This window comes from Shewanella sp. YLB-07 (genome assembly GCF_009377275.1).
In genome coordinates this window covers 115,343-173,013 of sequence record NZ_VOQB01000002.1, presented here as the reverse complement: position 1 = coordinate 173,013, position 57,671 = coordinate 115,343, and the positions used below count along the sequence as shown (strand labels likewise).

47 protein-coding genes and 1 pseudogene (1 of these 48 cut by a window edge) are annotated in these 57,671 nt (G+C 47.4%); 11 read left to right on the top strand and 37 right to left on the bottom strand.

Annotated features, from left to right (window positions below; genetic code table 11):
* The 3 genes in view from FS373_RS04730 to FS373_RS04720 are tightly spaced (each overlapping or abutting the next) and all read right to left on the bottom strand, a layout consistent with a single transcriptional unit that may run on beyond the window.
* Positions 1 to 263, bottom strand: partial view of a DUF423 domain-containing protein gene (locus tag FS373_RS04730; RefSeq protein WP_077752566.1) — the 5' portion only. The gene continues 127 nt to the left of window position 1, outside the view; 263 of the gene's 390 nt are visible here — the first part of the coding sequence; the start codon lies at positions 261 to 263; its stop codon lies beyond the left edge, outside the window.
* The gene (locus tag FS373_RS04725; RefSeq protein WP_144047556.1) at positions 256 to 993 is read right to left on the bottom strand and encodes an alpha/beta fold hydrolase; all 738 of its coding nucleotides are present in this window, start codon (positions 991 to 993) and stop codon (positions 256 to 258) included. Before FS373_RS04725 ends, FS373_RS04730 begins: the two co-directional genes overlap by 8 nt.
* On the bottom strand, positions 974 to 1,885 hold the full coding sequence (locus FS373_RS04720; protein WP_144047557.1) for a transcriptional regulator GcvA: 912 nt from the start codon (positions 1,883 to 1,885) through the stop codon (positions 974 to 976). The genes FS373_RS04725 and FS373_RS04720 overlap by 20 nt, the downstream gene beginning before the upstream one ends.
* Positions 1,886 to 2,067: 182 nt before the next feature.
* Between FS373_RS04720 and FS373_RS04715 the strand changes: the two genes are divergently transcribed.
* On the top strand, positions 2,068 to 2,295 hold the full coding sequence (locus FS373_RS04715) for a hypothetical protein (RefSeq protein ID WP_144047558.1): 228 nt from the start codon (positions 2,068 to 2,070) through the stop codon (positions 2,293 to 2,295).
* A 216-nt stretch (positions 2,296 to 2,511) separates the two neighbouring features.
* Here FS373_RS04715 and thiI read toward each other — a convergent pair whose 3' ends face one another.
* The 3 genes from thiI to pomA all read right to left on the bottom strand — a co-directional run bounded on the left by thiI (position 2,512) and on the right by pomA (position 6,007).
* Positions 2,512 to 3,966, bottom strand: coding sequence for a tRNA uracil 4-sulfurtransferase ThiI (gene thiI, locus FS373_RS04710; RefSeq protein ID WP_144047559.1), 1,455 nt, complete (start codon positions 3,964 to 3,966; stop codon positions 2,512 to 2,514).
* Between the two features lie 291 nt (positions 3,967 to 4,257).
* A complete protein-coding gene (locus FS373_RS04705) occupies positions 4,258 to 5,235 on the bottom strand; it encodes a flagellar motor protein MotB (protein WP_144047560.1) in 978 nt (325 codons plus the stop codon).
* A 4-nt stretch (positions 5,236 to 5,239) separates the two neighbouring features.
* A complete protein-coding gene (pomA, locus tag FS373_RS04700; protein ID WP_144047561.1) occupies positions 5,240 to 6,007 on the bottom strand; it encodes a flagellar motor protein PomA in 768 nt (255 codons plus the stop codon).
* A gap of 342 nt (positions 6,008 to 6,349) precedes the next feature.
* Between pomA and xseB the strand changes: the two genes are divergently transcribed.
* From xseB to dxs, 3 genes are read left to right on the top strand one after another with little or no spacing between them, the layout of a single operon-like run.
* Entirely contained in the window at positions 6,350 to 6,589 is a 240-nt protein-coding gene (gene xseB, locus FS373_RS04695; protein WP_144047562.1) for an exodeoxyribonuclease VII small subunit, read from the top strand.
* The gene (gene ispA / locus FS373_RS04690) at positions 6,590 to 7,471 is read left to right on the top strand and encodes a (2E,6E)-farnesyl diphosphate synthase (RefSeq protein ID WP_322619444.1); all 882 of its coding nucleotides are present in this window, start codon (positions 6,590 to 6,592) and stop codon (positions 7,469 to 7,471) included.
* A 21-nt stretch (positions 7,472 to 7,492) separates the two neighbouring features.
* Positions 7,493 to 9,358: a 1-deoxy-D-xylulose-5-phosphate synthase gene (gene dxs / locus FS373_RS04685; protein WP_144047564.1), complete on the top strand. Its 1,866-nt coding sequence runs from the start codon at positions 7,493 to 7,495 to the stop codon at positions 9,356 to 9,358.
* 240 nt (positions 9,359 to 9,598) lie between these two features.
* Here the strand turns inward: dxs and grpE are convergent, their stop codons facing one another.
* The gene (gene grpE, locus FS373_RS04680; RefSeq protein WP_144047565.1) at positions 9,599 to 10,228 is read right to left on the bottom strand and encodes a nucleotide exchange factor GrpE; all 630 of its coding nucleotides are present in this window, start codon (positions 10,226 to 10,228) and stop codon (positions 9,599 to 9,601) included.
* 141 nt (positions 10,229 to 10,369) lie between these two features.
* Here grpE and nadK point away from each other — a divergent pair, with 141 nt between their 5' ends.
* On the top strand, positions 10,370 to 11,248 hold the full coding sequence (nadK, locus tag FS373_RS04675) for an NAD(+) kinase (protein WP_144047566.1): 879 nt from the start codon (positions 10,370 to 10,372) through the stop codon (positions 11,246 to 11,248).
* 74 nt (positions 11,249 to 11,322) lie between these two features.
* Here nadK and FS373_RS04670 read toward each other — a convergent pair whose 3' ends face one another.
* Together FS373_RS04670 and FS373_RS04665 are read right to left on the bottom strand one after the other, a co-directional pair.
* Entirely contained in the window at positions 11,323 to 12,507 is a 1,185-nt protein-coding gene (locus FS373_RS04670; RefSeq protein ID WP_144047567.1) for a TonB family protein, read from the bottom strand.
* 143 nt (positions 12,508 to 12,650) lie between these two features.
* On the bottom strand, positions 12,651 to 13,709 hold the full coding sequence (locus FS373_RS04665; protein WP_144047568.1) for a CobW family GTP-binding protein: 1,059 nt from the start codon (positions 13,707 to 13,709) through the stop codon (positions 12,651 to 12,653).
* A gap of 288 nt (positions 13,710 to 13,997) precedes the next feature.
* Between FS373_RS04665 and FS373_RS04660 the strand changes: the two genes are divergently transcribed.
* Positions 13,998 to 15,392: an endonuclease/exonuclease/phosphatase family protein gene (locus FS373_RS04660; protein WP_144047569.1), complete on the top strand. Its 1,395-nt coding sequence runs from the start codon at positions 13,998 to 14,000 to the stop codon at positions 15,390 to 15,392.
* A gap of 144 nt (positions 15,393 to 15,536) precedes the next feature.
* On the opposite strand, the pseudogene FS373_RS04655 reads toward FS373_RS04660, so the two are convergent.
* From FS373_RS04655 to FS373_RS04620, 8 genes and pseudogenes are all read right to left on the bottom strand, one after another.
* Positions 15,537 to 15,793 (bottom strand): annotated as a pseudogene (locus FS373_RS04655) (SulP family inorganic anion transporter); the annotation flags it as partial.
* 452 nt (positions 15,794 to 16,245) lie between these two features.
* Positions 16,246 to 17,463 carry an NADH:ubiquinone reductase (Na(+)-transporting) subunit F gene (gene nqrF, locus FS373_RS04650; protein WP_144047577.1) on the bottom strand — a complete coding sequence of 406 codons (1,218 nt, stop codon included), beginning with the start codon at positions 17,461 to 17,463 and terminating at the stop codon, positions 16,246 to 16,248.
* Between the two features lie 73 nt (positions 17,464 to 17,536).
* Positions 17,537 to 18,145 carry an NADH:ubiquinone reductase (Na(+)-transporting) subunit E gene (gene nqrE / locus FS373_RS04645; RefSeq protein WP_077752588.1) on the bottom strand — a complete coding sequence of 203 codons (609 nt, stop codon included), beginning with the start codon at positions 18,143 to 18,145 and terminating at the stop codon, positions 17,537 to 17,539.
* 9 nt (positions 18,146 to 18,154) lie between these two features.
* On the bottom strand, positions 18,155 to 18,778 hold the full coding sequence (locus FS373_RS04640) for an NADH:ubiquinone reductase (Na(+)-transporting) subunit D (protein WP_144047579.1): 624 nt from the start codon (positions 18,776 to 18,778) through the stop codon (positions 18,155 to 18,157).
* Between the two features lies 1 nt (position 18,779).
* On the bottom strand, positions 18,780 to 19,562 hold the full coding sequence (locus FS373_RS04635; RefSeq protein WP_144047580.1) for a Na(+)-translocating NADH-quinone reductase subunit C: 783 nt from the start codon (positions 19,560 to 19,562) through the stop codon (positions 18,780 to 18,782).
* Positions 19,562 to 20,821: an NADH:ubiquinone reductase (Na(+)-transporting) subunit B gene (locus FS373_RS04630; protein WP_152828853.1), complete on the bottom strand. Its 1,260-nt coding sequence runs from the start codon at positions 20,819 to 20,821 to the stop codon at positions 19,562 to 19,564. Before FS373_RS04630 ends, FS373_RS04635 begins: the two co-directional genes overlap by 1 nt.
* Entirely contained in the window at positions 20,822 to 22,183 is a 1,362-nt protein-coding gene (locus FS373_RS04625) for a Na(+)-translocating NADH-quinone reductase subunit A (protein ID WP_152828852.1), read from the bottom strand.
* A 316-nt stretch (positions 22,184 to 22,499) separates the two neighbouring features.
* A complete protein-coding gene (locus FS373_RS04620; RefSeq protein ID WP_144047583.1) occupies positions 22,500 to 23,222 on the bottom strand; it encodes a DUF599 domain-containing protein in 723 nt (240 codons plus the stop codon).
* Positions 23,223 to 23,444: 222 nt separating this feature from the next.
* Here FS373_RS04620 and FS373_RS04615 point away from each other — a divergent pair, with 222 nt between their 5' ends.
* On the top strand, positions 23,445 to 26,492 hold the full coding sequence (locus FS373_RS04615) for a PKD domain-containing protein (RefSeq protein WP_144047584.1): 3,048 nt from the start codon (positions 23,445 to 23,447) through the stop codon (positions 26,490 to 26,492).
* 118 nt (positions 26,493 to 26,610) lie between these two features.
* Here the strand turns inward: FS373_RS04615 and FS373_RS04610 are convergent, their stop codons facing one another.
* The 18 genes from FS373_RS04610 to FS373_RS04525 form a co-directional block, all read right to left on the bottom strand.
* On the bottom strand, positions 26,611 to 27,018 hold the full coding sequence (locus FS373_RS04610) for a protein-disulfide reductase DsbD domain-containing protein (RefSeq protein WP_144047585.1): 408 nt from the start codon (positions 27,016 to 27,018) through the stop codon (positions 26,611 to 26,613).
* Positions 27,015 to 27,896: an FAD:protein FMN transferase gene (locus tag FS373_RS04605; protein ID WP_144047586.1), complete on the bottom strand. Its 882-nt coding sequence runs from the start codon at positions 27,894 to 27,896 to the stop codon at positions 27,015 to 27,017. Before FS373_RS04605 ends, FS373_RS04610 begins: the two co-directional genes overlap by 4 nt.
* Positions 27,886 to 29,136, bottom strand: coding sequence for a DUF3570 domain-containing protein (locus FS373_RS04600; RefSeq protein ID WP_152828851.1), 1,251 nt, complete (start codon positions 29,134 to 29,136; stop codon positions 27,886 to 27,888). Before FS373_RS04600 ends, FS373_RS04605 begins: the two co-directional genes overlap by 11 nt.
* A gap of 32 nt (positions 29,137 to 29,168) precedes the next feature.
* A complete protein-coding gene (locus tag FS373_RS04595) occupies positions 29,169 to 29,843 on the bottom strand; it encodes a DUF4266 domain-containing protein (RefSeq protein ID WP_227992493.1) in 675 nt (224 codons plus the stop codon).
* A gap of 132 nt (positions 29,844 to 29,975) precedes the next feature.
* Positions 29,976 to 30,449 carry a TlpA family protein disulfide reductase gene (locus tag FS373_RS04590; RefSeq protein WP_144047588.1) on the bottom strand — a complete coding sequence of 158 codons (474 nt, stop codon included), beginning with the start codon at positions 30,447 to 30,449 and terminating at the stop codon, positions 29,976 to 29,978.
* A 126-nt stretch (positions 30,450 to 30,575) separates the two neighbouring features.
* A complete protein-coding gene (locus FS373_RS04585; RefSeq protein WP_144047589.1) occupies positions 30,576 to 31,793 on the bottom strand; it encodes a vWA domain-containing protein in 1,218 nt (405 codons plus the stop codon).
* Positions 31,768 to 32,364 carry a tight adherence pilus pseudopilin TadF gene (gene tadF, locus FS373_RS04580; RefSeq protein WP_194165802.1) on the bottom strand — a complete coding sequence of 199 codons (597 nt, stop codon included), beginning with the start codon at positions 32,362 to 32,364 and terminating at the stop codon, positions 31,768 to 31,770. The genes FS373_RS04585 and tadF overlap by 26 nt, the downstream gene beginning before the upstream one ends.
* A gap of 4 nt (positions 32,365 to 32,368) precedes the next feature.
* Positions 32,369 to 32,806, bottom strand: coding sequence for a TadE/TadG family type IV pilus assembly protein (locus tag FS373_RS04575; RefSeq protein WP_185976876.1), 438 nt, complete (start codon positions 32,804 to 32,806; stop codon positions 32,369 to 32,371).
* Positions 32,803 to 33,555 carry a tetratricopeptide repeat protein gene (locus tag FS373_RS04570; RefSeq protein WP_221937435.1) on the bottom strand — a complete coding sequence of 251 codons (753 nt, stop codon included), beginning with the start codon at positions 33,553 to 33,555 and terminating at the stop codon, positions 32,803 to 32,805. The genes FS373_RS04575 and FS373_RS04570 overlap by 4 nt, the downstream gene beginning before the upstream one ends.
* 70 nt (positions 33,556 to 33,625) lie before the next feature.
* Positions 33,626 to 34,495: a type II secretion system F family protein gene (locus FS373_RS04565; RefSeq protein ID WP_194165801.1), complete on the bottom strand. Its 870-nt coding sequence runs from the start codon at positions 34,493 to 34,495 to the stop codon at positions 33,626 to 33,628.
* Complete coding sequence (locus FS373_RS04560; RefSeq protein ID WP_227992491.1) at positions 34,492 to 35,424, bottom strand: type II secretion system F family protein; 933 nt, start codon at positions 35,422 to 35,424, stop codon at positions 34,492 to 34,494. Before FS373_RS04560 ends, FS373_RS04565 begins: the two co-directional genes overlap by 4 nt.
* Positions 35,424 to 36,644: a CpaF family protein gene (locus tag FS373_RS04555; RefSeq protein ID WP_407695672.1), complete on the bottom strand. Its 1,221-nt coding sequence runs from the start codon at positions 36,642 to 36,644 to the stop codon at positions 35,424 to 35,426. The genes FS373_RS04560 and FS373_RS04555 overlap by 1 nt, the downstream gene beginning before the upstream one ends.
* Before the next feature lie 125 nt (positions 36,645 to 36,769).
* Positions 36,770 to 37,624, bottom strand: a complete 855-nt coding sequence (locus FS373_RS04550) for an AAA family ATPase (protein ID WP_152828849.1) — start codon at positions 37,622 to 37,624, stop codon at positions 36,770 to 36,772.
* A gap of 106 nt (positions 37,625 to 37,730) precedes the next feature.
* On the bottom strand, positions 37,731 to 38,357 hold the full coding sequence (locus FS373_RS04545) for a CpaD family pilus assembly lipoprotein (RefSeq protein WP_144047595.1): 627 nt from the start codon (positions 38,355 to 38,357) through the stop codon (positions 37,731 to 37,733).
* Between the two features lie 8 nt (positions 38,358 to 38,365).
* A complete protein-coding gene (locus tag FS373_RS04540; RefSeq protein WP_322619443.1) occupies positions 38,366 to 39,763 on the bottom strand; it encodes a type II and III secretion system protein family protein in 1,398 nt (465 codons plus the stop codon).
* Positions 39,756 to 40,622 (bottom strand): Flp pilus assembly protein CpaB, encoded by an 867-nt coding sequence (cpaB, locus tag FS373_RS04535; RefSeq protein ID WP_144047596.1) that lies wholly within the window; start codon positions 40,620 to 40,622, stop codon positions 39,756 to 39,758. Before cpaB ends, FS373_RS04540 begins: the two co-directional genes overlap by 8 nt.
* A gap of 56 nt (positions 40,623 to 40,678) precedes the next feature.
* Complete coding sequence (locus FS373_RS04530; protein WP_144047597.1) at positions 40,679 to 40,861, bottom strand: Flp family type IVb pilin; 183 nt, start codon at positions 40,859 to 40,861, stop codon at positions 40,679 to 40,681.
* Positions 40,862 to 40,914: 53 nt separating this feature from the next.
* Positions 40,915 to 47,400 carry a hypothetical protein gene (locus FS373_RS04525; RefSeq protein WP_152828848.1) on the bottom strand — a complete coding sequence of 2,162 codons (6,486 nt, stop codon included), beginning with the start codon at positions 47,398 to 47,400 and terminating at the stop codon, positions 40,915 to 40,917.
* A gap of 198 nt (positions 47,401 to 47,598) precedes the next feature.
* Here FS373_RS04525 and FS373_RS04520 point away from each other — a divergent pair, with 198 nt between their 5' ends.
* Positions 47,599 to 49,641 carry a hypothetical protein gene (locus FS373_RS04520; RefSeq protein WP_227992490.1) on the top strand — a complete coding sequence of 681 codons (2,043 nt, stop codon included), beginning with the start codon at positions 47,599 to 47,601 and terminating at the stop codon, positions 49,639 to 49,641.
* 127 nt (positions 49,642 to 49,768) lie between these two features.
* On the opposite strand, the gene FS373_RS04515 is transcribed toward FS373_RS04520, so the two are convergent.
* Both FS373_RS04515 and FS373_RS04510 read right to left on the bottom strand, forming a co-directional pair.
* Positions 49,769 to 51,592, bottom strand: coding sequence for a S8 family serine peptidase (locus FS373_RS04515; protein WP_152828847.1), 1,824 nt, complete (start codon positions 51,590 to 51,592; stop codon positions 49,769 to 49,771).
* A 394-nt stretch (positions 51,593 to 51,986) separates the two neighbouring features.
* Positions 51,987 to 53,390, bottom strand: a complete 1,404-nt coding sequence (locus FS373_RS04510; protein WP_144047600.1) for a sugar MFS transporter — start codon at positions 53,388 to 53,390, stop codon at positions 51,987 to 51,989.
* Positions 53,391 to 53,662: 272 nt separating this feature from the next.
* Here FS373_RS04510 and FS373_RS04505 point away from each other — a divergent pair, with 272 nt between their 5' ends.
* The 3 genes from FS373_RS04505 to speB all read left to right on the top strand — a co-directional run bounded on the left by FS373_RS04505 (position 53,663) and on the right by speB (position 57,224).
* Complete coding sequence (locus FS373_RS04505) at positions 53,663 to 54,334, top strand: DUF2461 domain-containing protein (RefSeq protein ID WP_152828846.1); 672 nt, start codon at positions 53,663 to 53,665, stop codon at positions 54,332 to 54,334.
* 461 nt (positions 54,335 to 54,795) lie between these two features.
* A complete protein-coding gene (locus tag FS373_RS04500; RefSeq protein WP_144047602.1) occupies positions 54,796 to 56,202 on the top strand; it encodes a YjiH family protein in 1,407 nt (468 codons plus the stop codon).
* Between the two features lie 68 nt (positions 56,203 to 56,270).
* Positions 56,271 to 57,224, top strand: coding sequence for an agmatinase (gene speB / locus FS373_RS04495; protein ID WP_152828845.1), 954 nt, complete (start codon positions 56,271 to 56,273; stop codon positions 57,222 to 57,224).
* The last annotated feature ends 447 nt before the right edge of the window (positions 57,225 to 57,671 follow it).

Genomic DNA, 57,671 nt, shown 5'->3' with positions numbered 1-57,671 from the left:
GCATACAGAGAGCCCGAGAACAGCACTATGCCCCCCATAAACAAATAACCCGCCCAATCGATCAACCTAGACGGTAGCCAATGTCCCGCAAAGGCCACGGCGATCAAGGCAAAGGTATGGTAAAACTGGTATTCCACCCCTAAGTTAAAGATAGCAATCATCTCTGGCGTGGCGATCTGTTTTAAACCGTGCGCACCAAAGGCGCCGAAAGCCACCGACATGAAGCCGCTCAACGCCGCCAATAATAGAAACCCTTTACGCATCTAGCCCCCTGATAAAATTGATACTATGAGAAATTGCAGCATTAATGTTAGCTTCTTGGGTGCTGCCTGACGACTTTCTTGGCTTAAAACTATGATCGCCGTCGGTTAACCAATGTAATCTGACTTTCTCCATCACAGACCAGAGTTCAACTTGCCCTTTCCCGCCAAACTTATCTCTCTCGCCCTGAATCACGCACAGAGGCGCCTGACACTCTTCGATGGGTGCAAGCCTCGGCTCACCGCCTTTGAGTGCGATAAAGGGGTACCCCAGACAGATCACACCATCAACTGGCGTATCGGCCGCAAGAATGGCCGCCATGCGTCCCCCCATAGATTTCCCCATCAAGATAATTCGCTTAGGGGAGTACTCTCGTTTGATGGCTTTGATGTGAATATTAAAATCTTTGAGTATCTTGGGCGCGCGATCCGGTGGACGACGCTTACCGTCCAAGACATTGGCTCGCATATAGGGAAAGTTGAATCTCAATACACCTATGCCATGCTCGGCACCTTTATCCAAGAGTCCTCTCGCCATCTCTTGCATAAAGTCACTGTGCATATTAGCGCCGGCGCCATGAGTAAAAATGATCAAGGTCTCATTGGGAGTCCCATCGAGCATACACTCACTCTCTAGCAAGTCCTCAGTTTCTAAAGGGACTTTAATCAGAAAACATTTACTCTCTACGGCCACTTCATCTTCGAGGGTCTTATTAACCTGGGAGCAGTTCACTGCGAGACTCCTCTTCAAACATATCCAACATCCACTCACGAAAAGCCGCGATCTTGCCAATCTCGGCATGGTTCTGCTGACAAACTAAATAATATGCATTTTTGCTGACCAAAACTTCGGGGAAAGGACACACTAACCTGCCTGCCTTAATATCGGGACGAGCCAGTACGCTGTACCCTAAGGCCACACCTTGTCCATGAGCCGCAGCTTGCAAGACCAGAGAAGAATGACTAAACATCGGCCCTTGGTTCACATTAATATCATTAATCCCGCATTGTCTAAACCAAGCTTGCCAATCATGACGGTTGGTATCATGCAGTAAGGTATGATGTTTAAGGTCACTTGGCTTATCTAATGGCTTAGAACCGTTTAATAAAAGAGGAGAACAAACCGGGATCAACACCTCATTTTTGAGCTTATCGGCGCGTAATCCAGCCCAATTCCCCTGCCCATAAAAAATGGCAACGTCGACATCATCAGAGAGCGCGGCAGCGTCATCATCCACAGCCTTAATTCTGACATCGATATCTGGATTGTTCTCGCTAAATTTGGCCAACCTTGGCACTAACCATTGAATGGCAAAACTTGGCGACATGCTCACTGTGAGCGAGCCTATGGCACTTCTTGCCAACAACCTATCGGTCGCATCGGCAAGTTGAACGAAGATATCTTTAATGTCGAGAAAATAGCCCTGACCTTCTTCCGTTAACAATAAAGAACGGTTCTTCCGGCGAAATAATTTTAGGCTTAAAAACTCTTCCAGCGCCTTAATTTGATGACTCACTGCAGCTTGGGTCACAAACAATTCTTCTGCGGCGCGAGTAAAGCTGAGATGCCTAGCTGCGGCCTCAAATGCTTTCACCGCGTTCAATGGAGGTAAGCGTCTTGACATAGTGATCAGGATCTCATTTTTTAATTAGTTTTTCTAATCCGTATTGTTACATTTTATCGTTTGTAAAGGAATGCGTTTTTGGTTAAATTTCGCACCAATAAAATGACTATAGTTAGACAGCCTCTACGACGTAACTGGGGAGTGTCTGACAACACGAATGACCCGCCCGGAGGCGTCTTAATATGATAAATCTTAAAACTGTTTTTGTACTCGCTCTTCTTACAACTGCTACGAGTGTCAGTGCCGATGAATTCGCCATAGACACAATCGATCTTCACGCAACTATAGCCACAGATCTTGCTGAGGGCATGGAGATGATGCAGCAAAACCTGAATGAAGACATGACCAGTATGCTAATAGCCACAGATCAAGCAGCTGAAGCCACTGCGAATGTAACGCGTTCCGAGTAACACTTTTAAACCAAGCCAGGCATGAACTCTCTAGGTTCTAGAAGCCGCATAGCTTACTTCCAGCTAATGCGGCTTTTTTGTGTCTGAAAGCAAGGCAATAACAAACCGCATCTAATTAGATGCGGCTTGTGAGCTTAATTGTCAGTGACTTAAATATGGCGACTGAAACATGGGCTAAATGGCCCAGCCACTTGATAACAATCCAGGCACTGGGGCTTATGGACGGTATACCTTTACGTTCTCATAGCCTTGCTCTTGAAGATAAAGCGCTTGCAGCTTACTCATCACACCACGATCGCAATAGAGCAGATAGGTTTTATCCTTGGCTAAGTCGGCAAATTGTGTCGCTAACTTAAAGAAAGGAATAGTTTTAACTTCAACACCGTCCACCTTGAGTGGATCACGCTCCTCCTCTTCCGGCGATCTGACATCTATGATCACTTCGCTGGAATCGACTGAATCAACGGTTTCAGTCTCCGCTATCTGAGCATCCACGCTCTTGGCTATCTCGCGGATATCTATGATCACAGCCGCCTCGATAACACGATCGATAAGATCTTCAGAGAACTTGAGTTCTTCGGCTTCAATCTTGGCAAGTACAGCCTTCACTGTCGGTTTTTGTGAGATCACGCCGCAGTATTCAGGAATAGACTTAGCGAAATCTTCAGTACCTATCTCACGACTGATATCGATGATATCTTGCTTGTCCATGGCAATTAAGGGACGAAGAATGAGTTGCTCGGTACAACGGTCGATAACATTGAGGTTAGTCAAAGTTTGGCTGGACACTTGTCCCATGGCCTCACCAGTAACCAAGGCTTGAATCCCCATCTTATTGGCGACTTTAGTGGCTGCTCGCATCATCATACGCTTGAGGATAACGCCCATCTGACCGTTATCTATTCTTTCCAGTATTTCAGTCACCACAGGATCGAACGGCACAGAGATAAACTTTACCTTGTGCGACTCACCGTACTTCTGCCACAAATGATAAGCCACTTGCTTAACGCCGATCTCATGTTGATCGCCACCTAGGTTAAAGAAACAGTAATGAGTTCTGGAGCCACGCTTGATAAACTGATAACTAGAGACACCGGAATCGAAACCACCAGAAATAAGCGAAAGCACATCTTCCTGGGTCGCCATAGGGAAACCGCCCAGGCCAGGAATGCGCTTCACCACCAGATAAAGATTTTCTCTGTCGATCTCTAAGTTAATCGTCATATCGGGATTCTTGAGTTTAACGCCCTTAGCCTCGGTGAACTGGTTTAAGCCGCCACCCACATAACGTTCAACTTCAATTGACTTGAAATCATGATTACCCACACGTTTAGCGCGAACACAGAATGTCTTACCCGCGAGATCATCCTTATACAAGGCCAATGTCTGCTGGTAAATATCATCCATCGACTCGAATGTACTCTCATTGACCTGCAGAATATGGGCTATACCCGGAATGCAAGCTAAACGCTCCCCAAATGCTTCAATCAGATCGGGTCTATCGCTTGGTACCATCACCATGATCTTATCCCATTCGCGCTTAACCTTAGCCGTCTCATCGACTTTCTTAAGTACGTTACGGATATTGGTTTCAAGCATTTTGGTAAAACGCATTCTTACCGGTTTGCTTTTCATCATGATTTCAGGGAACAATTTTACGATAAATTTCATCAGGGTCTTCCGGGGGGATAAAGCCATTAAATAATATTGGGCGGTATTATACCAGTTCCATTAAGTAAGTGATCATTCAGCGATCATAAATTTAATGGAATTGGTATTACACCAGAAGCGAGGGAGATTGCCTATGTTGAATTCACAGTGTTTGCTAAGCGTAAAAGAGATAAAACCAGAGCGGTTAAAGAAAGAGTTGAAAGGGCGGAGTTAAAAAGAAATAAGTAAAAAGGAAGTGCATCTGCACTTCCTTATATTTAGTTTTTCGGCGGTGAACTTGGGCCAAGCTACTTATTGCCCTACGAGTATCTCATCTGAGTACTTGGGCTTTCCTTGCTCAATGGCTATTTCAACTCGACGATTTCGAGCCCGATTACTCGCCGAATTATTGTCAACTAACGGGTTTGAATTAGCCATGCCAACCACTTTCATCCTATTTTGGTCAAAGCCTCTCACTTTAATAAGCTCATGAGCGACGGCAACCGCACGCTTACTCGACAAGTCCCAGTTAGAGCTATAGAGCTCATTGCTGATATTCATGTCATCAGTGTAGCCCGACACAGTCACTATTCCAGGAATATCCCTGAGTAGCTCGCCAACCCTGCGAACCACAGGCTTAAACCTAGGCTGTAAGAAGCCGGAGCCGGAAGAGAACGCCCCCTTCTCACGGATCCGAATGATTATCTGTTGCCCGAGAGACTCTATCTCAATTGCCCCATCAACAATCTCTTTATTGAGCTCTTGGGCCATCTTCTTCACTTGGTCGTTGATGTTTTCCTGAGCGGCAGCCTGTGCTTTGGACTCCTCCTCTGCCCTCGCCTTAGATTCCGACTCGGCCTTAGACTCGGCTTTGGCTTCGGCTTGCTCTTGCGCCGTCGCAGAAGCTTCACCACCACGTTGCTCACCACGTTGCTGCTGCACACCACCGGCGCTGTCATCATCACCGGCTTGATATTCCAGTGTCGGCTCAGTCATCTCGTTGGTTTGCTGGTTAATTATCTCGATTGGAGTAGGTTCGGGGCGGCCAGGTCTGAACTCCAGGGCTATAACCGAGGTGCCCTTGGGAATATCTTTGACTTCAACTTTATTTTGCACCCCGAAGGCATATTTCATCGAGCCAGCAATCTGCTTGAACTTCATCACATCCATCTCAGAAAATGAAAGCAGGAGTACGAAGAAACACATCAGCAGTGACATCAGGTCGGCGAAGGTTGCCAACCACAAGGGCGCGCCTGCTGGAGGACAGTCACACTTAACCTTCTTAGCCATCCGGCTATTCCCCGTCCGTCGTATCTATCTGTCGCAGCTTCTCTGAAAGGTAGTTCTTTAAGAAACCTTCTATCACTCTGGGGTTTTGCCCATCTTGAATTGCGAGCACCGCATCCATGATCAGATTACGATTAAGCATCTCCTCATCCATACGCAGCCCCAGTTTCCCCGCAATAGGTATCGCAACCATGTTAGCGATCATCGCACCATAGAGCGTAGTTAACAACGCAATCGCCATCGCTGGGCCAATTGACTTAGGGTCATCCATATTCGACAACATACCCACTAGCCCTACCAAGGTGCCGATCATTCCCATGGCAGGGGCAACATCACCAATGGCCGTAAAAATACTAATCCCCATTTTATGACGCTGCTCAGTGAGTGCGATATCCTTCTCTAACGCGTCTCGTACCACATCGCCGTCGTGTCCATCGACTAACATATCAACCGCTTTTTGCATAAAACTATTGTTAATTTCGGCTTCTTCCAAGGCTAAAAAACCACCTTTGCGGGCGGCATCTGCCATGGTCACAGATTGCTCGATAAGCTCATCTGGCTTATCTATCTTAAATATAAATGCCTTAGCGCCAATTTTCACTGACCCCAAAAACTGCTTGAGGTTATATTTCATCATCACGACAAAAAACGTACCGCATATTACAATTAACACAGAAGCGGTATCGATAAAAATACCAATACCACCACTCGTGGCCATAGCCCCAAGGATAAATCCAAATGCACCGATAAGGCCGATCAGGGTCGCTAAATCCACAACTGCTCCTCAAATGAAACTGATTCCAGAGACATAGGCTCTGATCAGCATGAAATAGGTAAATGTTCAACATGAGGCCAATGTACTTAGACACACACGTATATTGAAAGTGATGTAATGAAAATCTGATTTTAACGATTATCAATTAAGCCATCATGGCAAAATAAATAATACCTTACCTTCAATTATCGGACAGCTTACACGCAAGTTTAGCTTCAAATTCAATTTTTTATAAAAAAACCTCTAGAAAGCGTGCTATTGCACAAATTTAGGGCAGGCAGATTTGACCCTTGCCGCTGGCTGCGATACCTTGTCTCACGCTAATTTCTAGGAATCCTTGTCGTGGCTAAAAAACCTGAAAATCTCACTTTTGAAGAATCCCTCACCGAACTCGAACGCATAGTTTCAGATCTTGAACAGGGAGATGTGTCACTCGACGATGCCCTAAAACAGTTTGAAAGAGGCATAAAGCTGGTTCGAAACAGTCAGGGAAAGCTGGAACAAGCCCAGCAAAAAGTGTCTATATTGATGCAAGAAGATGAAAAATCATCGCTGACCCCTTTTGATTCTGAGGGAGAATAAGTGTTAGTCGATACGATCACTCGATACCAGCAACGTGTCGATAGCCAGCTAAAAAAGATCATTGATAGTCAAACTGTCACAGACCCTAAACTCCTTGCTGCGATTAAGCACGGCGCCTTACTCGGTGGCAAGCGTATACGACCTTTCTTGGTTTATGCCATCGGCGATATGCTCAGCATCCCACTGGAAAAGCTGGATTCATGTGCCGCCGCTATCGAATGTGTTCACGCGTATTCTCTCATCCATGACGACCTCCCGGCCATGGATGATGATGCGCTCCGCCGCGGACAGCCTACGGTTCATGTAGCCTTCGATGAGGCCACGGCGATTCTGGCAGGCGATGCACTGCAAGCCCTTGCCTTTGAAGTCATGTGTGAGCCTATTAACGGAATAGCGCCTAGGCAAAATTTAGCCATGGTTCGCGCCTTAGCCAAGGCTTCAGGCTATTCGGGTATGTGTGGCGGCCAAGCCATGGATCTAAGTGCCACGAATAAACCAATAGACTTAGCGACGCTCACCCAACTGCACAAATTAAAAACCGGCGCTCTAATACGCTGCGCCGTTGAACTGCCTATGATTGCGGCGCAAGTATCCAAGGAAGAACAGACACTTCTAATGGAGTTTGCCGATGCCATAGGTTTAGCATTTCAGGTGCAAGACGATGTACTGGATATTATCTCTAGTACAGAAGAGCTCGGAAAACCACAAGGTTCTGATTGCGAATCAAACAAAAGTACCTACCCTCAACTACTCGGATTAGCAGGCGCACAGACTACAGCCAAGAGTTTGATTGAGGATGCTCTATCAGCGCTGACCAAATTACCATACAATAGTCAGCTAATTGCCGAATTCGCCCGTTACATTATAGAGCGAAGAGTTTAATAAAAGAGACAATGTATCTCGATGAGTTTGGATATTTCCCAATACCCTGTGCTTGCACAGGCTAATACCCCAGATGAGCTAAGACAGCTTCCTCAAGACTTGTTGCCACAATTGGCCGACGAGTTAAGAAGCTTTCTGCTGAAATCAGTGGGTAGATCAAGTGGTCACTTCGCTTCCGGACTAGGTACGGTTGAGCTCACAGTGGCCCTTCATTACGTCTATAATACGCCGTTTGATCGTCTGATCTGGGATGTAGGCCACCAGGCTTACCCCCATAAAATCTTAACTGGACGCCGTGACAGGATGCATACCATACGTCAAAAAGGGGGGATACATCCTTTCCCATGGCGTGAAGAGAGTGAGTACGATACCTTCAGCGTCGGTCACTCGGGTACATCGATCAGTGCAGCATTGGCTATGGCCGTTGCCGCAGAGAAAGAGCAGGCCGGACGAAAAGTCGTTTCAGTCATAGGTGATGGTGCCATGACCGGCGGAATGGTATTTGAAGCCATGAACCACGCCGGCGATCTTCACAATGACATGCTGGTCGTGCTTAACGATAATGAGATGTCGATCTCAGAGAATGTGGGCGCACTCAATAATCATCTAGCCCAACTCATGTCTGGTCGATTGTACACCACGATTAGAGAAGGCAGTAAGAAGGTACTCAAAGGCATGCCAGTCATCAAAGAGATGGCAAAGCGCACCGAGGAGCACCTCAAGGGCATGGTTGTCCCAGGCACCATGTTTGAAGAGCTAGGGTTCAACTATATCGGCCCAATCGATGGCCACGATGTCGATGCTTTGGTCGAAACGATGCGCAATATGCGTAATCTGTCCGGACCACAAATTTTACATATCATGACCAAAAAAGGTCGTGGTTATGAACCTGCAGAGAAAGACCCTATCGGCTGGCACGCCGTGCCCAAGTTCGATCCATCAACGTTCGAGAAGCCAGCATCTAAGCCTAGTCATCCGACCTTTTCACAAGTGTTTGGAAAATGGCTGTGTGATATATCGGAGCAAGATGACAAGGTCCTTGGCATCACCCCCGCGATGCGCGAAGGCTCAGGCATGGTTGAATTTTCTCAGCGATTCCCCAAGCAGTATTTCGATGCAGCTATCGCCGAGCAGCATGCCGTCACTCTCGCTGCAGGCTTTGCCTGTGAAGGGCTCAAGCCTGTCGTCGCTATCTATTCGACGTTCCTTCAGCGAGGTTACGACCAGCTGATACACGACGTTGCGTTGCAGAAACTCCCTGTGCTGTTTGCTATAGATCGTGGTGGCATAGTGGGGGCAGATGGCCCGACTCACCAGGGCGCCTTCGATCTGAGCTTTATGCGTGCCATACCCAACATGGTCATCATGGCGCCATCCGATGAAAATGAATGTCGTCAGATGCTCTACACAGGTTACTGCTATAAAGACGGTCCTACTGCCGTGCGTTACCCTCGAGGAAGCGCCACGGGTGAGCCACAAGTCGAAGAGATGACAGCCCTGCCAATTGGCAAAGGTTTGATCAAACGACAAGGCACTAAAATTGCCATACTCAACTTCGGCACACTCTTAGACAGTAGCTTGGTCGCAGCCGAATCTCTCGATGCAACAGTCGCCGATATGCGCTTCGTTAAACCCTTAGATGTTGAGCTGGTCAAACTGCTTAGCGAAAGCCATGATCTGCTTGTCACGGTAGAAGAGAATGCCATCATGGGCGGCGCAGGTTCCGGAGTATTAGAGGAACTGCAACAACTGAAACGTCCTATGCCTGTGTTGCAAATAGGCTTACCGGATGAGTTTATTAAGCATGGCGAGCAGAAAGAGATCTTGGCCGAACTTAGACTCGACAGTGCGGGAATTCTTGCACAAATAGAAGAGTATCTTAAATAAGCTTGATTGGTATCTTGAAAACAAACGTATATTTCTATCCATGACCTCTAGGGATGGAGGGAATGTCATCTAGATGCCTAGAGCATCTTTGACCCATGGGAAATATACATAAGTGTTCCAGACACAAAAAAGACTGCAATTGCAGTCTTTTTTGTGTCTGGATGTACTTATCCCCGGAGGCCATGGAAGGCCTAAGAGGGGATTTTGTATCTAGCTCCTAGAAACTAGGTACTTCTAACGTTAAGCCTTCGTATCTACCGAACCACCGCCTTGAGACACCATCACCATAGCAGGGCGCAATAGACGCTCATTCAAGATGTAACCTTTCTGCATGACCATCATTACCGTATTCGCGGGGAATTCAGCGCTAGGCTGCATGCCGATAGCCTGGTGATGCTCTGGATTGAAAGCTTCACCTTGTGGGTCTACCACTTTCAGACCGAACTTATCCACGGTAGAGATAAAACTCTTGAGTGTCAGTTCAACGCCCTCATAGATAGCTTTAGTCTCTTCGGCTTCTGCGTCTGTTCCCTGAAGCGCACGCTCCATATTATCGATCACAGGAAGTAGCTCATTGGCAAACTTCTCCAGAGCGAACTTACGAGCTTTCTCAACATCTTGAGCTGCACGACGACGAATATTGGCCTCAGATGCTGCAGCGCGAGTCACTGAGTCTACCTGCTCCTCGACTTTAGCTTGAGACTCGGCTAGTGCCTGCTCTAACTCTTCAATACGAAAGTTGGCTTGGGTTAACTCATCCATCAAACCTGCTCCATCTGTGCCAGTTTCAGCTTCATCAGCAGTTAGAATTTCACCTTCTACCACAGTATCGACTTGTTCTTGTTCCGCTTTACTCGATTCGTTGCTCATTCTTACTCCAGCTAAAATGCTTTGTTTCTGCTTGCTCTGGGCATATACTCAATTAACTTGAAAATGCTCGATCTCGCATACCAAGTTGTTTGAACATATTATGGGGATCAAATTACCGGATTCAAGGCCTAGCAGATAATTATGCCTAAAACATTTCAAACTATCGGCCTAATTGGAAAGCCGAACCATCACGGCACCCATCTCACTCTGAAACGTTTACACCATTGGTTGTCTATGCAAGGCTTCGATATATTGGTGGAAGAAAGAGTCGCCGCCGAGGTTGGCCCTCAATGCGAATCAGTCGATCTACTCGAATTAGGTGAGCGATGTGACTTAGCCATCGTCGTTGGCGGTGATGGTAATATGTTAGGTGCCGCTCGAGTACTTGCCAGATTCGACATAGGTGTTATCGGTGTCAACCGAGGTAACCTGGGGTTTCTGACTGACCTTCCTCCCGATTCTTTCGAGAACGCCTTGGGCGAAGTGCTCAATGGCAGTTTCGAAACTGAATTTCGTTTCTTGCTCGAAGCCGAGGTTCATCGCCATGGCCATATGAAGTCCAGTAATACAGCCGTCAACGAGGCGGTACTGCATCCAGGCAAAGTCGCTCATATGATAGAATTTGAGGTCTATATCGATGATGTCTTCATGTACAGTCAACGCGCCGATGGCATGATAGTGTCGACACCGACTGGCTCGACCGCCTATTCGCTTTCTGCTGGCGGAGCCATACTGACACCCAATCTCGAAGCCTTGATATTAGTGCCCATGTTTCCCCACACGCTCTCTTGCCGCCCCATAGTGGTCGATGCTTGTAGCAAGATTAAGTTAGTTGTCTCACCCGACAATGGTGATAATTTGGAGGTGAGCTGTGATGGACACGTCGCCTTACCTGTCCTTCCCGGTGACGAGATATTGATCAAGCGCAGTCATGAGCGACTCAGGCTAATCCACCCCAAGGGCCATAACTACTTCCACGTGCTAAGAAGCAAGTTAGGCTGGGGAAGTAAACTCTTCTAGCGATTAGTTATCAGACATATCAGAAATGGCCTCGAATTACTCGCGGCCATTTTTTTATTTTATTACAAAGTAAGTTAACTTCTATCTAAGGTAAAATCTAATTGAACCAGGCTGTCTGCAGCAACAGGTTTCCCATCAACAAATTTGGGTGCATAGCGCCACTTTTCCAACGCCTTTAGGGATGCTCGTTCAAACCCTGAACTTCCCTTAGAATTAACCACTTTGGGATCTGTCACAAAACCAGACTCATTGACAGTAAAAGCAACTTGTACCCAGCCCTCTTTTCCAGTGCTAGCTGCTGACATGGGATACTTTGGATTGATACGATACAGGGGAGTTTGCTCTTGATTTTCCTGCCAAGGGCGCATACTGCCTATTGCGATGCAGTGCTTTGTTGAAGATTCACTATCCCCCTCTTTTTCGTATAGCTCAACTAGACGAGCATGTGACGCCAGTTCATAGGGATGGCTGTAATTCAGTTTTGAGAACTGGGTTATCACCTCTTCAAAAAGTGGAATGGCTTTACTCTCTCTCCTCTCTGCAAACCAAATCATGCCAGCAGTGTAAGTCGCCTCCACTCTTTTCAAAGCATCTTGTGGCAACTTTTCCTGGTAAATCTCGAAGGCATCAAGCGCATAATCGCGCACTCTACGATCATAGTATTCAGAGTTTTTTAGCCCATTAAAGGCACTCATTTGCACACTGGCTAACAGTAGTGGACGTTCACTGTCTTCGGCTATCCCTACCGCATGATGATATTGAGATTTGGCTTTTCTTGCATCTGAGCTTGTCTGCGCAGCACCAAGTAAAGGATCGATAGTCTCTAAAGAGTCCTCTCCAAACTCAGTTTCGTAAATACTTAGGGCAATCAGGTAAAGCTGATGAGCCTTCTCTGCACGTTCATTTTTAGACTTCCTGTCTAGACTCTTATCTTTGTGTTGTAAGGCCGTCGCATAATTTAACGCCAGATTGGCAGTATCTAAGCTCTTATCACCGAACTCTTGTTGGCCCAATTCATATGACTCGGCCGAATACTGGAGCATTGCAGCAGCATCATTGTCTGTCACAGCATGCTTATACGCCTTGTAACTATCATTGAAGGTTACTGCCACATCAGACACTGGGCTAATATCTGAGGCAGACTTTAAGCCAAGCACCGGGGTAGACTCAGTGGCTGAAAGCAAAAAACTTGGGGCAGCGATTAAAAGAGTAAGGCCTAAAAGCTTAGGTTTAGCTAGAAGATGAATAGGTGACATCATAAATATCCATATTTATACAAAGTGAATAATAACGAGACCAGAGGTCTCTGTTACATCACCCTAACTGAAACACCACCATGACTCCAGCAATTACAACTTTAGATTTACAAAGTTTAACCAATAAAGATAAAACGTGTATGGCACTAAAAGCTAAGCTGGCGAGACAAGCTAATCAGTTCAGCTTCTATCACCTTAGCATTTATCTGCGACAAACTGATAAGCTCGAGTCGGGAGTCCATCACATCATCTAGCTCGGTAATCGTCATCTCACCATCAACCAGATTAATTCCGGCAATGCCCTCGTCGGTAATAACTACGGCTTTAAAGCGTAATACATCTAAACTTTTCACCCAAACCAGAAGCTCATCGAAGTTAAATTCATAACTTGGGTCAAATACCCAGCCACAACTATAAGCTCCCTCGCCCACATTTGATTTAGACACAATGCCACGTTCGTCAAACTCCAATACACCGGCATTATAATCGAGCTCAAACACACTGGTTTTAGGAGTTAACAAGGATACTGGCTTACTGGGTTTTGCTGCAGGTATGACCGCAGGTTCATTTAACAGGGTCATTAACTCGTGAGGCAATGCCGCAGAATCAACCCCAGCCATGCTGACAGTGAGTAAGCTGCTGGCCTTGTTAAACTTCGGCCCTAGCAGGCTTTTCTGCTGCAGATAATCTTTAAGATCAGCCAAACTATCTCGGGTATAGAGGTCGGCCTTAGTCGCCAATATGATATCCGCGACCTCGAGCTGCTGATTGAAAATATCATGTTCCCGATAACGTGCATCGGTGACTTTTCTGGCGTCGACCAGACACAGGGTGGACTTTAATTTAATCACATTCTGATAGTGAGGCTCACTGAGCACCTTAAGCACTTCCCTTGGATGGCCCAACCCCGTCGGTTCTATCAGCAGTCTATCTGGCTTTGCCTTAGCGATAAGCTGATTGATGGCAACCTGCATAGGCACACCTGCTGCGCAGCACATGCAGCCACCAGCTACTTCACGAATTTCCACAGTCTCACCGCTCCCGCCCAGCAAAGCGGCATCTATGCCCACTTCACCAAATTCATTGACTAGCACGGCCCATTTCTCATTCACTGGCTTATCGGCTAACAGACGCTTGATTAGCGTGGTCTTGCCAACTCCTAGAAAACCGGTAATAACATTGGTGGCAATTGGCTTAATGATCATCTTAAGGCCCAGAACGAGTTAGAAGTAAAGTAGCCGTCCAGTGTAGTAATTAATCTTACAAGTCTCAATACCTGTTACAAAGATCCCTCTCCTAATCGTTCAAGCGCAAGGTCCAACATCACAACTTAGATACTTAATCAGCCAACAAGCGCAACATACGCATAAAAACAGTGCGATTGAACTCATTTTTTGATCTGTTTCATATCCAGTTAATGGACACCTGTATAGAATCCTATCGAAGCTCAAATAAATGAGCTCAACATAATAATTATTGATGGGTCACAAAATATGAATTTTCTAAAAACTGCAGCTGCGGCTGCGATCTCGATTGCGTTATTATCAGGATGTAATGACGAAACAATTATCAACAACCCCGTTGAACCTACACCAGATAGCACTAATGTTCGCTTCGGTACTTATAACTTATCATTCGATCGCAGCAGCTTCGAACAACTTGCTGCAGAGATGGCTTTAACCACTCCTGAGCAAGAAGCCTTAATGGAGAAGTGGTTCGATGAAACCTTAACTGAAGACGAACTTAAAGTGGCAGAAAAAGTCATTCAGATCCGTAACGTCGCAGCTATAATCCAGACTGAACGTCCGGCAGTATTGATGATGGGCGAATTTAACAACGATGGCATGGGTGAGAATCAAGACGCTATTAAAGGTTTTCGCTTAAACTACTTAGCGGTACCACAAAATGGTCTAGGGACCACTTCTGATGATAAGAAGATGCTCGAACCGATTCAATTCGCTTATTTCGAGAACTTCTCAACCAACACAGGTCTGCTCAGCGAATTCGATCTAGACCGAAACGGAACTGTAGCACTACCAGGCGATGCTTGGGGCTTCGGTTTCTACCACGGCCAATATGCCTTTGGCTTACTGTCTCAGTACCCAATCGATACTGATAACATCCGCACTTTCCAAACCTTCAAGTGGAAAGACATGCCGGGTGAAACTAACCCAACAATCACTAACTGTGAAGATGAAAACAATCCAATTCCAGAAGGCATGAAGTGTGGCGATGAATGGTATACAGCAGAAGCTTGGGCCGAAAAGCCATTGTCTTCTAAAAACCATGTGGATGCGCCTATCCTAATCCCTACTGCCGATGGTGAAAAAGTGGTTCACTTACTACTCTCTCACCCGACGCCACCCGTTTTTGATACGCTCACACAGAACAACAAGATGCTTAACCGTGCAGAGATTAAATTCTGGAGTGACTATGCATCAAATGCCGACTACATCTATGATGATGCCGGTGTCAAAGGCGGCCTAGGGCTAGATGCTTCTTTCGTCGTTATGGGCGATCTTAACGCCGATCCAGAAAATGGTGATGGCTTCCTCGATTCAATTCAAAACCTAATGCATCATGAACGTGTAAACGTACTGGCAACCGATGGTGTTTACGCGCCTAACAGCCTAGGGTCTACTGAATGTGTAGCACTTGGTGGTTGTGGCGATAGCACCTACCCAGATCGCATCACCAGTACCTTCGGTCTACGTGTCGACCATGCTATTCCGTCAAACGATCTTAACATCACAGACTCAGGCGTATTTTGGCCTGCAAGTTTCGAAGACGGCTACATGCTTATGAATGATGAGCGTGTTGGAAAATGGGGCAACGGCAAGGATATCTCTTCCGATCACCGTTTGGTATGGATTGAAGCTGAGCTGTAATTAGCTCACTTTGAAAGCACAAGAATAAGCGCTTTATTCAGAGATAAGTGAAAACCGCCATAGTTGGCGGTTTTTTATGACTGAAAAATGGGTTAAACCAACTTATCTGATCTTTGAGTCAATCTGGTTAAACCAGCAGCTGAAAATCACAGCCACTAGGGCTGCCATGGGGATTAACTTCAGCCATTCATCTAAAAACAGCACCATGAACAGCAAGAATATTCCCGCAGCTAGGCTAGATAGCCTACCCAGTCCGCCAGACTTGATATTGATAATCGATTGACCAATCATGGCACATCCCGCCATGCCCCCATCAGGGAAGCACCAATATTCGCAATACCTTGACCCTTACACTCACGGCTCTTATTGCTATAGGTGTCAGTCAAGTCATCGACAATACCTGACAGCAGGTCGCCTGCGGATGTTAGACATCCAATCGATTTTAAATTGTGTAAACATTAAACCTCTACTTTTCATCAGACGACCGAACTTTTCGTCAAGCAGCCAAAGCCTGATTCAGAAATCTGAAAGATTAAGCTATAAATTTTAGGCGCAAGAAGTCACTGCAAGAAGCAGTAAAAATGGAGCGCTAGTGTACGTGTGGAGCTTGGTAGCTATAAAGCTAAGAGAGGGGGCTGGGCTAAGGTGGCGTAATTATCACGTTATTTAATAACTCCTTTCATCTGCAGTAAAGGCGCTGGTCTACGCCTTTGAAACTAAATTTCACCCTAATTTTATGGCTTTTTCTTCACTAGTGTATCTTTTGCACAAGTAAACTTCTCTGAGACTTAAAACAAAAATGCAGCCCTAAGGCTGCATTTAATCTATCCGTTTCTACTTATAACACTGGTGGCTAATCACCGAAGTCATCTAGCAGGATGTTTTCTTCTTCGACGCCTAAGCTCTCCAGCATATTAATGACAGAGGTGTTCATAATCGGAGGGCCACACATGTAGAACTCACAATCTTCCGGGGCCTTGTGATTTTTAAGATAGTTCTCATAAATCACATTGTGGATAAAGCCGGTGTAGCCATCCCAGTTATCTTCGGGGAGAGGATCGGACAGTGCTACATGCCAGACAAAGTTTTCATTCTCGGCAGCTAGCTTGTCAAATTCATCTTGATAGAAGACTTCTCGGGTAGATCGTGCGCCGTACCAGAAGCTCATCTTACGTTTAGTCTTCTCGCCCTTAAGCTGATTGAAGATGTGTGAGCGCATTGGCGCCATACCTGCACCACCGCCAATAAACACCATCTCGGCATCGGTCTCCTTAACGAAGAACTCACCGAAGGGGCCGGATATCGTTACCATGTCACCGGCTTTAAGGTTAAAGATGTAAGATGACATCTTGCCCGGTGGCACACCGTCTGAAGGCGGCGTAGCAATACGCACGTTGAGCATGATGCGGCCTTTCTCGTCCGGGTAATTCGCCATAGAGTAAGCACGCAGCACATCTTCATCGACTTTAGATACCAGCTTGAACAGGTCATACTTATCCCAGTCACCACGATACTCGTCCGGAATATCGAAATCGCTGTAGTTGACCTGATGAGCCGGCGCTTCTACCTGAATATAACCACCCGCCTTAAATTTAACGTCTTCGCCTTCGGGTATCTTCAGCAATAACTCTTTAATGAAGGTGGCTTTATTATCGTTTGAGATAACTTCACACTGCCACTTCTTAACACCGAAAATCTCCTCTTCGACTTCAAGTTCCATATCGGTTTTAACCGCCACCTGACAGGCTAAACGACAACCCGTTTTAGCCTCTTTCTTGGTAATATGGTCGCGCTCTGTCGGCAAGATATCCCCACCGCCAGACTTAACGATTACGCGACACTGACCGCAGGTTCCACCGCCACCACAGGCGGATGGAATAAAGATATTCTTATTGGCCAATGCCCCAAGCAGCTTATCGCCGGCTGGCGTTGTGATGCTCTTTTCTTCGTCATCATTGATGCCGATTCTTACATCACCGGTTGAAACCAGTTTACTCTTGGCGAATAGAATCACCATCACCAGCATACTCACCACTAAGGTAAACATACCGATACCAATTGCCATTTCCATCGAATCTACCTTCTCTTAATTCAATTTCGTTAATTCAATTTCGTTAATCCAAGTACACGATTAGCTCACTGAATTAAATTGAGATACCTGCGAACGCCATAAAGCCCAATGCCATCAAGCCTGTGGTGATAAACGTAATGCCTACACCTTGAAGCCCTTCGGGTATGGCATGAAACTTCATTCGTTCACGCAGGCCTGCCAACATCACAATCGCCATGGCCCAACCAAAACCTGAACCCGCGGCAAACACCACGGACTCACCTAAGGTGTAATCCCGGTTAGCCATAAAAATAACCCCGGCAAAAATGGCACAGTTAACGGTTAACAGTGGCAGGAAGATCCCCAGCGAGTCATAGAGGCTAGGGATGTATTTATCTAAGAACATCTCGAGGATCTGCACTAACGCCGCGATAACACCGATAAAGGTGATCAGCTGCAGGTAACTCAAATCAATCTCAGGGTATCCGGCCCAAGCCAGCGCTCCCGGAGCCAGTACGTTGGCGTAAATCAGCTGATTTAAGGGTACCGCAAGCATCATCACGACTATCACCGCGATACCTAGACCGAAGGAGGTGGATACCTTCTTAGAGACCGCGAGAAAGGTACACATGCCCATGAAAAATGACAGCGCCATATTGTCGATAAGAGCCGCCTGAACAAATAGATTTATATAGTGTTCCATAACCTTCTCTTACCCTCTCTTACGCTGAATGACATTGATAGCCCAGATCATCAAACCGATCAGGAAGAAGGCAATCGGTGGCAGTTTGAACATTTCGTTCGTTAGGTACCAGCCTCCATTTTCCACCGTTTTCAAAATCTCATGACCAAACAGAGTGCCACTGCCTATCAGTTCTCTGACAAAAGCCACGCCGAGTAAGATCACGCCATAACCCATGGCATTACCTAAGGCATCGACCACGGCCATCGGCGGCTTATTCTTCATGGCGAAGGCTTCGGCGCGGCCCATGATGATACAGTTGGTAATAATCAAACCCACAAACACAGATAGCTGGCGAGACAACTCATAGGCGATATCCTGCAGCACCATGTCGACGATGATCACCAATGAGGCGATAATCGTCATCTGCGCGATGATGCGCACGCTGTTGGGGATAAGGTTGCGTATGGTCGAGATGATCAGATTCGAGAACACCAGAACGAAGGTCACGGCTAAGGTCATCACCAATGCCGTTTGCATCGAATTACTGACCGCTAGCGCAGAACAGACCCCAAGCACCTGCATGGCAACCGGGTTGTTCTTGAAAATAGGAGTAGACAGCACTTCCCGAGTGGCAGCTAAACTTTTACTCATCTTAAACCTCCGCAGCTTTTAGCTTGTCTAAGAAGACTTTAAAGCCTTCGCTACCAAACCAGAATTGAATCGAACGCTGTACACCACGCCCCGTCATGGTTGCACCGCTCACGGCATCGACACCATGAATATCCCCCTCTTTTGCGCCGCCCTTAACAATTTTCAATACTGGCTTACCCTTAGCGTCGAAAATTTGCTTGCCGCGGAACTTATCAGTCCACTCAGTCTCGTTAAGAAAGTCACCGATACCTGGGGTCTCACCATGTTCATAAAACACCACATTCTCGATAGTGTTAAAGTCGGGTTTCAATGCAACGTAGCCATAGATAATCGACCACAGGCCTTTACCATAAATAGGTAAGACAAGACTCACCAACTTGCCATTTTCGTCAAATACTTGGAAAATTCGCACTTGATCGGCACGGGTTTTAATCTTAGCTTTATCTATCTTTTTCTTTAGCTTATGTGATGTTTCAGGGTTAATGGCCGCCATACGCTCATCGAAATCCATCACTTCGACGCGCTCTTTTGGCTCGATGGCACCAGATTCGATATCGATAAGCAAAGGCGTTACTGATTTTTCGAAGATGGCGCGGAAATCTTTATCGCCTTGGATATCCACATCCGATGCCATCAGTACATAACGCTTAAGTTCATCACGCTTCTTAACCAGCTTGCGCTCTTTGAGTAGCTCGGCGGTTCCTGTGATCATAAATGAGCACAAGAGGCTGAGGGTGATGATGAAAATCATGGTTCCCACCACAGAATCTTTCTTCAAGGCCATTATGATTTAGCTCCCGAATTGTCATTGCTTAATAGCGCAGCGGTGCGCTTAGCTCTGCGCTTAGCTCTGCGCTTAATATTGGCGCGAGCAACCATGTAATCGAACAGAGGCGACCACAAGTTAGCGAATAAGATGGCTAGCATGATCCCCTCTGGCATTTTCAGGTTCATCACCCGAATGAGCACAGTCATAAAACCAATCAAGATGCCGTATGCCAGCTTGCCCTGACGGGTATAAGAGGTCGTCACCGGATCCGTGGCCATAAACATCATGGCGATGGCAAAACCACCGGTCACAAGATGCCAAGTCCAAGGCATAGCGAACATATCATTCTTGCTTGAACCGATAAGGTTAAACATGACAGAGGTTAAGATCATGCCAAGCATAACGCCGGCAACGATGCGCCAATCGGCTAAACGCGTGGCAAGCAGTAAGCAACCACCTAACAGCAAGGCCAAGGTACTGGTTTCACCGATTGCACCTGGGGTAAAACCAAAGAAGGCGTTCCACCATTGAGGGTCAGAGAAAGCTTGATACCAGGTATAATCGGCAAAGCTCAACTTACCCGCCGCGGCTTGGGCTAACGCTGTCGCTCCCGAGAAACCATCGGCTGCGACTAAAAGCGCAGGCTCAGCAATCTGAGTCGGGTAAGCAAAGAAGATAAAGGCTAAGCCCGCTAATGCCGGGTTAAGGAAGTTATATCCCATACCGCCGAAGAGCTCTTTAGCGATAATAACGCCGAAGGTGATCCCCATGGCGATTAACCATAGCGGCGTTGATACAGGTAATATCAAGGTAAACAATAAGGCGGTAACGAAGAAGCCTTCGTGCAGCTCTTGGCCACGCACCTTAGCGAACACCATCTCCCAAAGCAGACTCACTAGCAGCGCCGTAAGATAGATTGGAATATAGAAGCTTGCGCCATAGAGAAACAAGCCGATAAGACCCGTCTGTTCGGTGAGGCCACCAAAAATAAGGTCAAAAGGCGCGAGTTGCCATACATCCGGGGTGGACAAGCCAGATGCAATTGCGATTTGTGCCTGAAGTCCTAAGTTGTATAAGCCAAATAAAATAGCAGGCATTAAGCAAAGACCCACTAAGGTCATGGTACGTTTCACATCGATGGCATCACGAACGTGCACCTTACCTTTAGTGCTGCGGCCGTTTGCGATAACTAAGGATCTAAGATACCCCTTCATCGCCTGACCCGGCGCGTAGTAGTCTTCCTGAACGTCAGGCTTTTTGTCTTTATTACTCATTTACCCTTCCCTCTCTATTATGTCCAGACAAGCACGAAGCTCTTTACCGAAATCGTATTTTCCCGGACAAACAAAGGTACATAATGCTAAATCTTCTTCGTCTAACTCTAATGCGCCAAGCTCCTGCGCCTCATCGGTATCACGGACCACTAAGTCGCGAACCAACAAGGTAGGCAACACATCCAAGGGCATCACGCGATCTAACTGACCAAATGCCATCATGGCGCGCTGTGAGCCACCAGTGTGGGTGGTCATATTGAATAGCTTCTTCGAACGATTGAAACGTGAGGTTACCGCGCGAGTGATAGAGAATTTATCCGAGCCACCGCGGATCCAAGACAGCAATTCATGCTCAGAATCTTCGGTCAATGCGGTGATTTGATGGTGAAATCGGCCAAGGTAGCTGTGTGGACCTGAGGCTGTGTGACCCGAGAGTACAGAGCCTGAAACCACCCGGGAAAAACCTGGTGTTAACTCATCCTTAATACTTTCAACAAGCTCGGCGCCGAGTTGAATGCGGATAAGCCTAGGGTTAACCACATCCGGGCCGGCAATAGATACGACACGATCGGTATAAAGCTCACCGGTCAGAAATAGCTTGCCGTAGGCAATCACGTCCTGATAGCCAATATGCCAAACAGGTCGTTCGATACCCACTGACAGAGTAAAGTGAATGTGAGTACCCACTAATCCGGCAGGGTGAACTCCACTAAAGCGCTTGGTTTCGACTCGAGGAAGATCATGACCCGGCAGGTTATCGCCTTCGTCATGGCACAGGTAAACCTTATTGTCGGTTAAGCGAGTGAGCACCTGCATACCGGTTAAAAACGCTTTTTCTTGTTCGGCAATGATAATACGTGGCTCTGCCGCTAACGGATTGGTATCCATAGCAGTGACGAATATGCCTGCAGGCGATGAACCGAGTTCTGGAACCCGAGAAAAAGGGCGAGTACGCAGGGCTGTCCATAAACCACTATTAACTAAGTTGGCTTGAACAAGTTCACGACTCACTTGAGCAAGATCGTCATAGGATTCGAAGCTGATGCTGTCATAGCCGTGACATCTAATCACCACAGACTGAAGTACACGACGCTCGCCACGATGAATCGCCACGACCTCACCACTAGCGGGAGCGGTAAATATCACACCAGGTGTTCTCTTATCTTCGAACAGCGGCTGGCCTTTCTTAACCTGTGCACCCACTTCAACCAACATACTAGGTTTTAAGCCAACGTACTCTTCGCCAAGAATGGCCACATGAGATGACCTGGAGAAATTTTCAATCTCTTGCCTGGGCTCTCCGGCAATAGGGACATCTAGGCCCTTCTTTATTGTTTTAACCTGATCTGAGAAACCTGACATCACAATCATCAACCATAAAAATTAGGATAATGAATGGTAAATGCTTGTTAACTAAAATACCGATATTGAGGTCACATTACATTCCAGAACTGTAAGCCAACAACGGAATTTAGCTCAGATTTGTGAGATAGATTTACAATCGAATAAATATGAGAACCACAATGTAGCTTTACAACAAAATAAATACATAGGGCTCGAAAGAGGATAGATCCGGAATAAATTAGAATACATAGTTTAAAAATCATCTACAGAAGTTAATACTTAGTGGATAAAGTTGCCTAAGCCTCACTTTTTGGACGAATAAAATAGTACATGACTAATGTTTGCTCGCCTGCTCCTTTTCAATATCTAACGCTTGCATACCCGCAGTAATCGCCATTACAGCTTTAGATTTAAACTCACGGCGATAGAGAGTGTAAACAACGAACAGGCTAGCGCAAATAAATAAAGCGGGATGGAAAAACCAGCACATGACTGCCATCGAAAAATAGTATGCTCTTAAGCCATAATTATAGGAGTGCGCCGCCTGATCTTGCACTATCGCCATCTGCTTTGCGTAGTTTTTAAGGTTTTCATTACAGCCGCTCGGCTCGAAAGGCGCCGCCCCCACCATCACATTAAGAAAGCCATATTGGCGCATAGACCAGGTAAACTGAAAGAAAGCCATCACGAAGATGAAGGTCAATAAGGCCAATTTAACTTGGATTAACAAGTGCACCGGAGTGGCGGTATAAGGAATGGTTGTTATCACAGCTTCTAAGCGCTCCACTTGAGCAAACAGGGTGAGCACCCCCGCGAGTACCAGCATTGTTGTAGAAGCGAAAAAAGTGATGTTACGTTCCAGGTTCGCCAGTAAGGCCGCCTCTCCGACTCGAATTTCACGAGTCATCAGCTCATTCATCCAATGAATTCTATGTTGATGTAAGCACCTGGCGATACAGTTAGTGGTTTTAGCCTTACGGCGCGCAAAGGTGGTATAGCCCACCCAGCAAAAGAAAAAACACACAAAAGAGACTACATCTAGAACCGAAAAAGACATACAGACCTACTAAAGTCATAAACTTAAGGCTATTAAACCAGTTTTACGCTCGAGTAACCATCACTCTAATGGGAAAATATGTTTTTTAATTAACAATCGTTTGGTCAAGTTTAAACAATTAAAAACATTAGCAAGCCTAGAGTCTATCTAGCTTTGGCGTGCGAACACCTTATCCCCTGCTACACTTTAAATTAACTATCGAACGCTAAAAAAGGAACGGTAATGGATTACTCAAATAGATTCTTTAAGCTTGCGCTGTTAAGCTTTTTCTTATCTGCTACGGGGCTATCAGGATTTGATGCGGCCGCAGCCAACGCGACATCTGAGTCGCAAGATGCGTCGAACTCCCATCGTGTCTTCCCTTCTGTAACACTTCCAGAACCCGCTAACGGTGAACATGCCATAGGTCTACTTGGTACTAAACTTCCTGAAGTGGCGGCTTGGTACGGTAAAACTCCCGCCCAATTTGCCAAGATGATCAGACAGGACACGAGTGTCTGGCTAGATAAACAAGGGCGAGTTTTCTATGTAGAGATCGAAGAGCCTAGTCAACAAAGCATGACAGAGCCTTTGATTACACCAGAAACAGCACTTAACCAAGAGCAAACGTTCAAGTTACATAGCAGGCCTGGAGCGCCCAGAACCATATTGTTAGATTTTGATGGCCACACTACAACAGGCACAGCCTGGAACAACTCCTATGGCACACCTATTGTGTCACCCCCTTACAACCCCTATGGTGTTCCCGAGACCTTTACACAGGACGAGCTCGATAGAATTTACCTGATGTGGCGACAGGTCGCCGAAGACTTTGCCCCCTTTAATGTCGATGTCACCACAGAAGATCTCACTGACCCAGATGACCTTGCTGCCGATCCTATAGCCCGTGAAACGTCAGGCGATCAACTGTTCGGCACTCGAGTGGTAATAACTCAGAACACCTTTTCCAACTGTGGCTGTGGTGGCTTTGCCTACCTCAGAGCATTCGATGATTACGGATCCAATACCAATTACCTAAAACCCGCCTTCGTATTTAACTCGAGTGTTGTCGGTGCTGGTGAGGCTATCTCCCATGAAGCAGGTCATAACTTAGGGCTAAGCCATGATGGACAAACAGACGGAACCGGTTATTACACAGGCCATGGCTCTGGCGTAACAGGCTGGGCACCGATTATGGGGGTGGGCTATTATCAAGAATTAGTGCAGTGGAGTATGAACACCTATCCACTGGCAAATCAGCCTCAAAATGATATTTCGGACATTCAATACTATGGTGCCCCTTTGATATCTGATGACCATGTCGATGACATGAGTATCGTCGACGATGTGACATCCATGACTGTCACAGATAATGGCGCAACAAACCAACTCGATGCATTTGGTCTTATCCACCTCAGTAGCGATCAAGATATGTTTAAGTTCGATGCGGCGGCAGGTAGCTTCAGCATCTCAATCAATCCTGACGATGTTAGCCCAAATTTAGACATAGAGGCCAGCCTCTATGACAGCAGCGGAGCCTTACTGCAAACTGACAATGTCGCAAATATTCTATCGGCATCACTGGGCGGCAGCTTCGCCAGTGCCGGAACCTACTTCCTGATGATAGATGGTGTAGGTAAGGGGGATCCTCTGGATACGGGCTATCCCGATTACGGCAGCTTAGGCCAATATATAATCTCGGCAACGGTTCAAAGCTCATCAAATCTTCAAGGACCAACGGCTAATATCGGCACCATAAGTTATTCACCAACTTTTGCACCTACCTCTGTGTCATTTAGTAGTACAGGCTCAACAGACGATGGCGACATTGTGAGTTATGACTGGCTTTTCGGTGACGAGACTGAAGTCACAACCACAAATCCTGTCGATGATCCTACTCATGAGTACCTAGTCCCAGGGGAATACACTGCCACCTTAACAGTCACCGATAATGATGGCTTAAGTGACCAAAACTCTATTGCAGTGTCAGTCCTGAATCGAGCACCAATTGCGGTAATAGCAGGAGATCCACTTACGGGCCAGGCAGCATTGGAGGTCACATTTGATAGCACAGGCTCAAAAGATGATGATCCCCAAAGCAGTATCAGCTTCAATTGGGACTTTGGTGATGGCGCAAGCTCAACGGAGGCGATGCCAACACACCTTTATACAGCCGCTGGTGGCTATACCGCAACTCTTACAGTCACCGACAATTTAGGGGCCAGTGATTCAGTTAATATCAATATTAGCGTGGATGCACCTCCCTTTATCAACCAAATTGCTTATGGTGAGATATTCACAGCAGGCAATGTTAGCGGCAACTACCAAGACTCGGCCCTCGATAGCGGCTCGAGTCAGACGATTACGGAACGCCAATCTGGCGGTAAGAAGCAGAACCGATTCAGCTACCTGACCCATACTTGGTTATTTAGCATCACATCGGGCAACTTAGTGGAATTACATCTGGATGCCAGTATGTCCAGTCCCCCCGATTTACCCACCTTGCCCGACGATCAAATAATACTGTCTTACTCGCTCGACAATGGAGTCTCTTTCTCCAATTTTGCCACACTTTCAAACAGTGATAATGGCCATTACAGCGCCATGCTGCCTCAAGGTGTCAGCGGAGAAGTAAGAGTAAGCGTAACAGACAGCGATCAGACTGCGGGAAACAATACCTCATTCGATAGTATTACAGTTTCTAATCTCTATATCCGTTCGGAAACGGATGCAAGTCAAACTAAACCCAATGCACCTTCGAATATAGTCACTGGTCCGGTTTCATCTAGCCGAATAGTTCTGAACTGGACTGATAATTCATCAGATGAATCGGCATTTCACATAGAGCGCTCCCTGAATAACATTGACTGGGCAGCTGCTGGTACCGTTGCTGCCGACACGAGTGGCTACAGTGATACAGGCCTCGCCGCCAACACCGACTACTATCACAGAGTCTATGCCTCTAATGGCGCCGGTAACTCAAGTATGTCCACCACAGGCATTGCGACTAAGACTCTGGCAGCGAGTGATTTCAATTTAACAGCTACAGGACGTAAACAGAGAGGGGTAAAACATATAGATATTACCTGGGCTGCCTATCCCCTCATAGATATCTATCTCGATGATATGAACTCACCATACCTATATGGTTCGGACGTAGAAGCTGAACTCACTACCAGCCCTTACGAGTATGATATCAACACAGGTATCAAAGGAGGCACAAGCCATAGGGTTAAGGTATGTAATGCCGACAGTAATGACTGCTCACAGGAGATTACAGTGCTCTTCTAACCCGATCCAATAAGAGCAGTCATAGTAAACTTTAAGCAAAACATGGCTATAGGCCGCGTTTTTATCTCTCTGACTCAGGCTAAGTCACGGGGCTAAACCTTGATTTTAAGCCTCAATATCACAAGGCCTGTAACTCTACCGACTTGGTCTGGGGCATATAACATAGACCATCATCGGCGCAGCCCTGAAAGCGCACCTTGACTTTGCCCGCACCCTCGAAGGGAACCCGCACCCTTAATGGCTGACGAAAGACACCCACCTCACCAAAATAGGGGTCTTGCTTCTGCTGCGCCGTGACAGAGAATATTGGCTCACCTAAGGTTAATTCGGGTGAAGCGGACTTGAACGACAACCGCTTCTGGTAGAGATAATACCCGGGAACGGTATCGAAGCTTATGATCAACTCATTTCCGACCACACTTTGACTGTAGGGGAAAGCCTGTTTCACAGGCAGAAACTCCTTTTGAGTTTGCGCCTGTGCGAACATGCTGGCCATAAAGCAAGATATGATAAATAACAGTCTCATGATTGGATAAACTCCGCGTCTTGATGAAGGGTTAACTTGTCGTCGATAAAGGCAAAACCAATCGAATCAGGGACATCCAGAGTCGGCTTTATGGTTAGTGCCGTACTGTATATTCCCGCCTCTAATGCCGTGTCAGCGACCACTGTGGATGAGAGCACCTGAGGATGTACCCCGCCTTTGGCTAATATATGTGACGTCTGGCCATCACTGAATTGGTAATGACGTTGATAATGAGCCGAAGTGGTGAGCGCCTGATTATTCAGGGGCAAAGAGAAGAAAGGTTTTTGGGTGTCTTTAGGGTTGAGCACGGCCACAACAAACGGATTGCCATCAAGCTTTTGACCAAAGGTGCGAATGTCACCGCCGAAATTAATCAAGGCCCCGGTGACGCCGGCGGCTTTCACTAAATCCACTGCTTGATCGACGCTGTACTCCTTAATCACCCCGCCTAAGTCAAACCGAGTCTGAGAATGAGTAAAACTGAGATTCATTCCCTCAAGTGACCAGGAATTGAGCCCCATATAGGGCTCAATGCTGAGGTATAACTCCTCCCGGCTCAGGTCTGGCTGGCAGGCCTTAAGGTATTTAAGGCTACCGATTGTGATGTCGAAGATGCCTTGGGTAGCCTCGCAGTACTGACGTACCAGCCTTAGAATAGTCCATGTTTCATGATCGAGTTCCACCCTATCACTCCCACGAGAATTAATCTGCCGACTTAGCCAGGAGTCCTTGTCATGGAAGTTATATTTAGCTTCCAGTCGCCGGGTATTGTCTTCGATAGCCAGAGCCAGAGGCTCGGCTTCATCGGCGAACAAGATAACTTCACAGGGAACCGTCATGGCGGTGAAACGATGAACATAAACAAGGTTAGAACTCATAGGTTGCCCCAACTACCCACCACTGGCTCTCATAGCCATTACTCCTGTCATAGTAGGCCGCCAAAGCATTAAGACGCAGTCGCTTAGTCGCCTTTACACTGACACCAAGCTCATAGGCATTGGCATCGAAATCCCCCAGACGCAGATCCGATGTGGCATAACCGGTAGCCGCAAATGAAGGGTCGGCGGAATCTGGATCGACAAAGAAGTCTGCCGCAGTCTGAGAGTACCAAAAATATCCCGGAGTCAATGTCAGCCAATCCAGCAGTTCGATACTTAATTTGCCACCAACTTGGTGGGAGGTGACCCCCCAATCATCGGTAAAATACTTGTAACGTGGGCGAATAACCACAGATGAGCTAAAGCTGTAGAAGGTCTGAATATTAATCCCGCCGGAGAGTCGTTTATCGGGCCGGGTATCCTGACCTAGAAAGACCTCATCGTCCGCTATCACGCCATCGTCATCTATGTCTATCTCACGCAACACAGTCAGGTAATGATTGCTCAAATACCCGGACTTGTATCCGGAAAAAAGGGTAAATGTGGCATAAAAGTTTGCGGTAAAAATCTGAGATAGCCCAAGTTCGATATCACTGTTAAAGATATCTTGCCACTCTTGGGTGTTACCGAAGTTCTCATATTCCTCAAATGCCAAGGTCTTATCGAGCAGTAAGGAGCCTCCTATGGTATAGGAGCGATTCTTACGACTGTCGGCATAGATGAGCACCTGACCATTGATGCCCATGCTTTCATAATCTTCCTCCTGAGAGTAGTTAAGGCCTAGGCTCCACTCATCACGCTTCTTGTCTCTGTAAGTCAGGTTAGCGCTGCTAGAGTAGCGGGTATCTTCGAGCTCATAGGCCTGCACGGCATAGGCATCCCGATAAGGGTCATAACCCGCACGAATCACCTCAGTAGTTTGCCCCTGTGCCAACTGGGTTTTCTTGGCTCGATTGAGCAAGTCCTGGTTGCCCGATACCGGAGTTGTCGGCCCCCAGGCGGGAGATGCACCCGAAACCGTGTCATAACCCAGCTCTGCGGTCAGGGTCCAATCCAAACCGAAGTTTTTCTCAATAGAGAGCAGATTGTCGCCAGCCTTGACCTTATCGCCGTACTCCTCGAAGTTCATATGATGAATCGAAATATGATCCGCCGCCTCGACCTGAGCCGGGAGGGATAATGCGCCTAAGCCTGAGGCTGCTACGCCGCTTAGGATTGTCAGTGTTAATTTTTTACTCATTGGTATTCTTATTTAAGTTTAAGCCATTGATACTAGTTACAACCACAGCCGCCGCCACCGACGCCACTGCCACCCACAGAACCTTGCTTATAGGAGAAGACTTTCTCCGAGAAGCGGTCAAACTCAGGCACTACGCCGCCGGGCTTCATCGCCTTCTCGGCCAATGTGCCTTTCTCCCAAGGCTTTACCGGGTCTATCCCCAGCCACTCATCGAGAAATGACAACATGGACTCATCATCTTTTGCATCTGCCACCTCAATTTCTGGCATATTCTCGAAGGAGAGAGTAGATGAAAGAGTCGGAGACATAGGCTGCGAAATAGTCGGTGAAACACCTGGGCCGAACGAGATATCGTTCGCCAAAACTTCAGGGGCAGATAACAGCAGACTTGGCCGCTTAGGAGCGACTAGCTCGACATTACGTCTCAGGCCTGTGATCGCCCCCTGACTGGAATACACGGAAGAGGAGACACTAGTGGACTGATGATAACGACCATTGGCGCTGACCGTCTCTTGTATCGAGCCTGGTACTGATTCTGGTACAGAGGCCTGCGCAGTTCCTGAGCCAATAGTCTGATTCAGCTTCTTAGTGTTAATTTCAGGCGGATTTTCGCCCTCACCCAAGCCACTAAGATCAATATCCAATGTCGCCTTTGCACCGAATGACACGCTCAAGAGAGCGGATATCAGGCTTAACTTACATTTCATTTTTTTCTTCATATTACTCGTATCTCCGCCCTTCATTTAGCCAATCCCAGGGATCTGATATCATCGATTATCACTTGTCTGATGTTATTCATATTGCTCGTATCTTCATTTTTCCCTTCATTCGATTATTCATTATTCGGCTAAATCCAGAGACCGAATATCCTCGATGATCACTTTTCGAATATTATTGATAGCGCCGTATCTCACCTTGAGAACCTTGCCTTTGTAGACGTAATACAAAGCCGGCATACCAGTGGGCTGAAAATCTGCGACCAGCACTTGCTCCGGATCGGCTACCACTCGAAAAGTCAGACCTAATTCCCGTTGGAATGCCAGTCCCACGTCGACGTCTTCATCGACATCGACACCGACTATGCTTACTCCGCGCCCGGCTAACTGACGAGACAATATCTCAACCTCGGGCAGTTCTTCACGGCATGACACGCACCACTGGGCAAAGAAATCTATGATAGTCAGCTCATTGGGGTTCAGACCTAACTCCTGCATCGCCTTAGATGAAAGCAAGTCTCCCTGTTGATAGCCATACGCCGATGGCGAAAGCGTTGTAAACACTAAAGAAACGATCACGGCCCACCTTTTAAACATAAACACCTCTAATAAAACGAATTATTTTCATTCAAGCATTCACAGATATGAATGCGATTCTAGATTCTGATCCTAGTTCCTAATCTCAAGTCCTAAGCCTTAGGTTCCGATTTAAAACTCCTGGCTTTAAGTTTCTATTTCCTCCCGCAATACTAAGCTAGCCTTAGTCTCAGTCTGCAGTGCCTCACGAAAGAAGGCTTCCAGCTCCTGGGTATTTTGCGCGTCATACACCTTGCCCTTAACACCGGCACACTCCCTGAATTGCTGCAGGCGGCGATCGCTGACTCCGAAGCCGATAAAGCTCATCTCGATATGATGTTTATCCTGGATAGCCCGGCACAAGCCTTGTTCAATCAGATCATCCAGATGAAAGCCCTGGTCTGCACCATCGGTGAACAACACCAAACGCTGTATCAGTTCTGGCGACTCAACAGGGGGGATCTGCCATTCCTCCTGCCACTGGGGCAGCAAGGTGCGCACGCCCCAGATCAAACCTTGATAGGAGGAAGTCGTGCCACTGGTGACTAGGGCATCGACCCTCTGTTTCACCAAATCGAGATCTTGCGTCAGGGGCAAGATAGTCACATCCATGCTGCAGGCGTCCAGCCATTTGCTGGCAAATGTCGTATTAATATTCAGGTTGGCGGCGGGCTCAGCAAGATCGTTCACCGTTGCGGCATAATCCACACTGTATTGGCCATAACTCAGACCATCGACACAGGTGACCTTGTCCGCAGATTTTGGCATCCAGGGAGCATTGAGCACACCGACTCCAGTCTCGAAGGGCACCAAAGAAAACCTCACCGCACCGACTTCATCTGCATCTTGCTGTCGAATATCTTCGAGGGCGCCATTGATGATGCGTTTCAACTGAGGTAACTGAGCGGACATGGATCCAGAGATATCCAACACCAAAGCGAGATCCATGGGTAAGGGCGTCGAGTTGATCACCAAGTGTGAAGTTGCACCAGTATCTGAGGAGAGAGATACATCTGTGCGCGCCGACTCTGGAAGCAGCGCCATCATGGTCGGGTTGAAGCGATAACTCGCCTTTATGCTGCAGCGATTTCTGCCGTCGATGGCTATCTGGGCTTCACCATCATGGATCACAAAACCGGGACGATAATAATCCAAGATACCCACAAGCAGGGCTTGATCGGCCCGCTGTGAATAACCGCAGGCGAGAGACGCTGCATCCGATGCCTGACCGGCCCGGGTCACCGTCAGCAGATACATGGCCAGTAAGATACTGATGGCAATCATCGCCAACATGAAAGGTAAACAGATCACAAACATCAGGGAGATATCCCCATGCTGTCTATCGTAACCAAGACGTTTTGTCATAATGCCTCCCTATCATCAAAGAAGAGCTCTTATAATAATCTTGGGTAAAATTGGAAAAATCCACGATACCCAGCACGCCATTGACAGATTTAACGCCTGTCAAACACACGGTCACCTGAAACAGCTGAGCATATTTACCTAAGTTGTATCCCTCCACACTGCCCTTAGGAGATAAGTCGGCGAGACCCGTTAACCCGGTATTGCCCTGACATTTGCTGCCAGATTGAAAACCGTACCACTGCTCGCTATTTTTTTCTCCCAGGAACTTAAGCTGCTCCAGCTCGATACCGACTTGAGTATTACCGTCACTGCTGATGCCATCCAAGTGGCGCTTAGCTAAGGTCAGTAGATCATCGGCTAGCTTCTGAGTGATCGCTTGCTTATCTGTCACCCATGGCAGCTTCAAGGGCTCGACACTGACCACAGTCACCAGTGAATAGGACAGGCGGTCCAACTTGGCCTTAGTCAGCAGAGCATGGTTAATTCTGAACACGAATAGGGCCAGAGCCGCCATCACTAAGATGATCACAGGCAAGGCGATAACGCTGATCCCCTGCTGATATTTAGCCATGGAATTAACGCCTCTCATGGGCTACCAACACGGTTCGCTCAAACTTATTGATGGCGCTGCCATCACCCATGCCTTCGATAAATAACATCTGATAGGTGTAAGTAAGCCGATATTCACCATACATCTGGTCCTTATAATCCGAATCGTATTGATCCAGCACTAAGGCCTCAAGATCCTCATAATAACGTCCCTCAAGTTTCATTCTGCCATTGTCAAATAGTGGCCAATCCTGCGCATCGATCTCTTGTCTCAACAGCTGCAGAACATCTTGCTTATCATTCAGCCTGACCACCTGTCTGGCGGCCGTAGACAGGGCCGCATCGAGCAGATTTGCCGTTAACATGAAACGGCACAGCTCGACAACCAGGAGTAAAAGAATGAAAAAAGGGATCAGAGTCAGGGTAAATTCCAGGGTTTGACTCCCCTCTTGCTTCGACTTCACAGTTCCTTTCTCTGCCATTGGCCATAGAAATCCAGATTTCGCTCTAGCTCCGCCTTAGTCAGATCTTGTCTGGCTATGGCCTTAGCCGCCTCTATATCGCCTTTCATCGCGAAGGCCAGGGCTAAGTTCTGGCGTAATTTTACCGTGCTTTTTCCGCGTAAATAACTGGGGTAGATAACATCTATGCCCAGCTGCGGCTTGTCATCGAGTATCCAGGCCAGAGCTAAATTATTGCGATATTCCAGACTGCCGGGATCGATATTAAGCGCCGCCTGAAACGCGCCGCGAGCCTGCTGGTATTCCTGATGCAGGGCATAACACACACCCAGACTGTTGTGGGCCACGGCGTCACCGGGCAACAAAGAGCTTGCCTGCAGCAGCGCAATCAAAGCCTTGGGCGTATCACCGGAGGCTAGCTGCGCCCGGCCTATCTCTCGCTGGATCTCTCCCCGGCTGGCATAGCCAGCCTCGCGGTTGATTCGACTCGCCTCCTTAAGTTGGTGCAATGCCATCGCATACTCACCGCTCAGGTTATAGGCGCTCCCCAGTAGATAGAGCAGCTCCACATCGTGGGGAGCTTTATCTAACAATGCTTGATAGATCTCTATGGCACTCCCCGGACGGCCATTCGTCATTGCCACCTCGGCCAAGTGACGATCATTAGCCTTGAGCTGCTCTGCTGAGAGTGAGCCTGAAGAGCCACAGGCCATAAGCTGGGTTAACAGGAATAAAAATATTAAACGCTTCATAGTTCACCTATCGAACTGAGATTGATTCGTTGGCGGCAAGATGTTTGCGGCAACGAGTAAATTAGGCATTTCAAAGTTCACCTATCGATGTCATAAGTTCAATGATTGTCGGCGCCACGATCAGGACTACCACAGGTATCATGACCAGCACCACGAGTGGCATGGACATCTTGGCGGGGATCTTGCCGACCTTCTCTTCCAACGCCAGATACTGGTGCTGACGGCTATCCGAGGCGATAAGGCGCATGCTCTTAGCGATGGGACTGCCGTATTTTTCTGCCTGAGACAGGGCGATAACCATGTTTTCAATTTCAATGATGCCAGTGCGAAGGGCCAGGTTTTTCAATGCCTGGGGCCGGGAATCGAGCAGACGCAGTTCGGCTTCGGTGATCAACCACTCTCGGGACAGTTCCGGGGAGAAGTTCACCATCTCTTGACCTACCCGACCAAATACCGCCTCCAGAGTAAGACCGGACTCGACGCACACTACCATAAGGTCCAGTGCATCCGGGGTCGCTCCGGCGATGCGAGAAGAGACAAGCCGCGCCCTGAATTTGACCCAATGCTCCACCCCAATCCCGCCGATAACGGCAAACACCACCCCCTTGGCCAAGATGACCTTGTCGAAACTGAAGCCAGAATATGCCATCCAGCCGATGAAACAGCTTATCGCCACCAATAACTTGGCCACCACAAAGATGCTGGCAGCATGCTCAGAGTAGAATCCAGCTCTGAGCAACAAGGCCTTGATATCATCGCTGACCTTAATCTTAGATTGGAGCTGGTTCTGAGGCTTAGCAAAGGCCATAGCCCCGCGTTCCACAAGCTGTAAACGTGCAACGACCCCATCTCTCTGCCGCGCCTTAACGCTGCTGAGCAAGGCTAAGGAGCCCCCGGCGAGCAATAACATAAACGATACCCACAAGGATAAGGTCATCATGGTCGCACCTTAGTCAGCACATTGATGATGCCAAGCCCCAGAGCTATGCTGCAAACCACATATAACAAGACATTGTGCCCGGCTGGCGTGTCGGTGAGCACGGCGAAGGAGGTGGGATTTTTGAAGAACATGATGCTAATCAAGATTAAAGGCAAGCTAGCTAGAATCAACGCCGTCATTCTTGGCTCTGCGGTCAGACTCTTGATCTTCATCTTGATCGCACTATTATCGTGCAGGGTTCGGCCCAGGCTATGGAGTACCTCCCTCAGTTGACCACCGTTCTCCTGGTTCAAAATAAGTGCCACAGTGAAGAAGTGAAAACTTGCATAGGGCAAACGATAACAGGCCTGTTCCAGGGCCTGCTTAAGGCCGATTCCTATGGCGAGTCTGTCGCGGATAAGCTCAAATTCACGACCGAGGAAGCCCTGCTGATACTCAGATACCTGGGCTATGGCCTGGGGCACTGAGATGCCGGCCGCCACGGCGCGGGAGATCTGACCCAACACCTGAGGAAAGGCTTGATCGAACTGCTTCATCTGCATCGAGCGCATCAACCAGAAAAAACCTAAGAAGCCGATAGTCGGCACCAATATCAACAGTGCCAGGCGCACATAAACAGGCAAGAAACCACTCATTATCCAGCTGGTGATAGCCGACGTAACCAGACCCAGATAAAGGAAAGTTTTCCCCTTGAGCCCGAATAGGTTATCGATACGAGACTCCAGTCTTCTGAGCCAGCGTAGCCAAGGACTCACTTCCTGCTCCCAACCAAAGAGTGACTTAGACACAGATTTATCTTGGGCCTTGAACTTAGTCACGCTCAACAGGCGCCTTCGAGTCTGACGACGCTGGCCAATGTAATACCAAGAAGAAACAGCACTGACCGTCAGGCTCAATACTAGGAGAAAAATGGCGCACAGAGCAAACATCAATTCACTCCCATCACTTGCTTGAGTCTGGTATCTAGCTGGTAATATCTGGCCTTCTCGATAAATTTAGGCACTTTTTGTGCAGACAAGAATTGCCCCAACACATTGCCTTGGCTGTCCTGCCCCTGATAATCGAAGCGAAACAGATCATGGGTAAGATATTGATCTCCTTCCAGACCAACCAGTTCGGTGATATTGGTCACCCGACGTCGACCATCCCGCATTCTCTCGATCTGCACAATAATGTCTATGGTTGCGGCTACCTGACGCCGCAGGGCCTGTGCCGGCAGGTTAACTTCCGCCATCAACAGCATGTTTTCCAGACGGATCAACGCATCGGATGGCGAGTTGGCGTGCAAGGTACACATGGAACCATCATGGCCAGTGTTCATCGCCTGCATCATGTCAAATGCTTCGGCGCCACGCACTTCGCCGAGAATGATGCGATCCGGACGCATACGCAGGGCGTTCTTCAATAAACGACGCTGATCGACGGCCTCCAGACCTTCAGCGCTCGCCGGACGCGTCTCGATACGTATGACATGGGGCTGCGCCAATTTTAATTCTGCCGCATCTTCTATGGTGATGATCCGCTCCTCGGGTGAGAAACCAAACGACATAGCATTGAGTAGCGTAGTCTTACCCGCACCCGTGCCGCCGGAGATCAGCACATTCACCCGGCAACGGGCTATGATGTCCAGCAAGGTCACCATATCCGCCGACATGGCCCCAAGCTCGGCTAACTGGCTCAGACTACGTTTGTTATCGCTGAATTTACGGATCGAGATACAAGTGCCATCCAGGGCCAGAGGTGGAATGAGTACGTTAACCCGGCTGCCATCGGGCAGGCGGGCATCGACCATAGGATTCGTCTCATCGATCCTGCGGCCAATGCGGCTCACAATTCGTCGGGCTAAATTGAGCACATGCTCCTCATCGCGAAAGCTGATTTCCGCCGACTTGAGCTTACCTTTATGCTCGATAAACACTTCCTTGTGGCCGTTGACCATGATGTCGGTGACATCGGGATCATCGATCAACACTTGCAGCGGCCCCAGGCCTAACATTTCGTCCACCAGGCGCAGCATGATCTGCTTCTGTTCCTGGCCTCCCATGGGCAGTTGATGACGCTGGGCTATATCGCCCACGGCCTCGAAGGTCCGAGTCTCTAGCTCCTCACGGGAGAGTTGGATCACAACGGCGGGTTCGATAGCGAGCATAACTTCACTGTGGATCAAGGCGAATCGACTCTGCTGACGCTCGGAATCTTTGACCGACTCGCTCATAGCTACCGAACCAGAGCGAGGCGACGGGCTCTGATTAGCCGATATTTTTCGTCCAAACATCAGTCTCTCCTGAACCAAAGTTTCATTCGGCTCACAGGAGCGACTTGTTCACCCGTCACTCTGGCAGCGAGTTGCTTAAACACCCTACCGAGTCGACCGTTATCGTCGGCAACATGGCTTCCCAGAGTCGCGGTGGATAACATCTTCTCCGGGCTAAATGGGATCACCAGATCTACGCTCTGGCCCAGAGCTTGATTGACGTCGGTTAACGAGATCAAAGAAGCCTTCTCTGGCTTAGTATGATTAAGGATCAGAATCGTCTGCTGATCATGATCTGTCGCCAGCTGAGTCAATAATTGATTGGTATGACGAATCGAGGCCAGTGTCGGCTCTACGATGACGATACGAATATCAGCGCTACGAATAGCCTCGAAACCGACACTGTCACGCAGACAGAAAGAGGGGATATCCCAGATCAGATAATCTGTCTGTTGCTGACAAAATTGTGAAGTCGCTTCTAAGGCCTCCGAGTCGGGCCAAAACTCCTGGGCCAACTGCTGACTATAGCCGGTAAAAACGTACAATTTCTCCGCCGCCTTCACTCCGCTACGCTCGAACACTATAGGCTCCAGACGCTCGGGATACTGCAACATCTCGGTGAGCCTATTATTGGCACTGATATTCAGATGCAGATCTAAGTCGCCGCTAACAAAGTCCAGATCCGCGCAGGCGACCCGCTTGTCGAGTTGCTGTGACAACACCCAGGCAAGGTTAGCCGCGACACTGGTGCTACCCGCTCCGCCCTTGGCGCTGGCAACGGCGATACGTTTGCCTAACTCACCCGATGCTACCCGGTATTGTGAATAATCGGTCTGAGAGCCGCTATCCTGAATCTTGTAAATATTTGAAGTCATCTAGAGTAGGACCTTAGACTCATGTTGAGAGATATCCTAAATTGCAAGACAAGCACTTTGCCTCCCACGACTAGGGCTGGAAGCTGGTTAAAATATGTATTCATAATTAATTTCCAGAACCGCCTGATAGCGCGCCTGAGATTGGTGAAGACTCCCTCAATGGGGCATTGGGTTGAGCATAATATGCTTCCAGAGTCGACACAGCCTTGCGGCCCTCGGTCGCAGACAAGGTCTCGCCCACCACCAAATCCCGAGGGTTTGCCACCATCTGAGCCAAGGCGCTGGCATTGGCACAGCCAAAGTTAGCCGAACGTTTAAAACTGTTGAGAATCGTCTTAGGCTCTTTGCCCGCATCACAATGGCGAACTAAGGTGCGATACGACTCGACCACCAGAGTCAGATCTTCAGAGGTGCTGGCAGACTCCCTCCGAAGGGTCCGGATCTGCGAGGGATATATATTTCTGCGGTGCAATAATTCCTGCACCGAGTTCAGCACCTTTTCTCCCCGTGAAGAGTGAGTTTCGATACGTACTCTTAAGTTGGCTGGATCGCCCTGGCGCAGCAGGAACTCTTCCAATGCCGCCCTGTCTTCGCTATCGAGTGTTTCTGCGATTAACCGCAGAGAAAACACATGGGTCACCGCCTCGATGGCGATATCGGGCTGACGTTTTATCGGATCGCCAGAGCAAGCCAAGAGCAGACTGCTAAGCAGCAATAAAATAATTAAGCGCATGACTCACCTCAGTAATAAAATCCGTTGTCGCCAAGCAGACGCAGCTGACGATTATCGTTCGGGTTAACTTGCGTATCCAACGAGCTGAGCACTCCCCTTCGGGGCCAGGCCAGCAGGCGCTCGACATCGCTCATGGGAATGAGTCCGTCGGTAGGCAAAGGCAATGAATCCCCCCGGGTGGGTTCAACCAGATAGGCAGTGGCAATGATGATCAGCTCAGTCTCCTCACGCTTAAACTCATTGGAGCGAAACAAGGCCCCGAGAATGGGGATATCGCCAATCCAGGGCATCTTTTGCATCTGCTCAATGTCGGTGGATTGCAGCAGGCCGCCGAGAACGAAGCTCTGGCCACTGGCCAGCTCTATGGTGGTCGATGCCTTACGTGTCATGAATATCGGAAATGATGAGTCTCCCATCACCACATTGGTGCTCTGGGATATGGTACTGACTTCAGGTTCTATCTGCAGGCTGATGCGATTAGGGCTTAACACGGTAGGTTTAAAATCCAGACGCACACCGAAGGGCTTATATTCTATGCTGACAGTGTCGCCATAGATCAGCGGAATGGGCACCTCTCCCCCCACCAAAAAGGAGGCCTTCTCACCGCTAATCGCCGTCAAGTTAGGCTCGGCCAATACTGATATCATGCCATTGGTCGCTAACGCGTCGACCATGACCGAAAGGTTGCTCCAGCCCAGACCATCGATAAAGGCGAGTTTGCCTGTGCCAAATCCTTGGGAGCCCCACTTGATACCGAGTTTATTGGAAACATTACGTGATACCTCGGCGATCCTCACTCTCAGGTTGACCTGAGTCGACATGGTGATCTGCAACTGATTGATCAGCTCACCTTTACTGGCAGTGCCCGATTTAGCCTGCTGCCCGCCGCCATTTTGACCTTGTTGCTTAGCTCCCTTAGCCTGATCCGAAGATTTCCCCCCCTGCTTGCCTTGCGAGGATTGAGGTTGAGAGACATAACCTTCAGACAGGCGAATTATCTTCTCCGCCATGGTTGGCGTCGGCACCCGGCCCTTCAGAAATAGCTTGCCTGCGATAGATTCGGCGCTGACTAAGGCATCGGGAAATTCACTTAAGATCAAGCCATTGAGTTCATCGACGTTATGACTGACCTTCACGCTTGCCGAATAGATGACATTTTCATCGGCATCGAGCACGTAGAGGGAAGTGGTGCCGGCTTGCTTGCCAAATACCATGATCTTGGTATTGGTCAATGCCTGATAATCGGCGATGGTATTACTGGAGATGAATATTGATTTGGCCGTTTTAGGCAATTGCACCAACTCAGCTTTATTTAGGGTCACGGCTAAAATCATATTTAATGACTCTGCTTGTGATGCCCCACAAAATAACAATATACACAAAAAGGAGGTAATTACTTTAATCACTCTTGTCCCCTGCTTGATTTAGCACACGTTTATCACTGGCTCTGAATTCAACTAAACCTATATTGGGTTGAACGCGTTTAATATCAGGAAATATATCGGCGATATTAATTTCATCTTGTCTATTGGCTTCATCAACAAGCTCATTGTTACTGCGTAACACTAGCGTCAATATGCCTAACTGATTGGCTAATATAATTCTGTTGGCCTGCTTAGCTAATACTTCTAATGTCACCGCACTGTCATCGGGAATAAAACCTTTATTCTCCTTCTGCGCCGCTATATATTGTTCGACTTTGACGGCATCGTTAAAGGCAAGCACACGGACATTCCTCGCTATTGTTTTCACATACAAGCTCTGTGTTTCATTGCCCCGGGTGCGAAGCTCCTGCTCCTGGGAGGCTAATAATAAGACATCGACAAAATCCCCAGGACCCACTAAGCCAGAGTTAGCTGTCACCTGATCCACTGGCACAGAAACCGCGCGGTATCCGGGACGAAGAGACACCGACAGAAAGCCGCCCTCTTCAGGCTTAAGAAAATCCGACAGACTCATGATATGTCCGGCAGTAAACGAGCTCACAAGCACTGAGCCATTAAACTTGAGAATATCGAACTTATCCTTACCGATATGATCCACTAAGCCAGTCAATTCATCTTCATTCAGTGCTTTCCATTCGAATAAAGAAGCACTGAATCGCTGGCCGGATTTAATTTCCTGCTTAGCCACGAGAATTTCGTGTATTACATTCTCCGTTTTTATATCTACCTGCTTCTGGGGCGCAGAAATACTCAGGTACAGGCCAATAAGGCCAGCCAGAGATATAAAAACCGAGAAATACATTAAACGTTTTACTGTCATTATGAGTATTTCTATTTAGAGATGATGGAACAGTTCCATCTATTTAAAGGTGAGCGTTATGATTCTTCCTGAATCGTTTCCAGCTTGGACACTATGGTCTCGTAGGCGGCATCGATAGCCTTAGTCAACTTCCCATCCTCGCCTAAGAAACTAAACATAACCAGAGACATGGCCGCCGCTAATATTGCATATTCGATTGCAGCTGCGCCGCGCTGTTTTTTCTTGATAGTATTCATCATATTTTTATTCCTCTGGTGTTAATACGCTTGAATTAATATTCGATATACGCTAGTTATTCCCCGCGTAATCGATACAGAGAGGGATACATATTATAGCCCCCCTCATAAGTCACATATGCCTCGGTTCCATCTATTTTCAGGCATCTCTTTCTTTTGCCGGAATAACCTAAACTTGATTCATCCGATGAAACATAACAGGCTAGTTTATTGTAATTCCCACTCACCTCATTATTTATAAATACTGACTGATCAAAAGGATATAGAGTTTTAATCTCATCGAAGCTTGGTATCGCCCATGTGGTCAGACCGCACAGTGAAGCGGTATTAACCTCATCGACAATCGCTGCAAGATCGTTGAATTTTTTAAACCTTGCACCGCCTTTATCATCGAATAACTGCCAGTAATTGCCACTGACCTTGTCTCGGGTGCACTTGGCGTTAGCCAACACCAATGTCACTGAGCCATTAATATCGATTAATTCATAGGGAGAGATTTCGCTGACAAAGCGGGCGATAAAAATCTTGTTATCGAGCTCACCAACAGATTTGTCGAAAAAATCCTTGCTGGAGCCATAATTGTTAGCTGTTTTAAAGGTGAAGGCCTGCTGCTTGGCTCCGTCACTGACATGGGCCTTACTTAGCCAATAGAAGAAACGTTTGCCGCCGTTGTACTTATCATATTCATCAGTCAGGGCCAGATGGTTGGGAAACACACTGGTGTCTATGGTTCTAGAATAACTGCTACCTGAAGTGGCTAAGGTTTCTGTCTGAGTCAGGCCTGGTACCTGCCAATCGCTATGCCCGCAGTAGTTGGCATCATTGCGCCGCTTCAATAAGCCGCTGGTGCCCATTACGTTCGACTCTGTATTAGTGCCATCATCGAATGGCAAGTTATCTGAGCCCCCAGGCAAACCATCACCCAGCAAGGTCCAGATCCTCGAATAATTAGCAAATCTGCTGTCGAATACACAACGCCAGCCTTGGGCGAAGCTGGTATTACTCGGCAAATAGTCACCATTAATATCCAGCTTACTGAAATGGGTACCGATCACGGCATCGGCTGCGGGCACGGTATAGCCATCGCTCTTTGCCCGTGTTAAAGCTTGCATCGCCGTCGTTTGCGCCGATGTCACATCTGCGCCCGACTCGAGTGCATTTAAGCGTGCAAGCAAAATATTGAGCTCAGTATTGATGGCATCACTGAGCCCTCCTGAGTCCAGCGCTTCGGTTAACTGGGTATAGATAGCATCGAAATCTTTTAGGGTCAGCTGCAACTGGTGAATCGCCTGATACAACTCAAGCGCTGCGCCGTGTAGCACCTGACCATTGTCTCCGGCTATCGAGGTTATCTTATTGATCACATCGTCCAGATTTTTTCCCAGAATCAACAGATAATTAAGGGCATGCAGCGCCTTTATCGAAGCCTGAGTTCGGGTCAATACTAAGTTAATGTCTGTCTTTTGCGCCTGCAGTTCGACCAAGCTAGATTGCAGCGAAGCCAAGTCTACACTCGTCGTAGTCGGGCGATTTTTTATGATCAGATCCACATAGAGTCGATATGCCACATAAGCTTCATCTAGCTCAGTTGCCAGTGCCCTCGCCTCACCGTTCAAAGCCTGCATATCCAGCTGAATCTTCTCGACATCATTAAGTACCGGGTCAGTTTTAACCATCTCGGCTAGCAGGCTGGTATTCAAGTCGATTTCCAAGATCTCTAAGGAGTTAACCCCAGTCACCGCATCGTTTTTAATGGCCAATAAACGCGCTACAAGCTCACTGGTCTCTCCCAGTATCCAGTAGGGATAATACGAATTGCTCCAACTCGGCTGTGCTATGGCACCATTGTTATATAGCACATAATCTGAACCAGACTTTGCCCAAAACGAGCCATAGCCTCGACTCATGTTCACAGGTTTATTATTCCCCGAACTGCTTATGGCCGTTGATGCCATCACCAGAGACTCAGGGGGAGCATCCCAGCCGATCAGACCGCAAACAGAATTTAGGTTCAAAGAAGCCAGCTCGTCGACAAGCTTTGTCTTATCGAAGTAACTGCTTTTTCCGCCCCAATACCTAGGCTCACCTTCTCCATTAGAGTCAAACTGTGCCCAGCACCCTTGATTGGTATCGAAACGATATTGATTACTGCCATTGGATGACTCGGAGATAGTCATTACCTGGCCCACAGATAACATAGGGACAAATTCCATAACAATAAATTGTCCACTGGCACCAGTGGCATCCATGATTTTCCCCGGCGCATTCACTTCTGTGGCCTTAGCATTACCACGCACACGGATCTGCAGCTTATCTTTGCTATAAACCTGTGAGCCCATATGTTGCGGATTACTGCCTACTGCAGTCCAGCTCAGGCCTGCATCATTGCTATATTCATAATGTGAAGCCTCAACAAAACCGGGAACCCAGCTCCACTTGAGGCCATTGGTTATACCGACACTGCTGGCATTGACGATTTCCGGATGAGTAGGGGCATCGGGTTGCATGCCGCCGATGAAATCAACGGTACTGACAAGGACCTTGCCTGCAGGCATGCCATTGGTCGCATTCGCCTTGACGCGTACCTGAACCATGCCGGCCGCAAGATTTATTTCACCCAGCTGCAAAGGTTTCTCACTGACTATCAGCCAAGTCGCGCCGCCATCGACAGAAAATTCATAATATCTTGGGTGAGAAAAGTCAGTGAGTAGATCCCAATCGAAACTGTTGAGATTGTCGTCCTGCTGTGGGTTTATCGGCGCATCAGGCTGAGATGGCTTGACCGTATAAACTTGAGTATTAACTAAAGGTAAGCTGGGTTCTTGGCCCGTTAAAGCATTTCCCTTCACCCGCACCCGAACTTCACCAGTCTTAAAAATATTATCGACTGGCAGTTGATAGGGATTGGCATTGACTATTCTCCAGTCCTGAGCCGGTGTCATGAGCTCATAATCTTCGGCCCGCTCAAATCCCGGTGTCCATTGCCAGCCAAAGGTATCGAGAGCATCATCGACAACTGCCGCGGTCGGAGCCTTAGTTCTGACGGGTTTGACCGTATAGGCCTGAATATTAGCTAAAGGTAAGCTGGGTTCTTGGCCCGTTATAGCATTTCCCCTGACTCGTACGCGGACTTCACCGACCTGATAAGTATTGTCAATCGGCAGTTGATAGGGGTTGGCGTTAACGGTTCTCCAATCCTGATCCGGTGTTATAAGCTCATAATCTTCGGCTTGGCTGAATCCCGGTGTCCATTGCCAACCGAAGGTATCGAGTACATCATCGACAACTGGCACGGTCGGCGCTGCGGCTGTTAAGGGCTTGACCGTATAACTCTGAGTATTGAGCAAGGAGAAACCAGGCTCCCGGCCCTTTCCTGCATCGGCCTTCACCCGTACCCTGACTTCACCGACTTGATAAATATTATCAACCGGCAGTTGATAAGGGTTAGCGTTAATTATTCTCCAGTCTTGATCCGGTGTCATGAGCTCATACTCTTCGACTCGCTCGAATCCCGGTGTCCACTGCCAACCGAAGGTATCGAGCACATCATCGACAACAGGCACGGTCGGCGCATCGGCTCTATAGGGCTTGACCGTATAACTCTGGATATTAAGCAAGGATAAGCCGGGCTCCCGGCCTGTGACTGTATCCGCCTTCACCCGTACACGGACTTCACCGACTTGATAAATACTATCAATCGGCAGTTGATAAGGGTTGGCGTTGACTGTTTTCCAATCTTGAGCCGGTGTCATTAGCTCATAATCTTCGGCTCGCTCGAATCCTGGCGTCCACAGCCAACCAAAAGTATCGAGTACATCATCGACAACTGGCGCGGTCGGAGCCTCCGCTCTGACTGGTTTGACCGTATAGACCTGGATATTGAGCAAGGGTAAGCCAGGCTCCCGGCCAGTGACTGCATCGGCCTTCACCCGTACCCTGACTTCACCGACTTGATAAGTATTATCAATCGGCAGTTGATAGGGGTTGGCGTTGACTGTTTTCCAGTCTTGAACCGGTGTCATAAGTTCATAATCTTCGGCTCGCTCGAACCCAGGTGTCCATTGCCAGCCAAAGGTATCGAGAGCATCATCGACAGCAGAGGCTGTAGGCGCAACAGCTATTGCTGGCTTAACCGTATAGGCCAGGGGATTGAGCAAGGGTAAACTGGGCTCCCGGCCCGAAACTGTATCGGCCTTCACCCGTACACGGACTTCACCAACTTGATAAGTATTATCAATCGGCAGTTGATAAGGGTTGGCGTTGACTGTTTTCCAGTCTTGAGCCGGTGTCATGAGCTCATAATCTTCGGCTCGCTCGAACCCAGGTGTCCATTGCCAGCCAAAAGTATCGAGAGCATCATCGACAGCCGAGGCTGTTGGCGCTGCGGCCGTTGACGGCTTGACAGTATAGGCCTGAGTATTGAGCAAGGCTAAGCTAGGCTCCCGACCAGATAAGGCATCCCCCTTGACTCGCACCCTGACTTCACCGGCCTGATAAATATTATCCATTGGCAGTTGATAGGGGTTGGCATTAACTGTTTTCCAGTCTTGATCCGGTGTCATGAGTTCGTAACCTGCGGCCCGCTCAAATCCCGGGGCCCACTGCCAGCCGAAGGTATCGAGTACATCATCGGTGACCGGCACAGTGGGCGCATCGGGAGCCACAGACTTAAGGGTGAAAGCGGCCTCCGAGCAGAGTATTCCTCCCGCTACATGGCTTCCCATAGCGTTGGCGATAACACGTACGCACACCTGACCTATGCCAAACTGCCCATCGTCTATCACGGCCGGTTTAGTGTTGGCGCCGCCCCAGGTTTTCCCAGCATCGGTAGAGATCTCGTAATGTGCCGCAGTCTCAAACCCTGGCACATAGTCCCAATCGAAACTGTCATTGATATCATCCACGACACTATTGAGCGCCGCAACAGGCTTGCCTAAGTCTCGGGTGAACACCTGAGCGATCACGGCAGAGAACCCGGCTGGCATGCCATTGTTAATGTTAGCTGGCACACGTATTTTTATGCTGTTAGCCGGATAATCCCTATTGCCGATATACTCTGGGTTGCCACTGGCCTGACGCCAAGAGCCGTCCAGATAAATTTCATAGTTAGCTACCCGAGGAAATGCCGCCAATAGCTCCCAGGTGAAACTGTCATGTTCATCATTGACCGCAAGGATTATCGGCGCCAAGGGACGAGCGGGTGTCACAGTGAAGGGAGTCGTTGAAGAGATGATGTGACCGGCCGGGATATTGATCTCGGACCGCTCGGTTAACCTGAGCTGCAGAGCACCTGCGGTAATAGCGAAATCTTCAACAGGCTGAGGCTTGGCCGTTATCGGCTGCCAATTGACTCCAGTATCCAGTGAATATTCATAGGAGGCATAATCAGTATGTTCAGGAACAAACTGCCAGTCGAAAACATTGCTCGCATCATTGATTGTCAGGCTAGCAGGCGCCGAAGGCATAAGTACCCGAGTGAATACCTTGTCTGACAGCACAGGCTGACCCGCCTGACGGCCTCGATTTTTATCGGCTCTGATCCTAACTTGGATCGCGCCAACCCCGTAAGCATCCAGGCCCACATAGAGGGGCATGGCACTCACCACCTGCCAGGTTTTACCGCCATCGCGTGAATATTCATAATCACTTATGTCGGTAAAATGACCGACCCAACTCCAGGAGAAAGTGTCAGATTCGTCATTAACCAGGCCTGACTTAGGCGCCTTAGGTATGATGACCACCCGATTGTTCAAGATCTCAGCAGGCGACACCAGCACTTCCCCGACATGATCCCTGACAATGTCATCCATGGCCTGGGGATTATTGGTCCCCACCAAGTTATCTGTCCGACTTTTCAGCACTGAGAGATCCAGCAAGCCCAACTTGGCTCTGGTGCCCTGACGAGCAATGCTCCTGCCGATACCGCTCTCCACCGAGGCCTGCTCACCAGCCTGCATGATCTTGGTCAGGCCCTGAGCCAGCAAATGCAGCTCTTTATCTATCCTGTCTTGACCGGCAACATAATCTGACATCAAGTTTTCGGCATCGATAGCCAGCAATTGAGCCAGAATGAGCTTCGCCGTATCGAAATGTGTGCCTCGCTGTGCGGCTATGGTGGTGATCAGACTAGTAAATGGCGTCACCAGTGCGGCTTGAGTCGCCGGAGCCGACAGCACGAATGCCTTATCGATTTTCTTATCTGGGTTATCCATGTCTACAGTTTGATTAGGGATAGCCTCGACGATGACAGAGTAACGACTCAGATTTTCACCCGTTACGGCCAAGGTAAATTCACCTGTCGCTCCGGTCAGTACGCTTTCACCATCATGGCTGTCACAATACAAGTTGTGGTTGAGATCGATACACACTCTGGCACCTTTCAAATAACCGTCCAGTGCCACCCCAGTCAACGTATTTTTCGGGATCACTGGCTCGGTCGTTGATGTCAGTTTACTGTCCGGCTCAGCACCTCCGCAGGCGGCTAAGAAAGACGTTAAAACGAGTGTTATAACCAAAGATGATGGCTGACTTCTGAACACCATTGAAATAGATCCCTAGGAAGATTTTTTTATTAACCAAATAAACATCGGCTTTACATTTTGGCGGATGATAATGCGGATGAGATCCATTATCAATATCATTTGGTGTTTTATTCTGTTAATTTACGTAACAGCGATTACATCGACTGCCTTTGTGGCGGTTGGCGATCTTTTATTTCGATAGGTGACGATGTAAATATTATGAGTGAATGTTTAAAAGTATCTAAAATTGCTTTATTGGTTGCCAGTTGTACCTTGATGACGGCTTGTGGCGGTGGTGATGACAGCACAAATACCCAGAGTAAGAATCACTATGCCTATGGAGACTACCCTGTCTGTCAGGATATTGATCTTAACGGGGAATGCGGTGTTCTTGAACAGACCATAACCAATCTTGAGAGCCTGACAGCGAGCGCGTCAGGGCCATTTTTAATCGACTCGAATGGCTACTTCCTTACAGCCAATAGTGGGGCGAAACTCGTCAGCCCATTTACGACTCTGATCCAAAATGAAGTGTTATTTAACCCTATGGTTTCGGGCAACTCAGGTCAGGCAAAAGCCTATTTACAGAAGATATTCGGGGACAAATATAATATTAATTTCACCGATCTCGATGTTATTCATGGACCCGAAAATGAAACTGCACAATTAATCGCCTCTTTCCATCATGCCATCTCGTTATCCGGTGATTCGGCCTATTTAAAAATAGCCGCGGCCGTCGATAAAATGGTGACAAACAGAACATTCGATATAAGGGAATCACTCAGTCAGGCGGATCTCGATACCAGTTTCGTGAATTTAAACAATCACTATCTCTTGTCCGGTTCATACCCACTCAGTCCACTGACATCGCCAAAATCGATCACCATGAATGAGAACACAGGTCTCTTGTTGGCGCTAACCTCAGATGACAAACTGCTACAGATTAATACTGGCACAGGTACATATTCATCGTTTCCCGCCACCTCGGCACTAGCATCTCCCCAGAGATCCGCTCTGCTTAAGGACTCTGATCACGATGATGATGACGACGATGATGATGATGATGATCATTGTGAATATGGTATCTGTACTGGCACAGGAGGAATCCAGGTCACCTCCAGCCTCACATTTGCCGCTCAGGGCCTGAGTAATCAGCAGGCCTATTTAATTTATCAGCCAACCGCATACGGCGATAATTCAATCAGCAATACCTGTAACGCCTCCGGGGATAACGGCATCTATCTGTCAGAGATAGGCAAGAACGCTAAATCCCCCAGCCCCTCAGGCGTGAAGAAACAATTTATTATCGACAGCTACAGCGGCGCATCGGGAACCGATCCCATAGTGATAGAGAAACCCGAACTGCCGATGTCTGAAGCCGAATGCCTCAACAACCATATCAATTGGTTAACCCCTATCTACAGTAAGAAACGTGTGATGGCTGTGTTCACCAATGGTTCGGGACAAACTGCAGAGTTGAAGTTGTTAAACAGCGAAACCTTAGTGGCAAGCAATCAGGTCTATAATCTGAGCACCTCAGATCCTGGCCTGATACTTAGTAAACAGGGAGCTGAGCTGTTAGTCACTCAGGGGAGCTATGGTCAAACTATGATCTTGGATACCGAGACTCTGGCCCCCAAGAACCACATAGCTAAGGCGGATATTCTTGATGCCTGCTTCGTCAATGATGATCGCGAGCTCCTGATCAGCGATGGCACAAATACCGTATCCTGGCTCGATACACGCTCCTCATATCAGCCTATTGCCAGCTTAGAACTCGATAGCCGAGTCAAGCGTGTGGTGTCTGATCCCGAAGGCAAATACAGCTCGGTGCTAACGGCTAACCGCGTCTATCTGCTCGATAATACGGCACGAAAAATAATCAAATCGATGATCTATGATAAGGCCTATCCGTACGGCATGAGCATGCTCACAGATAAAATCATCATCTCTCGTTATGGGGCAATCGATTACATTCAATTTTCAAATCTTGTTGGCTCATCGATAAAGGTCGGCTATCAGATGCTCTCACGGGATCTGGTTACTCTCTGGCTCAGCAGCTCCGAAAAAAGCCTGCACTCCACAACCTTAGCTCATGTATTAAGAACTAACGGGGAGAGCGAAGCCACTAGTCGTCAGTTCGGGGAGATCGATCTGCAATGGTTACCGACCAATGCCACCACGGCTGCGCAGGTACAACAGGTCAAACTAACCGGTTACTATCGCGGCGAACGCATCAGCTTATACAAGGTATTGAAATAAAGGTCCGGTGTAAACCATAAAACCTCAGCCTGACCACGGCAAAAGTGCTGCGGTCAGGCTGAGGTTAAACCAGGGTTTTCAAGCGACTTAAGTTAAATCAATTAGCAAGTCACTTAACAAGTAACACCTAAAAAACAACCGTCTGCTCGGCAGTACAAGTAGATGTCCCCTCATCGCAGGCCTTATAACTATATGAACCACCACCTTTAGAACTAATGCTATCGGTATACGTCGAACTGGCAGATGTCGTGACAATCAAGCTGCCATCACGGTAAACATCTACATTCGTCCCCGCAGCACCATTAAAGGTTAAATCGACCTTCTTCACGCCTTTACTCTTGTAGCCATTTGCGCTCAGAGTAAAGTCGCCACCGGGCTCTCCGCCGCCGTCACCGCCGCAGCCATTAGCAGTAAGGTATGCATCTGCTGCTGCCGCTTTAACGATACCGTAGCCAAAATAAACATCATTACCAGCAGCGCCACTATCCATGGCCGTCGCCTTTAAGGCTTCACGGATTTCACTGCCAGTACATTGGTTATGGTTAGACCAAACCAGAGCAGCCAAGCCCGACACTGCTGGGGTTGCCATTGAGGTACCGCTCATAAAACCATAATCTGAAGTGCCGATGTCGATAGCAATATTCCCCGCCGCTAATAACGCACTGCGATCCTCAAATGCAGCCCCAACAGCCGGAATACTAGTGGCATTGGTATCACCTAGCGTGCCATATAACATGCCAGGTTCGTTGTTAATGATAACCGCGCCAACGCCACCTGAGTTTTCACAGTTTGCCACCTTATCGTGGAATGAGATATTACCGCGATCGATCACACAGACATTACCATTAGCACCGCTATCGGTTGCCTCTGCCGTGCCCATATAGTAAGTGCTGCCAGTGACACTACCTGGGTTTTCCATGGCTGAACTCGCAAACGCTGCACCATCGGCAGTCATATTCGCTGCCGTAGCCATACTGGCAGGATAAGTCGAAAGTGTATCTACTCCACCAGCTGTGACCTCGACACAGATAGTCTCATCTGTTTTCACCTGCTTGCCACGTCCGGTCGTACAACCAGGAAATTGTGAGAAATCGGCAATTTTATTGTCGGCATCATTAGCACCAATCATCATCACAGATGGGTAACCCGCAGGGTATGAGCGAACATTATTACCATCGTTACCCGCAGCAGCGACCACCAGGCCACCTGCATCGACGAATGACTGGAAGGCATTAGACTCGGTAGAGTTAGAGCCTCCGCCACCTAGACTCATGCTAATAATGTTGGCACCTGCCGCGCTACAAAGATCTGCTGCATGGGCTAAGTCTGATGAGTAGCCCCAACCATCATCGTTAAACACCTTGATGATGTGCATCTCGACACCCGGTGCCATACCAATCACGCCGACATTATTGTCTGCCGCACCAATCGTGCCAGCTACATGCGTACCGTGTGGCCCGCCGTTCTCATTCCAGTTGCCTGTGCCTGAATCATTGTCGCCACTGATATTATTCCACTCAAAATCTGTGTTACTGGCATCGAGTCCAGAATCGATAATACACACCTTCATGCCCGCACTGGCATTGAATGCAACTTGATTAGCTTGAGATTGATACACGGCATAAGGTGTGACTTGCTCGGTCATGGGATTACCGGCATCATCACTGTAGGCCGACATAAGTTGACGACGCTGATCCGCTTCAATCAACTTAATATGTGGGTTGTTAAGCAGCCCTTTCACTTGGGCAAGATCTTTACCGCTAAAAGTGGCGGCGATAAAGCCATTGCCGTCCACATGGATTTGACCACCGAGTTGCTTAGTCAGTGCCTTAATGACACCTTTATTGCTGCTATCGACTTGAATAATATATCGATCATCATCTGCAATTACACTTGTAGACACACTCACGGTCAGGGCCATGATTGCGCCTGCAATTTTAGATAACTTCATAGATTTGCTCCATTATATTTTTTGTTTAGAGTTACTATTTAGATTCGAACACACCGCAAATTATCGGCTACGACTATCGCCTTTTACGGTATTTTCGTTTGCTTACGCTCCCGAAGCTAACAGAAGATCACGGTAGCAACAAGTTAACAACGTAATTATAACGAATGTAAATCTCACGAATATTGATTCAATGGATGACTAACTATTTCATTAAATATCAGTCCATTTGGCGAGAGTTCTGGGCCCAGAGGCAAAGTCTATAATTACAGCTGCAATATAGACCTGCAGTAACATTTTATCCGTCCATAAAAAAACGCAGCTCATCGCTGCGTTTTTCTTTAAACAATCCAATCAAGATTACATGTCAACTCTCACCTGCTAGCAAGCGCTAACCTTAGGTGCTAGCCACCGAAACCTCATCGGTACTTGCTTCATCTACCTCGCTACTCTGGCCTGCCTTATAGCCGATGAAGGCAAAGAACAGGATATAGACATAACAGAGTGCACAGAGAATAAAGCTCCACTTATAACCGATAGAGTCTGCCAAAAAACCCTGGAGTGGTGGCAAAATACCGCCACCAACTATCATGGTGCACAGCAGGCCCGAAGCCTTGGGAGTGAACGCGCCTAAATTTGCGATCGATAAGGGAAAAATCGCCGGCCACATGACCGAATGACACAAACCACACAGAATAAGAAACAGGGCAGCAAGCGGCACTTCTATGGCTGCCATATCGCTGAATAACACGGGAATAGCCAGGGTATTTTCCAGTGCGAAGGGCATAAAACTACCCAAGATAAGTACTAACGCAGCCACTGTGACTATCTGCAATAGATATTGAGTGCGGATCTTCTGACAAACCACGAAGCCAATCAAGCGACCAAGCATGGTACTGCCCCAGTAGTACGCCAGCAAAGGCACAGCCTGCTCGTGTCCAAGACCGCCCATCTCTGGAGTTGCCAGATACAACATGAGAATCGAACCAATAGAGACTTCGACCCCCACGTAACAGAAGATCCCCCCTGCGCCATACATCAAGTGCTTATGGTCGAAAAAGGATCCCTTTACCTGACTACCGGCCGAGGATGTACTAACACTGTCGATTTTCGGCAGTCGGGTGAAATAGATAAGTGCCGCGATACCGATAATCGCCACGGCTTGCACCAAATAAGGAATTTGAACCGCAGCCGCCTTGGCGATGATATATTCGCCATGGGAGGTAAAGTCTATCTCCTGCACGCTGGATAAGATAACGGCGCCGCCGATAACCGGGCCAATCGTAGTCGCAAAGGAGTTAAAGCTGCCACCTAAATTCATCCGCGCCGATCCAGTTTGTTCCGGGCCAACTTTGACGATTAAAGGGTTAAGGGCGACTTGTAAGAATGCGACACCAGTGGCCAGCACGAAGAGTGCAAACAACACTCCCATGTATTCCATATAGTGGGCGGCGGGAATAAACAAGAGATAGCCGATACCCATGATGCCCAATGCCAGGACCAAGGAGCGCTTATAACCTATCTTCTCCATCACAAGTCCTGCGGGAATAGCCCAGATGGCGAATGCGATGAAAAAAGCCGACTGCACAAACATGGCTTCCATGTTCGACAATTGATGAATTTCTCGCATCACAGGAATAAGAATATCGTTCAATACTGTGGTGAAACCGATAATAAAGTAGAGCACGACCAGTAACACCATGGCTCCCTTGTATTGGGAGGCGACAAACACGCTGCCGACTCGAGACTTACTGTCTTGTGACTGAGAGCCTGAGCTCGTGATTGGGGTTCCGCCAGCCATATTCTCATCCTTAGATTATTATTTTATTTGTCTGACATTCCCCTGTTAAGGCTAAACCGACACAGAGCCCGTCAAACACAAGAAAACATCTTATTAACAACTGAACATCAATTACACACTAGCGCCTAATGACAGCGCTGTCAATTGTCCATATTAGGCTTATTAATCAGCATCGATCAGACAAAGGTGGCCACATATTCACTTCACTCTCCCAATCCTGTTACTCCTATGTTATTTTTTACTTCATTATCAATCATTAGGGTCTCGTACCTATGTTTACTACCAAGAGCTTCTCCTTTCTTTCCCTGCTCAGTACAAATAACGAACGGGAATGGTTCAAGGCTAATCAGGCCCAATATGAAGATGAAGTTCGCACACCGGCCCTTAAATTTATCGAAGCCATGCAGCCCCATGTGCTGGCGCTATCACCAAGATTAACTGCCACCTCCAAGAAAGTCGGTGGCAGCTTAATGCGTCCCCAGCGTGATGCCCGCTTCAGTAAAGACAAGACCCCATATAAAACCAATGTCGGCATTCAATTTCGTCACTTTCAGGGCAAAGATGTCCACGCTCCAGGCCTATATCTGCATATTGCCAACGATGGCTGCTTTATCGGTGCGGGGATTTGGCATCCCGACTCAAAGGCATTAAACAAACTACGTACCTGTATCGATGAAAACCCCAATGCCTATAAGAAGGCATTAGTTCAGTTGCGAGAAGCAGGATTCGAGATGGAGGGCAGCAGCCTGGTACGCCCGCCAAGAGGATATGATAAGACCCACCCCATGTTAGATGAGTTAAAGCGTAAAGACTTTATCGCCATCAAATCGATAGAGGCTAAACAGATCACAGATAAAGACTTTGTCTCCTGGTGTGCCAACGAATTTAAGCACACCCAAAAGCTAATGGGCTACCTATGCTTCGCACTAGATTTGGATTACTAAAGCAAACAATGATGACCTGCCCTACCAGTCTTGGCGGACAATGATAAAAGAATATGCATGTTTAATCGCCCTCATCATTTAAAAGCACAGCCACAAGACCATCGCATTAACTATGCTAATAAGAGTGGGCCTTTCAAGTTGAAAGGCCCAAGACACAACAGCTAGCCAAGAGGGCTATGCTTTCAAAAAACTGAGAATATTTGGCTCTGGTGACTACCGTTTCTCACTCACAAGCCCGCATAACTGTGGCGCAATACTTTTGCCTTCTAACGAGTAAAAACAGCCCCCTATCTTAGCTAATCTACCTTTATCGCCATGAAAGATCACAGCAAACCTAGATACTCTATAGAAACACTTCAAAATAAAAACTCCAACAATATACTGCTTAAGCCTTTTCTTAAATATGGCTTGTGACATTAAAACCTTACATAAAAACAATTAAAAATAGGACTCGTAGTCACATGAATAATGAAATAGGTCATGCCTCAAAAAATTCAGAGTCTGATCCGCTCGAAGCGACAGCAGTGAAGAACTATTCAACAAAGCGCTTACTACGTTTTGCTTTTCCTTCCTTAGTGGGGGTCCTATTGTTTTTAACACCATTCATAATAGATGGTAAATTTACAGTTATAATTGCTTACCTAATCTCCAGCCTTAATGCTTACTTCAAAGCATATATGCTACCGATATCGCTTATGTTGACGATTACATCAGCAGTCTTATCAGTCATTGTTCCTATGACTCCGCTCTTAGAAAAAAGTAAAAACCGCTTTATTCAATTGTTCAATCCGGGAGCTATCTGGATTTTAATTAGGGTATTAGGTGCCATCAGCATTATTATGATTTACCTAAATATAGGGCCAGAATGGATTTGGGATCGTAAGACCGGTGGCGTAATGCTGTTAGATGTAGCACCTGTCTTGCTAATTTTGTACTTCCTAAGTGCTATTTTTTTACCGTTATTGACAAATTATGGCTTAATGGAATTTATTGGAACATTATTAAATAAACGATTTAAACGAATATTCAATTTACCCGGTTTTGCAGCAGTAGATGCCCTTGCATCATGGCTATCAGCCTCTAGTGTAGGCATGATACTAACGATTCAACAATACCGAACAGGTCTCTATACCAAACGAGAAGCTGCAATGATAACGACTAATTTTTCTGTCGTTAGTATTGCTTTTGCGTATGTCATGTTATCGTTTATTAAGCTTGAACACTTATTTATTCAATGGTACATCTCTGTTGTAATAACTGGAATTATTTGCGCAATAATAGTGCCGAAACTACCGCCACTTAAAAAAATACCAAATGATGTTTTCACTAATGCTCCCGTGACTCCTCGCGATGAAATTAATATAGATGGAAACCCTTTTAAATTCGCACTTCGTAAAGGAATAGAGCGTGCGGATTGTGCTCCCTCAATCTGGACACAACTTAAAGACGGTATCCACACTGCTTCAGATGTCGCAATCACGGTTTTTCCAACACTGATGCTAATTGGAGTAGGAGGGCTTGCTTTAATTGAATATACCAACGTCATTCAATTCCTTTCAATACCATTAATTCCCTTACTTAATTTACTCCAACTACCAGAAGCTTCTCTCGCTGCAACCGCAATTCTTTCTGGAGTAATAGAAATATTAATGCCTTCAATTTTAGGTGCCCACATTGAAAGTGAGCTAACTCGTTTTGTAGTTGCTGGTGTGGCGATAAATGAAATCATTTTCTTATCTGAAGTGGCAATAATACTTATCAGGGCAAATATAGGTTTAAATCTATTAAACCTACTCGCAATTTGGTGTCTTCGTCTACTAATAGCGTTACCGATTTTAACCTTATTAGGGAATATTTTTGTACCTTGATATTCGTTTTAAACTTAACGAGTAAATATTAAAAAGAAAACAATTAACCCTGTTATGGAGCATTGGCAATGAGTAAAAAAGCGTTAAACCAGCCACTTAGTGGAAATGAAATGCCCCGTTTTGGCGGCCCAGCTACAATGATGAGACTCCCAACTCAAACGAACACTGTTGGCCTAAATGCTTGTTTTATTGGAATACCACTGGATATTGGAACATCTAATAGGCCAGGAGCTCGTTTAGCCCCTCGCCAAATTCGAGATGAATCACGAATGTTGAGACCATTCAATGTCTACACTGGATCAGCCCCTTTTGAAAGCATTCAAGTGGCTGATATAGGTGATGTTGCCATCAATACTTTCAACCTTCAAAAGAGTATGGACATTATTGAGCATGCATATGATGAGATTATCTCGAATAACTGTAAGCCTTTAACCCTCGGTGGTGATCATACTATTACATTGCCTATCTTGCGTGCTCTAAGTAAAAAATACGGCCCTATGGGGATGATCCATGTTGATGCTCATGCTGATACAAACGAACATATGTTTGGTGAAAAAATAGCTCATGGAACTCCATTTAGACGAGCAGTAGAAGAAGGACTAATTGATGGAAACCGAGTAGCACAAATAGGTTTACGTGGTACAGGATATTCATCCAAAGAGTTTGAGTGGTCAAGAGAGCAAGGATTCAGAGTTGTTCCTGTAGAAGAATGTTGGAATAAATCCCTAGTGCTTTTAATGTCAGAGCTAAGAGAAAAGCTTGGGAAAGGTCCGGTCTATATTAGTTTTGATATTGATGGTATAGACCCAGCCTACGCTCCAGGTACTGGAACGGCTGAGATAGCAGGATTAACAGTTCCTCAAGCTCTAGAAATTATTCGAGGTTGCCGTGGATTAGATGTGATAGGTTGCGACTTAGTCGAAGTTTCTCCTCCTTACGATACAAGTGGTAATACATCATTACTTGCAGCTAATTTACTTTTTGAAATGTTATGCGTATTGCCAGAAGTTGAATATAAATAGATCAGCAGATCAAAACAGGTGAAGAGTTCGGTACCGATAATTGGTACCAGCGCTTTGTCCGTGAAACTTTCAGGACCTATGTCAAAAGTGAGTTACACAAAATACCCTAGTGCCCAGCTTAAATAAAATTGCTCGAACATAGCAGATTCAGTAGTCAATAAACTAAAAGGCTACTTTGTTGACCCCAATGGTATCCCCTTGATAAAAGGCACCCGGTAATCATCTGTTTGTCATAAAATGACGATATAAGTAGATTTACAGGTAAGTAAAGCTGACTTACCTTACCTCTGTTCTAAGAATGAGAGGAATAACTAAATTCCTGGCCCATTATTAGGTCATCTGAAGAGTTGCTTTGCAGCTTAATTGAAATAAAAATCACCGGACTCAGGTCAATACAGAGAAGGCTGTAATCAGTCTTTAAGTAATGAATTATACCGATTGGTATTA

Bases quoted from the DNA above. Each gene is read 5' to 3' on its own strand.
- FS373_RS04635 (WP_144047580.1), bottom strand. From the start codon at position 19,562: ATGGCCTTGAAGAAAGATTCTGTGGTGGGAACCATGATTTTCATCATC.
- FS373_RS04525 (WP_152828848.1), bottom strand. From the start codon at position 47,400: ATGGTGTTCAGAAGTCAGCCATCATCTTTGGTTATAACACTCGTTTTA.
- FS373_RS04570 (WP_221937435.1), bottom strand. From the start codon at position 33,555: ATGAAGCGTTTAATATTTTTATTCCTGTTAACCCAGCTTATGGCCTGT.
- FS373_RS04640 (WP_144047579.1), bottom strand. From the start codon at position 18,778: ATGAGTAAAAGTTTAGCTGCCACTCGGGAAGTGCTGTCTACTCCTATT.
- FS373_RS04555 (WP_407695672.1), bottom strand. From the start codon at position 36,644: ATGCTCGCTATCGAACCCGCCGTTGTGATCCAACTCTCCCGTGAGGAG.
- cpaB (WP_144047596.1), bottom strand. From the start codon at position 40,622: ATGACAGTAAAACGTTTAATGTATTTCTCGGTTTTTATATCTCTGGCT.
- FS373_RS04565 (WP_194165801.1), bottom strand. From the start codon at position 34,495: ATGATGACCTTATCCTTGTGGGTATCGTTTATGTTATTGCTCGCCGGG.
- FS373_RS04590 (WP_144047588.1), bottom strand. From the start codon at position 30,449: ATGTTTAAAAGGTGGGCCGTGATCGTTTCTTTAGTGTTTACAACGCTT.
- FS373_RS04610 (WP_144047585.1), bottom strand. From the start codon at position 27,018: ATGAGACTGTTATTTATCATATCTTGCTTTATGGCCAGCATGTTCGCA.
- FS373_RS04705 (WP_144047560.1), bottom strand. From the start codon at position 5,235: ATGGCTAAGAAGGTTAAGTGTGACTGTCCTCCAGCAGGCGCGCCCTTG.
- FS373_RS04665 (WP_144047568.1), bottom strand. From the start codon at position 13,709: ATGATCATTAAGCCAATTGCCACCAATGTTATTACCGGTTTTCTAGGA.
- FS373_RS04515 (WP_152828847.1), bottom strand. From the start codon at position 51,592: ATGAAGTTATCTAAAATTGCAGGCGCAATCATGGCCCTGACCGTGAGT.
- FS373_RS04605 (WP_144047586.1), bottom strand. From the start codon at position 27,896: ATGAGTTCTAACCTTGTTTATGTTCATCGTTTCACCGCCATGACGGTT.
- FS373_RS04550 (WP_152828849.1), bottom strand. From the start codon at position 37,624: ATGACTTCAAATATTTACAAGATTCAGGATAGCGGCTCTCAGACCGAT.
- grpE (WP_144047565.1), bottom strand. From the start codon at position 10,228: ATGAGCAACGAATCGAGTAAAGCGGAACAAGAACAAGTCGATACTGTG.
- FS373_RS04595 (WP_227992493.1), bottom strand. From the start codon at position 29,843: ATGAAATGTAAGTTAAGCCTGATATCCGCTCTCTTGAGCGTGTCATTC.
- thiI (WP_144047559.1), bottom strand. From the start codon at position 3,966: ATGAAATTTATCGTAAAATTGTTCCCTGAAATCATGATGAAAAGCAAA.
- FS373_RS04505 (WP_152828846.1), top strand. From the start codon at position 53,663: ATGTTTACTACCAAGAGCTTCTCCTTTCTTTCCCTGCTCAGTACAAAT.
- nqrF (WP_144047577.1), bottom strand. From the start codon at position 17,463: ATGGAAATGGCAATTGGTATCGGTATGTTTACCTTAGTGGTGAGTATG.
- tadF (WP_194165802.1), bottom strand. From the start codon at position 32,364: ATGGCTAAATATCAGCAGGGGATCAGCGTTATCGCCTTGCCTGTGATC.
- FS373_RS04585 (WP_144047589.1), bottom strand. From the start codon at position 31,793: ATGACAAAACGTCTTGGTTACGATAGACAGCATGGGGATATCTCCCTG.
- nadK (WP_144047566.1), top strand. From the start codon at position 10,370: ATGCCTAAAACATTTCAAACTATCGGCCTAATTGGAAAGCCGAACCAT.
- dxs (WP_144047564.1), top strand. From the start codon at position 7,493: ATGAGTTTGGATATTTCCCAATACCCTGTGCTTGCACAGGCTAATACC.
- FS373_RS04510 (WP_144047600.1), bottom strand. From the start codon at position 53,390: ATGGCTGGCGGAACCCCAATCACGAGCTCAGGCTCTCAGTCACAAGAC.
- nqrE (WP_077752588.1), bottom strand. From the start codon at position 18,145: ATGGAACACTATATAAATCTATTTGTTCAGGCGGCTCTTATCGACAAT.
- FS373_RS04520 (WP_227992490.1), top strand. From the start codon at position 47,599: ATGAGTGAATGTTTAAAAGTATCTAAAATTGCTTTATTGGTTGCCAGT.
- FS373_RS04720 (WP_144047557.1), bottom strand. From the start codon at position 1,885: ATGTCAAGACGCTTACCTCCATTGAACGCGGTGAAAGCATTTGAGGCC.
- FS373_RS04670 (WP_144047567.1), bottom strand. From the start codon at position 12,507: ATGATGTCACCTATTCATCTTCTAGCTAAACCTAAGCTTTTAGGCCTT.
- FS373_RS04615 (WP_144047584.1), top strand. From the start codon at position 23,445: ATGGATTACTCAAATAGATTCTTTAAGCTTGCGCTGTTAAGCTTTTTC.
- speB (WP_152828845.1), top strand. From the start codon at position 56,271: ATGAGTAAAAAAGCGTTAAACCAGCCACTTAGTGGAAATGAAATGCCC.
- FS373_RS04530 (WP_144047597.1), bottom strand. From the start codon at position 40,861: ATGATGAATACTATCAAGAAAAAACAGCGCGGCGCAGCTGCAATCGAA.
- FS373_RS04620 (WP_144047583.1), bottom strand. From the start codon at position 23,222: ATGTCTTTTTCGGTTCTAGATGTAGTCTCTTTTGTGTGTTTTTTCTTT.
- FS373_RS04560 (WP_227992491.1), bottom strand. From the start codon at position 35,424: ATGTTTGCTCTGTGCGCCATTTTTCTCCTAGTATTGAGCCTGACGGTC.
- FS373_RS04545 (WP_144047595.1), bottom strand. From the start codon at position 38,357: ATGCGCTTAATTATTTTATTGCTGCTTAGCAGTCTGCTCTTGGCTTGC.
- FS373_RS04630 (WP_152828853.1), bottom strand. From the start codon at position 20,821: ATGAGTAATAAAGACAAAAAGCCTGACGTTCAGGAAGACTACTACGCG.
- FS373_RS04600 (WP_152828851.1), bottom strand. From the start codon at position 29,136: ATGAGTAAAAAATTAACACTGACAATCCTAAGCGGCGTAGCAGCCTCA.
- FS373_RS04625 (WP_152828852.1), bottom strand. From the start codon at position 22,183: ATGTCAGGTTTCTCAGATCAGGTTAAAACAATAAAGAAGGGCCTAGAT.
- FS373_RS04500 (WP_144047602.1), top strand. From the start codon at position 54,796: ATGAATAATGAAATAGGTCATGCCTCAAAAAATTCAGAGTCTGATCCG.
- FS373_RS04660 (WP_144047569.1), top strand. From the start codon at position 13,998: ATGAATTTTCTAAAAACTGCAGCTGCGGCTGCGATCTCGATTGCGTTA.
- FS373_RS04715 (WP_144047558.1), top strand. From the start codon at position 2,068: ATGATAAATCTTAAAACTGTTTTTGTACTCGCTCTTCTTACAACTGCT.